Source organism: Flavobacterium sp. CF136, from assembly GCF_000282055.1.
Lineage (GTDB): Bacteria > Bacteroidota > Bacteroidia > Flavobacteriales > Flavobacteriaceae > Flavobacterium.
In genome coordinates, this window is sequence record NZ_AKJZ01000017.1 from 1 (window position 1) to 57,671 (window position 57,671).

Here is a 57,671-nt window from a genome sequence, read left to right on the forward strand (position 1 = left end):
ACAGCAATGACAAGATGATGTATAAAAAAACCGAAGCTTTTTTAAAGCTTCGGTTTTCAAATAATTTAATCGATCCATTTATAATATCGAGCGCCAATTAAATGTGGAATCTCTTTTTCGATTCGGTCTAAAACCCATTCGTCTTTAGGAGATCGAACACTTTGTTTTTGTTCTTTCTTGTGAAGTCTTTCGTAAGTTTCAAAACCAATTTCTGTGCTTTCGGTTAAGTTTTCAAAAAGTTTGATTTTTGCTAAAGCCGATTGCCATTCCGGCTGAATCGTTCCTTCAAAAACTTTTGATTTCGATCCGCTTCCGTAAGCTAAAAATCCGAATTTAGTCCCTGCAATATCTTTTTTAGTATCGTAAAAATGAGCCAACGTCGATAGTAATCCCATGAAAATAGAGCCTGTATAAAGGTTTCCAATTAATGATGAAGCCAATTCTGCAGGCTGTAATTTCTCAGTCACAAACTTTTTGTATTCATCAGATTTTCCAACTTCTTTAATTTTATTCTGATAATCTATAGGCTCTATATTTTCTGAAATGATTTTATCCGCACTGTCTAAAGCATAAATTTCAGACAACATTCTTCTGCCTTGAAAAGAGTACGGAAGATGCATGATAATGCTGTTCCATGAATTATATAAAGTTTCTGTTGTGTTTTTTAATTTTTTGAATGAAAAGTACGCATTACGAGTACGGTCCATATAACATTGGTTTGAATATTGACCATCAAAAACCGGCTGGTCTTTATGGATTTCGATTTCGGCTTCTAAATTATCAAACCAGGGATCGTTGTTTTCGTTTTGATTAATCGCTTCTTTCGAAACACTTCTGTAAGGTTTAAAAAAGTCGAAAACACCTTTTGTACTTGTTGCCCAGTTTTCATCAAAAGCAATAATTCTCGGGTTTGAAGTCACTAACATTGCTAATGCTCCGGCACCCTGTGTATATTCTCCGGTTGAATTTAAATCGTATTTCGCAAAATCAGTTGTAACAACAATTGCTTTTTTGGTCGGATTCAGTTTTACAAAATCAATACAGTTTTGCAAAGCATCAACTCCGCCGATACAGGCAAAAGTAAAATCGACAACATCACATTCGGCTAGAGAATCTTCGCCAAACTTTTGTTCCATTAAGTTAATTAAGAAAGAACTAATAGGCTTAGAGCTGTCAATAGCACTTTCTGTACCTACATAAATTCTGCTTATTTCGGAAAGATTTATTTGATTGTCAATTATCAGTTTTGTTAAAGCGTTAGCTCCAAAAACGACAGCATCCTGATGAGCATCCGGTAAAGTCATCTTAATTAATCCGAGACCTTTTTCTAATTTTTCTGGTTCAATATTTCTGGCTGCAGCCAAAGTTTTGATGGGTAAGTGTATGTTGGCTACATCAAAAGAAATAGCATCAATTCCTGTTTTCATTCTCATTTTTTTAGAAGCGTAGAATTATACCATGAAATGGCAATTTTTTAAGGGTACAAAAATACTCTTTTCAGGCACTTTTGATCAAATCAAATCAAAAGTTTGATTAAAATAATAATTTTGTAAATTTTTGTTATTTTTTTGCGAGGTACATATTTTCTTAAATAAACGATCTTAATTATATATTTGAAAATTTTTATAATAAATAAATGTATTATTTGCTTTTTTTGTACGTAAAAATACGTATACGTAATGTATTTTAAAATCATTATAAATAACAGCGAAATGGTTGTAGTTGATGTGTATTTGGTTTATTTTTGCTTAATTTTTTAAAACAAACTACTTAAACTCTTATGGCACAATCTGCACTATTGAATGCGTCCATCTTAAAGAAAGTTGCGATGGCGCTTTCAGGACTGTTCTTAATCACGTTTTTAGCGCTGCATGTTTCCTTAAATCTAATTTCTATTTTTAGTGAAGATGTTTTTAACGAAGCGTCACATTTTATGGGATACAATCCGCTAATTCAATTTGTAATGCAACCTGTTTTGGCAATTGGTGTAATTTTCCATTTCGTAATGGGATTTGTATTAACTGTTCAAAATAATAAAGCAAGGCCAATTTCTTATGCGAAATACAATGGCGCTGCAAATGCATCATGGACATCAAGAAATATGATTATTTCGGGATTGGTTATTTTAGCATTCTTAGGATTGCATTTTTATGATTTTTGGATTCCGGAAGTTGCCTATAAATACGTAGCAGGTACTGCGCCGGATGCAACAAGATATTATGGAGAGTTAGTACATAAATTTCACGATCCAATTCGTACCGGTATCTATTGTGTAGCTTTTGTGTTATTAGGATTTCACCTTTGGCATGGATTCGGTTCTTCTCTTCAGTCGATGGGAATGAATAATAAATATTCCAGATTCTTAAATAAATTCGGTTATGGTTTTGCGGTAGTTGTACCAGCACTTTTCGTCATAATCGCTTTAGTTCATCATTTCAATAATTAATATCAATTATAATGGCATTAGATTCAAAAATTCCACAAGGTCCAATATCGGACAAATGGACAAATTATAAAGATCATATTAATTTAGTAAACCCTGCTAACAAACGTAATTTAGACATTATTATCGTTGGTACAGGTTTGGCTGGAGGTTCAGCTGCGGCTACTTTGGCTGAGCTGGGTTATAACGTAAAAGCTTTTTGCTTTCAGGATTCACCAAGACGTGCGCACTCAATTGCGGCACAAGGAGGTATCAACGCAGCAAAAAATTACAAAGGTGATGGTGACTCAGTTTACAGATTGTTTTACGATACTGTAAAAGGAGGAGATTACCGTGCACGTGAAGCAAACGTTCACCGTTTAGCAGAAGTTTCGGCTAATATTATTGACCAATGTGTGGCTCAGGGAGTTCCATTGGCTCGTGAATATGGCGGATTGCTAGATAACCGTTCATTTGGAGGAACTTTGGTTTCCCGTACTTTTTATGCACAAGGACAAACCGGACAGCAATTATTGTTAGGAGCTTATTCTGCAATGAACCGTCAGATTGGTCGTGGAAAAGTAAAAATGTACAACCGTCACGAAATGCTTGATTTAGTAATTGTTGATGGAAAAGCGAGAGGTATTATCGCTCGTAACTTAATTACCGGAGAAATAGAAAGACATTCTGCTCATGCTGTGGTTATTGGTTCAGGAGGATACGGAAACGTATTTTTCCTTTCAACAAATGCTATGGGAAGTAATGCAACAGCAGCTTGGAAAATTCATAAAAAAGGAGCATTTTTTGCAAATCCTTGTTATACACAAATTCACCCAACATGTATCCCGGTTTCAGGAGATCACCAGTCAAAACTGACTTTGATGTCTGAATCTTTACGTAATGACGGTCGTATTTGGGTACCTGCAAAATTAGAAGATGCTCAGGCAATTCGTGAAGGAAAGAAAAAAGCAACAGATTTATCTGAAGAAGAAAGAGATTATTTCTTGGAAAGAAGATACCCTGCTTTTGGTAACTTAGTGCCACGTGACGTTGCATCCCGTGCTGCAAAAGAAAGATGTGATGCTGGTTTTGGAGTTAACAAAACAGGTGAAGCGGTTTATCTGGATTTTGCTGCAGCTATAAAACGTTATGGTACAGAAGCTGCCTATGTAAAAGGTTTAGATGCTAATGATACTGCATTGGTTACTAAATTAGGAACTGAAATAGTGAAAAGCAAATACGGAAATTTATTCCAAATGTATTTGAAAATCGTTGATGAGAATCCTTATACAACGCCAATGATGATTTACCCTGCGGTTCACTACACAATGGGTGGAACCTGGGTTGATTATAACTTAATGACTACTATTCCGGGATGTTTCTCAATCGGGGAATCTAACTTCTCTGATCACGGAGCAAACAGACTTGGAGCTTCTGCCTTGATGCAAGGTTTGGCTGATGGATATTTTGTACTGCCATATACTATCGGAGATTATCTTGCTCCGGATATTAAAATGGGAGAAATTTCTACAGATTTACCTGAATTCGTAGAAGCAGAGAAAAATGTAAAAGATCAAATCGACAGATTTATCAATAATAAAGGAACTCATTCTGTAGATTATTTCCATAAAAAATTAGGAAAAATCATGTGGGATAAAGTAGGTATGGCTCGTAATGCTAAAGGTTTGACTGAAGCTATCGAAGAAATTGCTGCTTTACGCGAAGAGTTTTATAAAGACGTAAAAGTACCGGGAAGCGCTAACGAATTTAATCAGGAATTAGAGAAAGCAACCCGTGTTGCCGATTTCCTTGAGTTGGGAGAATTGTTCGCAAAAGATGCTTTACACCGTAATGAATCTTGTGGAGGTCACTTCCGTGAAGAATATCAAACAGAAGAAGGAGAAGCACTTCGTGATGATGAGAATTTTGCATATGTTGCAGCTTGGGAATATAAAGGAAAACCAAGCGATGCAGTATTGCATAAAGAACCTCTGGTTTATGAAAACATCAAATTAGTACAGCGTAGTTACAAATAGCAATTAGTCAAAAGACAAAAGTCTTAAAGTCAAACGACTAAATGTCAACTGACTTTCGACTTTCGACTTAATGACCTTCAAACTAAAACAGTATGAAACTTACATTAAAAATATGGCGTCAGAAAAACGCCCAAGATAAAGGAGGGATAGTTGAGTATCCAATCGACGGAATTGAACCAGATATGTCTTTCCTTGAAATGCTTGATGTTCTTAACGAACAATTAATCAACAAAGGAGATGAGCCTGTAGCATTTGACCACGATTGTCGCGAAGGAATCTGCGGAATGTGTTCTTTATTTATCAACGGAGAAGCACACGGACCGGACAGAGGAGTTACAACCTGTCAATTACACATGCGTATGTTTAAAGATGGTGACACCATTTTTATTGAGCCATTCAGAGCAAAAGCTTTCCCGGTAATTAAAGATTTAGTTGTTGACAGAAGTTCTTTTGACAGAATTCAACATGCGGGAGGATTTATCTCGGTAAATACTTCAGGGAATACTATCGATGCCAACACAATTCCAATCAACAAAGATGACGCAGATAAATCATTTGATGCTGCTGCTTGTATTGGTTGTGGAGCTTGTGTTGCAACTTGTAAAAACTCTTCAGCAATGTTATTCGTTGCGGCAAAAGTATCTCAATATGCTTTATTGCCTCAGGGTAGAGTAGAAGCAGTTGACCGTGTTTTAAATATGGTACACCAAATGGATGCAGAAGGTTTTGGTAACTGTACCAACACAGGAGCTTGTGAAGTAGAATGTCCTAAAGGGATTTCTCTTGAAAATATCGCACGTATGAACCGTGAATATTTAGCTGCAAGTTTAAAAGGATAATAAACTACTACACATAGTTTTTTATAAAAAGCGCATTCATTAATTTGAATGCGTTTTTTTTTATGTTATTTTACAATATTTATAAACCGAAACAAATTATATAATGAAAAGAGTTTTACTGTTTTTTATGCTTATTTCAAGCATAAAGAATTATTCACAAGTAGCTATAACTGAATTTGAAAAAGGACAATTAGAGAAATTTAAAAGCACAACTACAATTTTTGTCTTACCTCAATTAAATAAGAAGGAAGAATATGAAAAGATACTAAAAGAAGTTTGGACTATAACTTCTTTTAAAGTAGTAGATTTTAAAGATTTTAATCATTTAGATTTTGTTGAGGGTAATTATTCATTTGCTGAATTTGTCGGAGATCTTTCTAGGACTTCACAAGGAACAACATATCTTCATACTAATTTAGTTGTCAGTATTTTAGATAGGGAAAAGTTTAAAAAGGAATTTCAAAAACTTAAAATTGATGATAAAAAATATAACAAAAAAGTGAGAGATCTTATAAATGAAAATTTAATTTATATAGCAAGGGCACCTCTTTGTGTTAATAATAAATTTTTAAGAGAGGCTTTAGGGTCGATAGATCTTATGAAATTAAAGTTTCCAGACGAAAAAATGGTGGAACTTTACAATAAAATGTATACTGAAGAAAGTTTTACAAATACCAATTTGGGAATGCTGAAAAATTATTTTCAACTGATTAATCAATTTGTCAGTAAAGGAGAAAGTTTAGGTCTTCATGATGACTTTACAACACCAGAAATTAAGAATCTAAAAGACAACACACTTTATATTCCTGAAGCGTATATGATGGAATATAATGCTTGGAAATTTTCAGAAAAACTTAGGGATGAAAAGGATATCAAAAAACTTTTAGAAGATTATAAATACAAGTTTCAGTTTATAAAAGATGAGGACTTGGAAAAGAAAATTTTAAATAATGAAGAAATATATTATTTAAGATATGTTAGTATGAACGCTAATAAATATCTGCAAGTTGTAAATGCAAAAACTGGAGATCCTTCATATTATCTTTATAGTGGTTTGACATACAATTTAAAAGATGATGATTTTAAGAAAATTAATAAAGCTATAGATGCTAAATAATTTCTTACAGGTGTTTAATTAAATATATTTGTCTAATAATCCGTATCGATTATTTAAGACTAGTCATAATCTTAAAATTTTGTTTATATTTGAAAACCAATGCTTTTCCTGTTAAATAAAAAAGCATTTGTAAAATCAATTTAAATATATATGAAAAAAAAATTACTATTATTGTTGCTAACTTCTTTTGTAATCGCTTGTTCCAGTGATTCAGCATCAGATGATTCCTCAAACTCATCATCTTCTAACAGAATAAAAAAAATTGAAGAAATTCAAAACGGTTTGGTAATAAAAACAAGTGAATATGAATATAACAGTTCAGGAAATGTTTCTAAGGTAACTGTAAAAGATCAGGCGAAATTTTACGAAACAACATTTAATTATGATTCTACTAATAAAATGATTAGTTGGAATTTAAAAGAATACTATACATCCAGTCCTTCTGATGTAATAGAACAATTGAATTCGCTGGAATATACAAATGGATTGATTACTAATATTTGTATTGATCGAAAAGAAAAGGAATCGGGTTATGTAACAAATTCAATCGATAGAATTAGTCAGACCTATTCGAATTTTGGTCTGACGTCTATAAAACATTATATTCCGATTACTGGAGATGATGATGCAGTGTGTTCTGATGTCTCAGATGTTGGTAATGAGGAGTTTTTTCAATACTCCAATGGGAATTTAATTCGTTATGAAGCACCAGGTACGGGTTTTTCAGACGAATATTATAAAATAGAACATGACGAGGGGAATCATTATTTATCAGGAGTAAAACCAGATGCATTTAGATACTGCTATGGAAGTCAGGTATCTGTCAATAATTTAAAAAAGATAAATATATATGATTCTTATACTGATAAACTCACGGCAACAGTTCAATTTGAAAACACTTATGATAAAAATAAAAATATTATAAAAGCCGTAGAAAAATATTATTACGCAGACACTACAACTCCGTCTACTACAACAACGATGAATTATTATTATTACTAATCAAAAAGTCAAAGAAGAAAGACCGAACGAGGTTTATGTCAAAAAAATAGTTGTCTTAAAAACGCATTCAAATTAATGAATGCGTTTTTTTTATCTTTATATGAAAATTAAGCAAAATGAAAATCGCACTTATTCAATCTGATCTCGTTTGGGAAAATCCTCAGAGAAACAGAATTAATTTTGAGGCTAAAATAAACGAAATAAGCACAGATGTTGATTTAATTGTCTTGCCGGAGATGTTTTCAACCGGATTTACTATGCGGGCTTCAGAAATGGCTGAAACGATGCAGGGGGAAACTATTCAATGGATGAAAACAATTGCTCAAAGTAAAAATTGTGCGATTACAGGAAGTCTGATTATTACTGAAAACAATAAATTCTATAATCGATTTATATTTGTTTTTCCATCAGGAGAAATTCAATTTTACGATAAAAGACATTTGTTTACGTTGGCGGGAGAAGATAAAATCTACACAGCTGGCATCAAAAAACAAATTATTGAATATAAAGGCTGGAAGATTTGTCTGCAGGTTTGTTATGATTTACGTTTTCCTGTATTTGCCAGAAATGTCGAAAATTATGATTTGCTTTTGTATGTTGCCAACTGGCCAAAAGCAAGAATTCAGGCCTGGGATATTCTGCTAAAGGCACGTGCAGTCGAAAACCTGAGCTATGTTGCAGGAGTAAACAGAGTAGGTGTGGATGGGCATGATTATGAACATAACGGGCATTCGCAAGTTATTGATTTTCTTGGGAATCCAGTTTTAGGACCACAAGAAAATGAAGGTGTTTTTATGGTTAAATTAGATAAAAATGCAATGTTGGAAGCCCGAAAAAAGTTTGATTTTTTGAGTGATAAAGATGTTTTTGAAATTAAGAATTAGAAAGCAGTTTTCTTTTTCTTTTTTTCATCTTTCATCTTTTTTTCATCTTGTTTCTTTTCAATGTCAGGATTGTATTGAATACTTAAATCAAAAGTATGATTGGAATCCCAATTTGCCCGAACATCATCTATTTCTTTCTGATAGTAATTAACTTCCTCGGCATATCTTTTTTCTAAATAGTTTCCAGGGTCATACATTTTGTTTTTGTTATCATCATAAATCACGCGAACAAAAAACACATTGGGCTCTAAAAGTGGGAATTCAAATTTTGTCTTGCCTTCAGAATAGTCACTGGCAAGTACAATATCTCCTTTTTTATTGGTTAATTGAACAATGATCGGAAAACGTTTTACATTTTGTAAATTCAGGGTAAGATTTCCGTATTCATCAATTGCTTTTGTAGTTAATTTGTACGATAGTGTATCATTTGACTTTTCATAGAAATCGGTTAATGCCCCCGGTAAAAAGGTGAAATTATATTTCTCTGAAGGTTCTTTTTTAAAATCAATAAATAGCTTTTGTTCAAATTCATCATATTCAGTTGTGAAATCTACTGCAAGAGAATCTTTGTTGATTAGTTTTATTTTTGATTTGTCAAATTTTACAAGCGGAGTGGCCGTTTCGAGTGTAAATCTGTCCCGGAAATGTATAATGCCATTTTGCAGGGCAGTTATGTTTAATGTGTCTTTCTTTTGGTTTTTAATTTTAAAATTAAACTTCTTATCATAATTTTCTTTACTGATTTCCAGTGATAGGGAATCTACTTTTATTGGCTGGTACCAAACTTGCAGGGAATCCTTTTTTGGAAATTGGGTTATGATGGTTTCCAGAATTTCAGTATTGTTTTTAAGGACAATTTTAGGTTTTGAATTTTTGAAATTCTGTTTTCCTTCATATGGAAGCAATAATCGGTTTCCCGAAACTTGTATGGGTTTGAAAGCTTTTATCGGAATTTGTTCCTTAAACAATTCTAATTCAAACACAGTATCATTCGGAATTGTAATGTAATTTTTGATAAAGCCAATTTTATCATCTTTTGGATTAAATCTGTTATTGCCTCCTTTATCTTTTAACGCTAATAAAAGATATTTTCCTGCTTTTAAGTTTTCTAATCTAAAAGTCCTTAAACTGTCTAAAGTATTGGTAATATATCGAGGACTTTCTTTGTAAATAACAGAATCCTTAAATTTATCATTTACTTCATATAACATTACTGAGACAAAATTATCAGGTGTTTTGTCATAAGAATCTTTAATTCTTCCGTTTAAAGCAAGTGAATCAATGTATGTACCTGTCGAAAAAACATATTTGAATTGGTTGTAAGGATTTCCTTCGTTATTATCTGCAATACTTTCTCCAAAATTGAGACTGTAAGTTGTATTGGGTTGTAAAGTGTCTTTTATCTTGATATTGATAAATTTACTTGCATTTGAGGGGGTAATAATGGGCGGATTTTTCATTGGAGGTGAAATAATCAGCTGTTTATTAAGGTTTTTGAGTTTCACATATTCATCAAATGTCAAAATGATTTCATCACCTTTAAATTCGGTACTGAAATTTTTAGGGGAACTTGATTTTAAAATTGGGGCAAGGGTATCTTTTAAACCTCCTGTTATGCTGCCACGCTTTGCGCAGCTCACCATTAAAAATACTAATAAAAAAGAAAAATATTTTAAACTGTTTTTCAACATAACGATTTGTGATTTAATTCCACAAAATAACAATTATATTTGCTTTAATCGAAATTTTTTATCGTTTTATTAGGTTTTAGCAATTCGCAGAAATTTGTTTCTTAACTTAAGAAAAAAGAAATATCAGTCAGGATATAAATGACGTACAATATTCTTACATTTGAGCTTGAATTTAATTTTTATCAGGTTTGAAAAAAGGCTTTTTTTGGGTGTTACTATTTTTTTTATTGATTTCATGTAATGAAAATAATAAGCCGGTTATTTCTTTTTATTACTGGAAAACGATTTTTAAATTATCTGAAACAGAAAAAGAAGTTATACGGGAGAATAATGTACATAAAATTTATATCCGCTATTTCGATATTGATTTACATCCAAAAAATGAAAACCCCATTCCCTTAAGCCCTATTCGGTTTCAGGAAAAAATGAATGGTTTTGATATTGTTCCTGTCATTTATATTAAAAATAAAGTGATGCTCAAATCAAATCTTGATATTGACGATTTGGCCCGGAAAGCAGTTGGATTGGTAAATGAAATTAATTCTGAAAATAAAATCAACTGTAAAGAAATTCAAATTGATTGCGATTGGACACTTTCAAGTAAAGACAATTATTTGAAGTTTATTGCAATTTTTAAAAAACTTTCGAAGAAGAAACTCTCTGCAACAATACGACTGCATCAGGTAAAATATTTTAAGAAAACCAAAATACCAAATGTCGATTCCGGTGTTTTGATGTATTATAACATGGGGGAAATCGCTGTAGATTCGTTAAATTCTATTTATGATAAGAAAATTGCTGAACGATATCTTAAAAGCTTGAAAAAATATCCCTTACATCTTGATTTTGCATTGCCCATTTACTCCTGGTCAGTTCACATCAGAAATAAAAGAGTAATTGGATTACGTTCGAAACTCAGTGTTTCATCCCTTAAAAAAGATGTAAATTTTGAACAGATAAGTCCCGTTTTTTTTAAGGTTAAACACTCAAATTATGAAAATGGAACTTTTTATGAAGAAAATGATTTATTGAAAACAGAAGCAGTTTCTTCAGAAGATTTAATACAAATGGCAAATGAGTTGGAAGAAAACTTAGTTAAGCCCCCAAAAGAAATTATATTTTACGATTTAGACGAATTCAATATAAAAAACTATGAAAAAAATATTTTTAAGCAAGTTGTTTCTTATTTCTAGTACTTCCCTGCTTTTTGTTTATGGAATAATTTATGCCTGTGCCGATGGAGATTTTGGTTATTTTGATTCCAATTTCACACCCGAAACATTTGTTGATGAGTCATATAAACCGCTTTTTTTGTCAGGTGATATCTTTTATGGAATCGGTTTTGACACTGAACATAATTCCAGATTTAATGATGATATAAAATCAGATTGGCAAATGTATCTGAAAGGAAAAGCAGATGCTGCAACGATAAGCTATTTCCTGATTGGTGCTGATGAACCAAAATCTTATGATGAAAAAGACAGAACTTTAGAAAATAAGACTGAAGTAGAACAGCTTCATATTTTTTTTAAAACAAAAAAAGAAAATAAAACCTCTCTGAAATGGGGTAAAAAAATTAGCTTAAAAGATAATAAAATCAAGGGATTTATTGAATTTTTATATTTGGCACAAAAAATAGAAACAGTTTCTGTCGGTGAAGGTTATTGGAGCTATGATCCCGTTGTAGCAAAAACTTTTGATGATCAAAAAATGATTCAGTCAATTGAAAATGTTTATAATACGACTTCAGATTCATTCTTAAAAAACAGATATTGGTTTCTTACCATGAAAGCACGTTTTTATAGTAATGACAAACAAAAAGCAATAGTCTTTTTTAATAAAACAGAAAGTGCTGCTCCTAAAAATGCTTTGTATTATCGTGCTCTTTCTTATGTAGCGGGAATAAATTACAAGCAGAAAAAGTATGCAGTTTCCAATTATTTATATGCACAGGTTTTTGATAAATGCCCTGAAATGAGAATCGTAACCGCTTACTGTTTTCATCCTCAAAACGAAGCTGACTGGAATAAATCTTTAGCTATGGCTAAAGCCAATAAAGAAAAAGCAGCACTTTGGGCAATTCATGGATTTTATAAGGATGAAATTCAGGCTATCGCGAAAATTTATGAATTGGATCCTAAAAGTGAGCATTTAAATTATTTGCTGACGAGATTGGTCAATAAACAGGAACAGGGAATTAATAATTCATTTTATGAAAGTGCAAAGGAAAACGTGGCGGGAAAACAGCAAACTGTTATAGAAAACAAAGAATTGAATAAAAGCAAAATTGATAATAAAGCTTTCGATTTAGTCTCAAAAATAGCTTCTGCCGGAAATACTGAAAAACCTTATTTGTGGGATATCGCTTTGGGGTATTTACAAATTCTAAAAGCCGATTTTACAAAAGCGGATATCAATTTTGATAAGGCTGAGAAAACAATGCCAAAAACTGAGCTTTCAACTTATCAATTAAGATTGCTTCGATTTGTAAATAATTTGAGTAAAATTGACAAACTTACTTCGAAAAACGAAAAAACAATTCTGACTGATTTGAACTGGCTGTATCAGGAGCTTCCTAAAACATATAAAGGAGAAGAATTCCGTTATCAAAATGCTGTTGCATGGAGCAAAAAATATTTGGCTGTACTTTATAAAGAGCAATCAAATCCTGTTATGGCTGAATTATTTGGTAATTCTCAAGATTATTGGAATGGTGGAAGTTCTTTTTATGATAATGAAAAAGAATTATTAGCAATGAAAGCATTTTTGGCTAAGTCAAATAAATCTGAAATCGAGAAAATTGCTGCTGGAATTTATAGTTTAAAACTGAAAGATATTAATAATTTTCAGGCAGTTCAAGCAACTTTTAAGAACAAAATCCCTGAAGCAATTGCTTTCATAAAAGAAACAGATTCGGTTCAGTATCAAATATTTTCAGGAAATCCATTTAATGGAAACATTAAAGATTGTCATGATTGTGATCACGCAGCATATCAAAAAAAGAAATATTCTCAAATTGATTTCCTGAATACAATAAAAGCGATGCAGGATAAATTAGCAGAGAAAGAAGATGTGTATACAAACAGTTTGTTGTTGGGGAATGCATTTTATAACATTACACATTTTGGAAACGGGAGAGGATTTTATGAAATAAATATTGTCGGCTATGGATCGAGTCCATATTCGTTTAGGGATTCCATAAAAAAAATGATTACTAATTGTGACTTGCCAAAAATGTATTATCAAAAAGCGTTTGAAGCAGCGACAACAAAAGAGCAAAAGGCAAAATGTGTTTACTTATTGTCTAAATGTGAGCGAAACGAATACTATAATAAAAAATACAATGAAGTAAACAGCTGGTGGGAAGTCCAGGATGACAAAGTTAATTTCATAGCTTGGCCTGGATTCAAAACACTAAGAAAAGAATATTCAGATACAAAATATTATCAGGATGTCATTGCAGAATGTGGTTATTTTAATACATATGTGAATCAATAATATTTAGAATAAACGCAATGGTAAATAAAATTGAACATATAGGGATAGCAGTAAAAAATTTGGAGGAATCTAATCTTTTATTTGAAAAATTATTGGGAGTTTCATCGTATAAATCTGAAGAAGTAGAAAGTGAAGGGGTTTTAACTTCATTTTTTCAGACCGGAACAAATAAAATTGAACTTTTAGCGGCGACTAATCCGGAAAGCCCAATTGCTAAATTTTTAGAAAAAAAAGGAGAAGGTATTCATCATATTGCATTTGATGTAGAAGATATTTTTGCAGAAATTGAACGATTAAAAAAGGAAGGGTTTGTTTTGATAAATGAAGTTCCTAAAAAAGGAGCCGATAACAAATTAGTTGTTTTTTTGCATCCTAAAAACACAAATGGTGTTTTGGTGGAGCTTTGTCAGGAAATTAGCTGATTTTTGAAGGTTTAATAATTGCCTGAGAATCAATTTAATTTTAAATAAGAATTGTTAATATTCAATTTAAGTACAAATGATACTGTAAAATATTTGGAACGAATAAAAAATAGTAGTAATATTGCAACCTCAAACCGGTCCTATAGCTCAGCTGGTTAGAGCACCTGACTCATAATCAGGTGGTCCCTGGTTCGAGCCCAGGTGGGACCACGGTAATACTTAAAAAGCCTTATAAACATTGCGTTTGTAAGGCTTTTTTATTTCTAGGGACGTATTAGTAAGCCAATTTTTTTATTTTTATTTAAATTTGTAAGTAATTATTTGTTTAAAACAAATGTAATTTAAAATTTTATATTTAATATTGATGAAATATTTAGCGGAATGAAGATTAAGGAAATTTTAGCAAAAGTTGATAATATTAGTGGTAACGTAAATTATTGGTTTATAAGAACAACTTATGGTGAACACTTTTATGAGTTTACTAAAGGGGAATACATTGCAATTGGGTGGGATTATTTTACACTAGATGAAATCTTAAAAAATAATCAAAGTTATATTAAAAATAAAATAGCATTGCAAAGTAAATTTGATCCTGAGAATCCACGGGATAAAATGAAAATTACTAGTGCATATAATAAAATTAAAACTTTTATTAACTTAAAGAAAAATGATATAGTTGTAGTTCCAAGTAGGAATTCTAATCAATTAGCATTTGGAAGAGTTATAGATGATAACGCATACGAAGTAAGTAATTTAGTTGAAAATGGAACTCATTTTAAAAGAAGAAAGATAGAGTGGATAGATATAAAAAATATTAAAAGCCTAAATCCAATTTTTTATCAAGTAAAGTCTAATCAGCATTCAATTAGTAATATAAAACGTTTTGCGCCATATATCGATAGAGTAATTGGAAATTTGTATAAAAAAGGAGACGAAACCCATTTTGTTCTTAATATTGAGAAAGAGGAGAATATAAATTTTGAGGATTTGCGAAGCCTAATGGATAATATTAATATTTTAATTAATAATATTAATGAAGATTTAGGATTTAATGACAATCTTGATGATTTCTTTGTTAAAATTAACTTGCAATCAAAAGGAACTATTGAATTAATTAAAGCAGGTAAATCATTAGCAGTTCTTGCCTTTTTGCTTACTGCAGTTTCTTGTGGAACTTTAGATAATCAAGATGATATTGAAATTCAAAAAATTATTAATAAAAATAAAAAGGTGTTATTGCAAACAGGCAAGGATATTGATACATTACAAGTGAATACTAGCGAACTTAATAATACTTTTTCAAATGGAAAATAGTTTCTTTTCGGGTTCAGAAAATTTGTATAAATACTTAGTTACGGTGGGGATTTTATTAATCACCCTAACGGTTTATTATCCATTAAAAGAAAAGCAAGAATTAGAAATACTTACCATAAAAATAAAAAATGAACTTAAAATTCTGGAATTTAAAATTAACGATAATAAAAAAAATGTTGATATTCTGAAGAATGCTAAGTCTGGAATTACTTCAAGTTCATTAATACTCATTCAAAAATCCCAATATGAAAATTCAATTAATCAAATTTCGTGTGAAAATAAATTTCTTGAATTAGAATCAAGAAAATTTTATATAATTATTTATGGTATAGTTTTCTGGTTGTTTTTCCCATTAGGTGTGTTCCTGATTTTTTATGGTTTCAAAAAATGGAACTCAACAAAAAAAATTGATGATGAAATTCGAGCACTTGAAAAAAAGAAACTGGAGGTGGAAATAGAAAATTTAAGTAGAAATCCTTAAATTGAATCATCCCATTTTTATATTTTAATAAATGAGAAAAAAGTCTGCTTATTAAGGCAGACTTTTTTCATTATTATTTTAAGATTTATATTAACAGCAAATTATATGTATTTGGTTTCGGATGCTTATATTTAAATCTCACTTATTAATAAATTTAATATAATTCTTCGTAAAAATTATTTGCTCTAGTGGTTTAAACTTAGAGAATTTAAAAACTAATTTGCTTTATTATTTGATAAGATTTGATAGAATTATAGCTGGTGTAAGGACCGCAAAAAGCTCCATATAAATTTTTATAAAGCTTTTTTTTGTTTAATAGTTGTTTTTGGAGAAAAAACAATACATTTGCTTCGGATTTTTTGTGAAAGAACCACGCTTTTACCAAAGGTTACAAAAACATTTTTAAGTATACTAAGATTTTAAAGTATTTCGGTTTTTATGAAAATGATAAGTAAAATTGCAATTGTATTTTTGTTAGGCATAGTAAATGTTTTTGCTGCCTCAGCACCACCCGCACCAGCTTCAACGGCAAAAAGTGCAGCTGCACTAGGTCCGGAACCACAACCTGATTTGCCAATTGATAGTAATTTATTGCTTTTAGCAATTGCAGCACTTTTATTAGGAATATATGTAATATACAAGCATAGGTTAAGTGCAAAAACTTCAATGTAAATTGAGGCTTTTGTATTTTTACAAAACTATTTGTTTATAGAATAAAGTCTTGAAATATATTTTCCAACCACATCAAATTCAAGATTGATTTTTGTTCCAACTTTGAAATTTTTGAAATTAGTGTTCTCGTAAGTGTAAGGTATAATAGAGACACTGAATTCATTTGTTTTAGAATTTACAACTGTAAGACTAACTCCATTAACGGTTATAGAGCCTTTTTCAATAGTAATATTGTTCAGGTTTTTGTCGTATTCAAAAGTGTAATTCCAGCTTCCGTTGGCTTCTTCAATTTTAATACACGTTCCGGTTTGGTCTACGTGACCCTGTACTATATGTCCGTCTAAACGGTCGCCAAGCTTCATTCCTCTTTCTAAATTAATAATGTCGCCAGTTTTCCAGTCTCCGATATTGGTTTTTAAAATCGTTTCGTCAATAGCTGTTACAGTATAAAAAGAATCTTTTATAGCAACAACTGTCAGGCAGATTCCGTTATGGGATACACTTTGGTCAATTTTTAATTCGTTTGTAATAGATGAATCAACAGTTATATGAAGATTGTTTTGGTCTTTTTGTATTTCGTGAATCCTTCCTAAGGTTTCTATGATTCCTGTAAACATTGTTGGTTTTATTTTACTAAATTTGCACATCAAAATTAGTAATAAATAATTGGAGCTCATGAATAAAAAAGCAGAAAATATAATTGTTGGAATTTCGATAGGAGATTTAAACGGTATTGGAAGCGAAGTTATATTGAAAACATTCGAAGATTCTCGTATGTTAGAATTGTGTACACCGGTTATTTTTGCAAATGCCAAGATACTTTCTTTTGTAAAAAAGAGCTTTACTTCGACTGTTCAGTTTCATGGAGTTGATAAATTAGATCAGGTTGTGCCAGGAAAAGTCAATGTTTTCAATTTGTGGAAAGAAGGAGTTGATGTTAATCTTGGTGTCAATGATGAGAAAATAGGAGAATATGCTATAAAATCATTTGTAGCGGCAACAAAAGCATTAAAAGAAGATTTGATTGATGTTTTAGTTACAGCACCTATCAATAAATATAATATTCAGTCGGAAGATTTTAAATTTCCGGGACATACAGATTATTTAGGTCAGGAATTAGAAGGGAATGCATTGATGATGATGGTACAGGGGGATTTGAGAGTTGGTTTACTGACAGATCATGTTCCGCTAAACGAAGTTTCATCACATTTAACAGAGGAACTGATCATAAGAAAAATTGAAACGGTTAAAAAGTCTTTAGTTCAGGATTTTAGTATTGTAAAGCCAAAAATTGCTGTTTTGGGATTAAATCCACATGCAGGTGATGGCGGTGTAATTGGAAAAGAAGATGATTTGATTTTAAAACCTGTTTTGAAAAAAATATTTGACGGTGGAACTATGGTTTTTGGTCCGTTTCCGGCAGATGGTTTTTTTGGAAGTGGTCAGTATGAAAAGTATGATGCTATTGTGGCAACTTATCACGACCAGGGATTGATTCCGTTTAAAACATTATCATTCGGAAAAGGAGTCAATTATACTGCAGGGTTAAACAAGGTCAGAACCTCGCCGGATCACGGTACAGCTTATGATATAGCAGGAAAAGACATGGCAGATTATAATTCTTTTAAAGAAGCTGTTTATCTTGCAATTGATATTTTTCGTTCGCGTAATCAGTATGAAGAGATTAGTGCAAAACCTCTTAAAATAAAAGAAAAACAGTTATAAACAAAAAAAGGTGAATAAGATTATTAGTTTTATAATAATTTTATATCTTTGCACCCCAATTCAGGTATCTGTGTTTTAAGTATGAATTGATCAAATTGATGTTGAAATGAGCAAAACAAAAGAATTTTTAATTCCTTTCGTGGGATTAAAGTTAGGAAAACACCATTTTGAGTATCAAATTAGTAAAGAGTTCTTTGAGGACTTTGATTACGATGAATTTCAAAATTCAGATATCAAAGTCAGTTTAGTTTTAGATAAGAAAAGCAATATGTTGGAACTGGATTTCAAACATAAAGGAACAGTAAATGTGCCTTGTGATTTAACCAGTGAAGATTTTGATTTGCCTATAAAAGGAAAGATGAAGCTCATCGTTCGTTTTGGAGACGAGTTTAATAATGATAATGAAGAATTGCTGATCTTGCCTCACGGAGAATATGAATTAGATGTATCACAATATATCTATGAAATGATTGCGTTGTCTGTGCCGCTAAAACGAGTTCACCCAGGTGTAAAAGACGGAAGTTTACAAACCGAAGCCTTAGCAAAACTGAATGAATTAACAGTAAAAGAACAAAAGAAAGAGAGTAAAGAAGAAGAAGATATTGACCCGCGTTGGGACAAATTAAAGAAACTATTAACGGATAAATAATATAGTAAAATGGCACATCCTAAGAGAAAAATCTCGAAAACAAGAAGAGATAAGAGAAGAACACATTATAAAGCTACTGTAGCTCAGATCGCTACATGTCCTATTACTGGAGAAGCACATTTATACCACAGAGCTTACTGGCATGAAGGTAAAATGTATTACAGAGGGCAAGTTGTTATCGATAAATCTGTAGCGGTTGCTTAATACGTTTTTGTAAATGATATTAGAACTCTCACTATGTGAGAGTTTTTTTTGTTGGATATAACTTTCTTTTTTAAGGAAATTTACGACAATACGTTTAGATTTTTTTTTGTAATTTTCAAGTCTTTTAAAAATTTTTCAAGTAGTAGTATTTGAAAAGAAATAATAGAATATAATGAATACAATCACAGCCGCAATTACCGCTGTTGGAGCTTATGTTCCAGACTTTGTGCTTTCGAACAAAGTATTAGAAACAATGGTCGATACTAATGATGAATGGATTACTACTCGTACCGGAATAAAAGAAAGAAGAATTCTTAAAGATGCTGATAAAGGAACTTCGTTTCTTGCCATAAAAGCAGCACAGAATTTAATAGAAAAAGCTAATATTGATCCATTAGAGATTGATATGATTATCATGGCCACAGCTACAGCAGATATGCCGGTAGCCGCTACAGGAGTTTATGTTGCAACTGAAATTGGAGCAACAAATGCGTTTGCTTACGATCTGCAGGCAGCTTGTTCCAGTTTTTTATATGGTATGTCAACTGCTGCAGCTTACATACAATCTGGCAGATATAAAAAAGTATTATTGATAGGTGCTGATAAAATGTCATCTATTGTTGATTATACAGACAGAACAACCTGTATTATTTTTGGAGATGGAGCAGGAGCTGTTTTGTTTGAACCAAATTATGAAGGATTAGGTTTGCAGGATGAATATTTAAGAAGCGATGGTGTAGGCCGTGATTTTCTAAAAATTCCTGCCGGAGGTTCTCTTGTACCAACTACTTTAGAGACTGTTCAGCAAAACAGACACAATATTATTCAGGATGGAAAAACTGTTTTTAAATATGCTGTAACCAATATGGCTGATGCAAGTGATACAATTCTGAAAAGAAACAATTTGACAAACGAAGATGTAAATTGGTTAGTACCGCATCAGGCAAACAAACGTATTATTGATGCTACTGCGAGCAGAATGAATCTTGAAGATTCTAAAGTATTAATGAATATCGAAAGATATGGTAATACAACTTCGGCAACTTTGCCATTAGTGTTAAGTGACTTTGAACACTTATTCAAAAAAGGAGATAATATTATTTTTGCCGCTTTTGGTGGTGGATTCACTTGGGGATCTATTTACCTAAAATGGGCTTACGATAAAAAATAAATTAAAACTAAAAACGAACCATTATGGATTTAAAAGAAATTCAAAACCTAATCAAATTTGTAGCAAATTCGGGTGTTGCAGAGGTGAAGTTAGAAATGGATGATGTAAAAATCACTATTAGAACAACTTTGGAAACAAATGTAACAGAAGCTACATATGTGCAGCAATTACCTGCTCAGGCAGCATTGCCACAAGCAGTTGCACCTCAGCAGACAGCTCCGGTGGTTGTAAATGTTAACACTGATACACCAGCTGCGGCAGAAGATTCTAAATATATTACTATAAAATCACCAATTATTGGTACTTTTTATAGAAAACCATCTCCGGATAAACCTGTTTTCACTGAAATAGGTTCTACAATTGCAAAAGGTGATGTTCTTTGTGTAATTGAAGCAATGAAATTATTCAACGAAATTGAATCAGAGGTATCAGGTAAAATTGTAAAAATCCTTGTTGACGATATGTCTCCTGTAGAATTTGACCAGCCTTTATTTTTAGTAGATCCATCATAAAAATTTAGATTTTAGATTTTAGATTTTAGAAAGATTTACAAGAAGAAGTTTTGTTAATCATCTAAAATTATCTAATTATCAAATTGTCTAATTATCTAATTAAAATAAGATGTTTAAAAAAATATTAATTGCGAATAGAGGAGAAATTGCACTTCGTGTAATTCGTACATGTAAAGAAATGGGAATCAAAACTGTAGCAGTTTACTCTACAGCCGATGCAGAAAGTCTACATGTTAAGTTTGCTGATGAAGCGGTTTGTATTGGTCCTCCTCCAAGTAACTTATCGTATTTGAAAATGTCAAATATTATTGCTGCTGCCGAAATTACCAATGCAGACGCAATACATCCGGGATACGGTTTTCTTTCTGAGAATGCTAAATTCTCAAAAATTTGTCAGGAGCATGGAATCAAATTTATTGGTGCAGCTCCTGAAATGATTGACAGAATGGGAGATAAAGCTTCTGCAAAAGCTACAATGAAAGCCGCAGGAGTTCCATGTGTACCAGGTTCAGACGGATTATTAGAATCTTTCGAACAAACGCAAAAATTAGCTAAAGAATTTGGTTACCCGGTTATGCTTAAAGCTACTGCCGGTGGTGGTGGAAAAGGAATGCGTGCTGTCTGGAAAGAAGAAGAATTATTGAAAGCCTGGGAAAGTGCACGTCAGGAAGCTGCCGCTGCATTTGGGAATGACGGAATGTACATGGAGAAACTTATTGAAGAACCGCGTCATATCGAAATTCAGGTTGTTGGAGATTCTTACGGAAAAGCATGTCACCTTTCTGAAAGAGATTGTTCAGTTCAACGTCGTCACCAAAAGCTTACTGAAGAAACACCTTCGCCTTTCATGACTGACGAATTGCGTACAGCAATGGGTGAAGCTGCCGTAAAAGCTGCTGAATATATTAAATATGAAGGTGCTGGAACGGTAGAATTTTTAGTGGATAAACACAGAAATTTCTATTTTATGGAAATGAATACCCGTATTCAGGTAGAGCATCCAATTACAGAGCAAGTTATTGATTATGATTTGATCCGTGAACAAATTATGGTAGCTGCCGGAATTCCGATTTCAGGAAAAAATTACTTACCTCAATTACACGCTATTGAATGTCGTATTAATGCAGAAGATCCTTATAACGATTTTCGTCCTTCACCAGGAAAAATTACTACACTTCATATGCCTGGAGGGCATGGAGTACGTTTAGATACCCATGTTTATTCTGGTTACAGTATTCCGCCAAACTATGATTCAATGATTGCGAAGTTAATTACAACTGCTCAATCACGTGAAGAAGCAATTAGCAAAATGCGAAGAGCTTTGGATGAGTTTGTTATTGAAGGTGTAAAAACTACAATACCTTTTCATAGACAATTAATGGATGATCCAAGATATATTGCAGGAGATTATACAACTGCATTTATGGATACTTTCAAAATGAATCCTATAGAAGAATAAATTTATTTTAATATATTTTATAAACCGCACAGAAATGTGCGGTTTTTTTTATGTGTGATTATGAATTTAAATCAGATCGTAAACTAATACTGTGCTAAACAAAATATGTAAGTTTATAAAAAATAGATTTATGAAAAACATAAAAAAAAGCTACATCCATTAGATGTAGCTTTTAAAATTATTTAGCTGTTTGTGAATTAATTACAAATTCCAAGCAGTATAAACTTTGTATTAATCTTTTATTGTAAAAGTAGCCCTTCTTGCCAGTTTTCTCGCTAATGCTGAGCCTTTATCTACAGAAGTATCTTCACCCGCAGCAACTACAGAAATTCTTGATGCAGCAATATTAGCTTTAAGTAAAATGTTTTTTATAGAGTTTGCCCTTTCATTTGATAATTTTTCGTTGTATAAAGCATTTCCAATTTCATCAGCATGACCTATAATCTCAACAGAAGCTGAAGGATTGTTTCTTAAGTAGTTTAGTATAAAATTAATACCATCTATAGAAGAATCTGTTGGGGTAGATTTGTTAAAATCAAAATAAGCCGCAACATAACCTCCGTTAACTAATTTTGTAATTGATTCGCTGTCTGTTAGCTGCTGAGAATCATTATCAGTTCTATTTGCGTATGTTTTTGTTAAATAGCTTTCTAATTCATCCGGAATTCCGTTATTATCTAAATCAATAGATTTTCCTTTAGAATTTACCATATGATCCGGAATAGTACCGGCTTCCTGATCTAAATAATCAGCAATACCATCTTTATCAGAATCTAACAGGTTATTTTCCAGATTATCAACTCTGCTTTTTAAAGCCAGTATATCTTTATCGACCAGACTATCAACTTTGTTTTTTAAAGCCAAAAGATCTTTATCAATAAGAATAACCCAGTCAGCATGTTTTTTATTTTTACCTAAGTATAAGGTTAAACCGATAGTGCCATTAAATAAAATCCCGGAGAAACCTTTGCCGCGTTTTACACTTGCAGCATCAAAAGTATGATTTTGACGGGCATTAAGGATTGTTGTAAAATCACCCGTTAAAGCTAATTTATTTGATAGTTTAATTTGTCCGGTTACCCCAATAATAAAATTAATCATTTTGTCTTTCATGGCTGAATTTTGATCTTCAAGTTGTGCGGCACCAAAACCCGAATGAACTAACAATCCTATAGTATTAGTCCATGTTTCAAAATCCATCATTCTTCCTAAATTTACTACAGCCTGAAGATCGGTCCTGTAATATTTTGTATTAAAATCAATTGATTTTTTTCCGCCTTGAAAACTATTATACCCTAAATCCGCTTTTAAACCGAATTTAGTATTGAACATATATCTTACACCTAAATCAACTACGTATGGGCTTGGAGTTGAAGTGAAATATTTCATTGGTCTTAGCGGTTTGTTAAAACCTCCAGCTAATTCTATAGACCATTTATTATAATCATCATTCGTTATAGGTTTCCTAGTACTTGTTTGTGCATTTACTGTTACAGACGTTGCAATTAGAACAAATAAAAGTATAATTTTTTTCATTACTATTTTTTTAAAAAATTTATGCGAAAATACGATATAATTATTAATAATTATCTTGATATAATGATATTTATTAAAGTATTATTTGAAATTATGTGAAAAATGTGATTATAATACAAGTAATTTTAATTGCGGATTACTGCTTATTATTGTAAATGTTTAGTAAGTGATTTTTTTTCAAATAGTTATGAGAAATCGGATGTAAAATTTAATACAATAATTGAATGAATGTGTAAAATGATTTCTTGCCAATTTGAAGTTTAATAGATGAAATATTAATATATAATATTTCTTAACCTTCTTGTTTTAAAATTTGCTGACGCTTTGTTTAGTCAAAGGAAGTACTATTTGTGTATACTTTTTTTTAAGTTTACATATTTCACACTTTAAAATATCTTGGTTTTTTCTTTAATTGCTCAAAAAATAAGAAGTGTAAAACAATTTCAATTCAGGACAAATATACCGGAATCAAATAGGGGAAAGATAATGAGAATTCAAATTTCCTTTCTCGAATGAAAGAAAAAGAGAGACTGAAAGTCCCTCTTAAAACAAACCTCTGCACTATAAAGTGCAGAGTGCTTTAGTCCAACTTTTTGCTTATAAGCAAATTTATTGTAGTGTTTATATAGATAGCTCTATTGATTTATTTTGAAAGTAACTCTTCTTACTAATTTTCTGGCTACTGAAGAGCTTTTATCCACAGATGTATCCTCGCCAGCTGCAACTACAGATATTCTTGATGGTGCAATATTAGCTTTAAGTAAAATATTTTTTACAACATTTGCTCTTTCATCAGATAATTTTTCGTTGTATGCAGTATCCCCAACTTCATCAGAATAACCTGTAATCTCAACTGTAGAAGAAGGATTGTTTCTTAAATAGTTTAATACGAAATTAATACCATCAGTAGATGTATCTGTTGGTGTAGATTTGTTGAAATCAAAATAAACAGCAACATACCCTCCATTAATTAATTTTGTAATTGATTTGCTATCGCTTAACGGAGTATCTTCATCAGTTTTATTACCATAAGTTTTCGCTAAGTAACCTTCTAATTCATCCGGCACACCATTTCTGTTTAAATCAACAGCTATTCCTTTAGAATCGACCATAAGACCGGAAAGGGTTTTAGGCTCAAGATCTAAATAATCAGCAACACCGTCTTTGTCAGTATCAATTAACATTTTTTCAAGGTTATTTACCCTGTCTTTTAAAGTTAAAAAATCTTTGTCAATAAGAATAACCCAGTCAGCATGTTTTTCATTTTGACCTAAGTAGTAAGTTAAACCCACAGTACCGTTAAATAATTGTCCTGAAAAACCTTTGTTTGGATTTGTAGCTCCTGCATCGAAAGTATATCTTTGATTTGCATTAAAAATAGCTGTAACATCACCAGTTAAAACAAATTTATTTGATAGTTTAATCTGAGCAGTTACACCAGCCAAAAAGTTAACCATTCTGTCTTTTTTTGCAGAATTTTGGTCTTCAAATTGAGCAACACCAAAACCTGTATGTGCTAATAAGCCAATATTGTTAATCCATGTTTCAAAATTCATAATCCTTCCTAAATTAGCAACGCCCTGAAGATTAGCTCTGTAGTATTTAGTATTGAAATCAGTTGAGTTTTTTCCACCTTGAAAACTGTTATATCCTAAATCTGCTTTTAAACCAAATTTATTGTTGAACATGTATCGCGCGCCTAAATCAATTACATAAGGACTTATAGTTGAAGTAAAATATCTCATTGGTTTTAACGGTTTGTTAAATCCGCCCCCGAATTCAATAGACCATTTATTAAATTGACCATCCGTCACACTTTCCCCATTACTTGTCTGGGCATTTATTGTCACGAAGGTCATGATTAAGGACAATAAAAGTAGAATTTTTTTCATTTTTATTATAATTTTAAAATTTACGCGAATTTACATTATAATTACTAATATTAAATGATGTAATTAATAATTGTTGAAACATTGCTTGGAATTTTGTTAAAAAATTACTATATAGGTAATTTTCTTATATTTCTTCTTATTCTATAGAATTTGTTTTTTAAAATTCATATTGGTAAAATTCTGATTTTTAAAAAGTTACAAGTAAATGTAAGTAAATTATTTCAAAAATATATTACCTAGTAATAATAATTGATATTTCTGAAATTATAGATTTATTAAAATATTTGACATATTACTTCTGTTTTTCTAAAGGCTGTAAAAACTTTTGATCTGTTTTTTATTACAGGTAACACTTTTTGTGTATACTTTTTACACATAAATTTTAAAGATTATACACTTTTTACATTTCACAAAAGAGATGCTTTTTTGTTTAAAGCCTTTAAATATGGGGACTTATACGTATTGATGGGTTTGATTTAAGTTGCGGCATAATAATTTCATTACCTAAAGCGTAAAACAATTATTAAATTAAAATAAACAGATTATGAAAAAGATATTTTTATCAGCCGCAATCGTTTTGGGAAGTTTAACTTCATTTGCTTCAACTACTCCAACTTCTAATACAATCGAAAAAATTATCTCTGTAGGAGATGAATATACCGAAATTAAATTAGAAGAAGTACCTGCTCCAATAACTGAAGCTTTAAAAAAGGCATATCCTGATGCGGTACTTACCAAAGCATACAAAAATGAAAAATCAGAATACAAATTAGATGTTACAGTTGGAGAGAAAGTAGGTTCACTTTTTGCTAATGCAGACGGAACCTGGATTAAAAAATAATAATCCAATTTAAACTTATCAGGTATATCAAATAATCAAACAACTATTAAAAGACAATATTATGAAAAATTTATTTTTATCAGCCGCAATTATTTTAGGAGGTTTAACTTCATTTGCTTCAACTACTCCAATTTCAGATATTTCTGTAAAAACAATTTCTATTCAGGATGAATATACAGAAATCAAATTAGAAGAAGTGCCAGTTGCAATTACTGATGCGCTTAAAAAAGCATATCCGGATGCAGTACTTACCAAAGCATATAAAAATGCAAAATCAGAATACAAACTGGATGTAACAGTCGGAGAAAAAGTAGGTTCACTTTTTGCTAATGCAGATGGAACCTGGATTAAAAAATAATTGAACATAATCCTTAAAAATAATTATTATGAAAAAGTTAATCTTATCGGCAGCTATCATTTTAGGGAGCTTGTCAATTCAGGCATCAACGCTTAATACAACTGATTCAACGACTCAGTCAATGAACATTCAGGATGAATATAAAGAAGTTGATTCTGTACCGGCTGCTATTAAAACAGCATTGGACAATGCATATCCTGGTGTAAAACTGGAAAAAGCATATGTGAACGATAAAAAAGAATATAAAATCGATATTATCGTTAGAGAAGTAAAGTCAACCGTTTATACTGATGCGAAAGGTAACATCATTAAAAAATAATTAAAATTTAGCATTATGAGAAAATTAATTTTATCAGCAACCATTATTTTAGTGGGATTGTCAGTCCAGGCAGCTATTTCTGGAGAACCTTCAATAATTAATTCAATAGTGATTCAGGATGAATATACAGAAGTAGGTATAGATGCTGTTCCGGCTGCTGTAAAATCTACGATTGAAAAATCTTTTCCAAAGACAAAACTTGAAAAAGCGTATAAAAACGAAAAAAACGAGTATAAATTGGAAATTGCAAATGGTGATAAAAAGTACACTATTTTTACAGATGCTTCAGGCAACATCATTAAAAAATAATTAAAATATCAGCATTATGAAAAAATTAATCCTATCAGCAGCAATCATTTTTGGAAGTTTGTCAATTTATGCGACAACGAATTCAACTGCTGAGCCAGTAAAAATGTCCATTAAGGTTCAATCAGAATATACTGAGGTAACTGCAGATGCAGTTCCGGCTGCAGTAAAAACTGCATTACAAACAGCATATCCGGGAGCTAAACTGGAAAAAGCATTTGTAAACGAAAAAAAGGAATACAAATTAGAAATATCAGTTGGAGACCAAAAGGCTACTGTTTATTCAGATGTCAATGGTAACTGGTTAAAAATTTAATTAGGTGAATTAGATTTATGTTTTTGGTGAAAAAGAGATTGCTTTTGGCAATCTCTTTTTTTTTGCATAATTTTATGAAAATACTACTTTAATAGTGGTATTTTAGCATAAAAGTCCCTAAAAACAATGCCCAAGATATTATTAATAGAAGATGATATTTCATTTTGCAAATTATTAGAGAAATTTCTAATAAAGAAAGCATTTGATGTAACTATTGCATTCTCCGCAGAGGAAGCCCGACTAGCGATCAAAAAAGAATCTTTTGATTTGATTCTGACAGACCTTCGTTTGCCTGATTCTGACGGTATTGGACTAATGACTGAATTTAAAACTTCCTATCCGGAGATTCCTGTTGTTCTTATGACAGGTTATTCCGATGTGAATACTGCTGTGAAAGCTATTAAAAATGGCGCGGCTGATTATATTTCAAAACCTTTCAATCCTGATGAAGTTTTACTGGTTATTACCAATGCTTTGAAGACACCTCAAGCCAAAACTCCAATTAAGGAAAAGAAAACACCTGCAAAAAATGTATCTGTTGACAATGAATTTGTAAAAGGAATTTCTGTTGCATCCAAAAAATTATTAGATCATATCAAATTGGTAAGCCCTACAGACATGTCTGTTTTGATAATTGGTGAAAGCGGTACAGGAAAAGAAATCATCGCCAAAAGTATTCATCAGCAAAGCCATCGAAAAGCCAATAATTTTATAGCTGTTGATTGTGGTGCTATTCCAAAGGAATTAGCAGCCAGTGAATTTTTCGGGCATTTAAAAGGATCTTTTACCGGAGCAATCAGCGATAAAATGGGGTATTTTGAAGCCGCAGATGGAGGAACTCTGTTTTTAGACGAAATAGGTAATCTTTCGTATGAAAATCAAATACAGCTGTTGAGAGCGCTTCAGGAACGAAAAATAAAACCTGTTGGGAGCAATAAAGAAATTAATGTTGATATCCGAATTATTACTGCTACAAATGAAGATTTGCGTGAAGCAGTTAAAAATGGGGATTTCCGCGAAGATTTATACCACAGAATCAATGAATTTTCTATTCAGTCACCATCGTTAACTGAAAGAGGTGAAGATTTAATGATTTTTGCGGATTATTTTTTAGAGAAAGCAAATCAGCAGCTGAACAAAGAAATAATAGGCTTTTCACCGGAAGTAGTCAGTATTTTTCAAAGATACAGCTGGCCTGGAAATTTGCGTGAACTTCAAAACTGTGTTAAGCGTGCTACACTTTTATCTCAGGGGGATTTTATTGAAAGTGATGTTTTACCAGCAGAATTTTTTCAGGTACAAAAACAAAGTAATGAAGGAGTCTTTTCTTTATCGGAAAATGAAAAAGAAACTATTATCCATGCGTTATCCAGAACACAAAACAACAAATCAGAAGCCGCGAAGTTGTTGAAAATTACCAGAAAAACACTTTATAATAAATTGAAACAGTACAATATCGATTAATTGATTTCTCTTTTCAAAGCTTCAAAAAGAACATAAATCTTTGTTTTTAAAGAATTGTAGATAATTTTCAAATTAGAATTTTCAAAATTAGTCTCCTCCAAAATTTTCAAAATCTCTCCGATTTCATGAGCCTGAATCTGTCTGAACATAGGAGCAATCCGATGTGCAATCGAATGAATTTCTGCTTCATTTTCTTCGGTTATGGCTTTTTCCAAATCATTTAAATTTAGTTTTGTACTTTCCATAAATGATTCAATGAATTCTTTTGAAGACTGATTATCAGTGCCTAAAAATTCCTTCAGCGTTGTTAGCGAATAAGATTCTGATGTAGGTTCCTGTTCCGTTTTTACAATCTCATTATCTGAAAGAATACCATTGTCTAAAATACGCTGAATTGTTTCCAGCATGATTTTTGGCGAATATGGCTTTTTTATTACTGTAGAAAAACCAGCTTTGGTGTAAACTGAAAAATCCAAATCTGCACGTCCTGTTATTGCAACAATTGGCTGATTTTTATAAAATGAATTAATAGTGCTTTTTAGTTTTTCAACAAACAAAAAACCATCCATTTCAGGCATTTGAATATCGGTAATAATGAAATCAAAATCAGTATTCTGAATAGTTTCCAATGCTTCAATCGCCCTGCTAAATGATAAAACCTCATAATTTTGCTGTCTTAAAACACTACCGGTTAAGTTCAGTAAATTAATATCATCATCAATAATGATAAAAGTTAGTTTTTTAAGGTTTGAAGCAGCTCTTTCTGTTGTTTTTTCTGTTTTAACACTCGTATCAAATAATAATGGAAGTTTGATTTCAAAAATACTTCCTTTTCCAAAAGTACTTTCCAGATTTAGGTTTCCTCCTAAAATAGCTATTATTTTTTGGCAAATAGAAAGCCCTAATCCTGTTCCGCCATATTTTTTCTCTATATTTTCATTGGCCTGAGTGAATTCTTCAAAGACTAACTTCTGATTTTCTTTTTCAATGCCAATGCCTGAATCTTCTATTTTTATTGCTAAAAAATGTGCATCATTTACAATATCAGCAGATATTTTTATATAACCTTCTTCGGTAAATTTATACGCGTTTCCAATAATATTAGTCAAAACCTGTTTTAGTCGAAACGGATCCCCAATAATTTTTACATCAAGTTTTTCATCGCAGGAAATAATAAGTTCAATATTCTTTTGCTTGTAAACCGCCTGAACATTTTTTGCAACTTCCTCTATAATTTCGGGAAGTAAAAAAGGTACTTTTTCAATGGTGATTTTCCCCGCTTCAATTTGTGAGAAATCCAATAAATCCTGAACCAGTTGTGTGATGTATTCTGAAGAATTTTTAATATTTTTAATGAAATACGATTGTTTGGTATTAATGTCAGAATTGTCTAAAAGCTCTGTGTAGCCAACAATGGTACTTAAAGGTGTTTTTAAATCGTGACTTACTGTAGAAATAAGCTGCTCACGGCTTTTGAGCAGATTCTTAGTTTTGAAATTGGCAATTTCAAGCTGTTTTTTATACAATTGCGATTTTGAATAGTCACTTACAATTAAAATTGAGAAAAATAACGTCAGCAATAACCCAATAATAGCCGATATGGTGACAATCTCATTAACTTTTTTAAGTGATTTTTCTTTTAATGAATTGTTTTTTATCGAATTGATAATGATTTCACGTTCAATAAAACGAAGTACTTTTCGGAGTTGTTCTGAGATGGCAATTTCATTTTTCAGCAGTTTATTCTCTTGAAAATTTAGCGACTCCTTCTTTTTTTCTGCTTTTAATTTTACATTGCTTAAAAGCTTTTTCGAATTTGCCAATATAGAATCCGAAGCCTGTTTGCTCAAAGTGTTAGTACTGTCGTCGGGAATATTTTGATTTAAATAATCAACATATTTTTGAAGCACGTTTCGCTGATAACTCCCTAAGTCATTAGGGCTTTTAGTAAAGTCCTGAAGTTCTAATTTTCGGAGTTTAAACTCCATTTTGGTAATTTCATCAATGGCATTATTTACAGAAACTTCATCATCAGCTTTGTTTTTTATGGTTTTTAATTGTTTGATGTTTTTGGTTTTTTCAGACAATAAATACGTTACACTATCAAGTAGCGTTTTTTGATATTCTGTTGTAACAATTTGTTTTAGAGTATCAATTCTTGATTTTAACGAATCGGTTTCAATAAGATAGCTTTTGAAATCTTTTTCCGAATTGGTTTGAATTGTTTTTCGGGCTAAACTTTCTGTTTTATAGACATTTGAAAAAAGCTTGCTGACTTTTAGAATCTTCGTTTTTTCAAGCGCAATTTTACTTTCTAATTTATTGTAAACTACATTTTCAGAATATAAAAACCATCCCACAGTAACAACCAGCGCCAGTAATACAACATAGCTGAAGAGAATTTTAATTGGGGTATAACTTTTTTTACTCTCCATAGATTGTTATTATTGATTTTTTTAGAATTGGATATTGCAATTTATTCAATATTTTCTGTTTTAAAAAGCCAAACTTTCTTTAAAAAATTAGCCACGGACAATAAATCCGTGGCTAATTATAATTTTGTTATTTAATTAAAGAGTCTCATTGAGCCATTTAAAAAATTCATTTTGCCAAACCTGAGCATTTTGAGGTTTTAAAACCCAATGGTTTTCATCCGGGAAATAAAGCAAACGGCTTTTTATTCCCCTTAATTGAGCAGCCTGAAAAGCTTCCTGACTTTGTCCGATTGGGACGCGGAAATCTTTTCCTCCCTGAATAATTAATATAGGTCTATTCCAGTTCCCTACCAAAGTTGAAGGATTAAAAATGGTATATGTTTTTTGTGCAGCAGCATTGTCTTTTTCCCAATATGCGCCTCCAAAATCCCAATTATTAAAGAAAACTTCCTCAGTAGTTCCAAACATACTTTGTGTATTGAAAACGCCATCGTGAGCAATAAAAGTTTTAAAACGATTTTTGTGAATTCCGGCCAGATAAAATACTGAATATCCTCCGTAGCTCGCACCCACACAACCCAAACGGGATTTATCAACGTAGTTTTCTTTGGCAACATCATCAATGGCAGATAAATAATCATCCATAACCTGTCCGCCCCAGTCTTTACTGATTTGTTCGTTCCATTCTACACCGTGTCCCGGCATTCCGCGACGGTTAGGTGCCACTACTACATACCCTTTGGCAGCCATTAATGAAAAATTCCAACGAAAAGAATAGGATTGTGTCAAAGCTGCTTGTGGCCCGCCCTGACAGAATAATAAAGTCGGGTATTTTTTTGAAGCATCAAAATTTGGAGGTAAAATTACCCAAACCAACATTTTTTTGCCATCGGTAGTAGTTACGTAGCGCTTCTCGGTTTTGCTAAGCGTTAATGTTTTGTAAGTTTCAGTGTTTATATTTGAGATTTGTTTCCAGGTGTTTTTCTTCAAATTAAAAGAAAAAATCTCTCCGGCATGATTCATATCCGTTCTGGTTACGATAATATCATCTCCTGAAAAACCTACTAAATCATTCACATCGAAATCACCATTTGTTAATTGACGAACCTGAATTGCAATTCGGGTTAATCCCGGAAAGTTAACTTCAAAAAGTTGTTTTGTACCATCAATTGGAGCTGTGAAAAATACTTTTTTGCCATCTTTACTCCAGATAAAATTCTCTACAGTGCCATCCCAGTTTGCAGTTAAATTGGTTTTGATTCCTTTAAAATCAACAATAATATCGTTTTTATCAGATTCATAACCATCACGTTTCATTTGCAGCCAGGTCAGGTTTCCTGTTGGAGAAAATTGCGGTGCTGTATCGTAACCCAGATTGTCTTCGGTTCTGTTGATTGTTTTCTGAGTTTCTAAATTATACTCATATATGTTGGTGTTTGTAGAAATAGCATATTCTGTTCCGGCTTTTTTCTTGCACACATACAAGATGCTTTTTCCATCCGGTGACCAAATATAATCTTCGTCACCACCAAAAGGTTTTTGAGGACTATCAAAAGTTTCTCCTTTTAAGATATCAATTCCCACAGCGTCTTTTTTATTTTCTTTATAAAAAACATGGTTAAATTTACCCTCGTTCCAGGTATCCCAATGACGATAATCTAAACCATTATAAATTTGCACGTCAGATTTATCCAGATTTGGATAAAAATCTTTGCCTAAAACCTTATCAATTTTTACTTCTTCATTGTAAACTAAAAATTTTCCGTCAGGCGAAATGTTTTTATCTGCCAAAACGGCTTTAGTATCTTTGATTTCAGTTGCATTTCCGCCATTTACAGGCAAAATATAATATTTTGAATTCGATTTATTTTCTTCCACCGAAGGAGTAGAAACCTTGAAAACTACATTTTTCGCATCTTTAGAAAGCCCAAGAGGTGTTACTCTTCCTAATTTCCATAACAATTCCTGTGACATTACATGCTGTCCGATAGCGTTTAAACTCATCATTATTAAGGTTATAAATAATACTTTTTTCATAATAAAAACTTTAATTTTCGTGGGTTTAAAAGTACAAAATTTAAATTCCAACTTTTAAATTTCAAATTCCAATTTATTGTTAAAAACTCCCTCTTCTATTTTACATTTTTGTCACCCTGAGCGGAGTCGAAGGCTTAGGATCTGGAGAAGCTTCGACTCCGCTCAGCCTGACATACAATTTAAATGAACTTATTATTACTCATATGGTTCAAATATTAATTTTATGGTTTAAAAAAATCAGTATTTTTATAAAAAAAATTCAGGGATGGACTTAAGTTATTGGGAACTTAAAAACTGGTTTACAAATGTAGATTATACGATCGTTGGCAGCGGAATTGTAGGATTGCATACAGCCTTGCGCTTACGCGAAAGATTTCCAACGGCGAAAATTCTGGTATTGGAAAAAGGAATGCTGCCACAGGGCGCAAGTACCAAAAATGCCGGTTTTGCCTGTTTCGGAAGCCTTTCAGAAATTATGGATGATTTAAAAACCCATTCAGAAGAAGATGTTGTACAACTTATCGAAAAACGTTGGCTGGGTTTGCAATTACTCCGAAAAAGATTAGGAGATGCGGTTATAGATTTTAAACCTTACGGAGGATATGAATTGTTTATGAAAGATGACGAAGGAGGGTTTAATGATTGTGTGGGTAAATTGCCTTTTATAAATGAAATTCTGAAACCACTTTTCAAAGCAGATGTTTTTACTAAAGAAGTCGATCGGTTTGGGTTTGAAAATACTCAGGAATATCTAATCTTTAATCCGTTTGAAGCACAAATTGATACCGGAAATATGATGCAGGAATTGCTTAGACAAGCTGTTGCCGCAAATATTTTAATCTTGAATCAACAAACGGTAACCTCTTATTCTGACTCCGGAAGTGATGTTGAAGTTGTGCTGAATGATTTTAGTTTTATTTCAAAAAAAATACTTTTTACAACAAATGGTTTTGCAAATGCTTTAACAAAAGGTGCTGTCCAGCCGGCCAGAGCTCAGGTTTTGATTACCGAGCCAATTCCGAATTTAGATATAAAAGGGACTTTTCATCTGGATCGCGGTTATTATTATTTCAGGAATATTGATGACAGGATTTTACTTGGAGGAGGGAGAAACCTGGATTTTGAAACGGAAAATACAACTGAATTCGGACAAACTAAAATTGTACAAAATAAATTGGAAGATTTACTGAAAAATGTAATTTTACCAAACCGGGAATTCCAGATTGCACATCGATGGAGCGGGATAATGGGAGTAGGAAACAGTAAAAAACCTATTGTCTCCCAACTGTCTGAAAACGTGTTCTGTGGAGTGCGTTTGGGCGGAATGGGTGTAGCGATAGGAAGTTTAATAGGAACAGAATTAGCAGATTTAATATAATGGCAGTAAAAAAACCAGCACCAAAGAAAACAACCGCAAGCAAACCAAAAGTATCTCCTAAGAAGTCAAATCGAACTTTAGGAGGAAAAGTAAAATGGTTTTTAATTAAATGCCTATTATGGTTTTTCGGACTCTCAATAGGATCAGTCATATTTTTTAAATTCGTCCCGGTACCATTTACGCCACTCATGGTGATTCGTGCCATCGAAAATAAAATGGGTGACAAAGAAGTTTATTTTGATCATGATTGGGAACCGATTGACAAGATTTCCATGAATCTTCAAAAAGCCGTTATTGCCAGTGAAGACGGTACTTTTTTAACCCACAATGGTTTTGATTTTAAGGCACTTCAAAAAGCGTATAAAAGCAATGAACGCGGTCGCAGAATCCGTGGAGGAAGTACTATTTCACAGCAAACCGCAAAAAATGTTTTTTTATGGCAGGGCAAAAGTTACCTCCGTAAAGGACTTGAAGCCTATTTTACGGTTTTAATAGAAATTATTTGGGGCAAGAAACGCATTATGGAGGTTTATTTAAACAGCATCGAAATGGGTGATGGTGTATATGGAGCTTATGCGGCTACGGAACATTGGTACCGTCGTGATGCTTCGAGTTTAACACCTATGCAGGCAGCAGGAATTGCAGCAATATTACCGAACCCAAGAAAGTTTAAAGCAACAGGATCTTCAAGTTATATCAACAGACGAAAAGAAAGAATCGTTCGTGAAATGCGCGCTGTTGGTAAAATAAATTATTAAATGGATTTAAAAAAAAGCTTTTTTGCACTTTTGATATTGACATCTGCGTTGGTTTTTGGACAAGGAAAAACTACAGAAATAGGTTTTATTACCGATAATGATTTATATACATCATCCAAAAATGATATGTATTATACGAATGGTTTAGAACTTTTTTACCGGTTTTTATCGAAAAACAGCAACGAAAAAATCAATAAAAAGATTACTGAATTTAGAATTGGGCAATATATTTATAATCCGAGATTTATTAATGAAGAGGCTGTCACAATAAATGACCGGCCATTTACCGGATATCTTTTTGCAGAGGCCGGACGCAGCTTTTTTTATCAAAATGAATCGGTTTTAAAAACAAATTTTCAGTTAGGCTTTATGGGACCTAATGCTTTTGGAAGAGAAACGCAGGAAAGTTTTCATGATCTTATTGGTTATAAAAAAGTCTATGGTTGGGAGAATCAACTCCATAACGCACTTGCAATTCAGGCGCATTTTATGTTTTCGAAGAAATTACTCCCAACTAAACAGAATGATTTCTTAGATCTCCATTTTCAGTCGAAAGCTAATTTGGGAACCATTTTTACTGGTGTTTCCACTGGATTTTTAACCCGGATAGGTTTTAAAAAATTACTTCCTGTTTATGATTCTAATTTATATGATGCATCAGTGAGTACCGCACCGCAGGTTAAGATACGTGAATTTTATATTTATGCCATGCCCAGTGTCAATTATCAGTTTTATGATGCTACGATTCAGGGAAGTTTGTTTAATGATACGAGTCCGGTAACTTTTGATTTGGTTCCTTTGCGTTTCAATGCTGAGTTTGGCATTAAGTACAGACATGATAATTTTAATTTATCCTACACTTTTATGTACCGCGGAAAAGAATTAAAAGACCCTCTTACCAATACCAATTCAGGATATTTTTATGGCTCGATTCGGGTTTCATATTTGTTGAAGTAGTTTTGTAAGTTTATTTGTTTAATAATTTATGGTTAACCGTAAATTTTGTGTTCTAAGTTTCGTAATTTTATAATATTGTAGCATAAAGCTATTTCTTAACATAAACTAAAAAAACAGTATGGGGAAATTTGTAATTACCAAGAGAGCCAACGGAGAATTTCAATTTAATTTAAAGGCTGGCAACGGTCAAACCATTTTGACAAGTGAAGGATATTCGAGCAAAGCAGCTTGTTTAAACGGAATAGAATCTGTGAAAACGAATTCGCAGGATGATTCTAAATTTGATAAAAAAGAATCTTCAAGCGGAAAACCTTATTTTAACTTAAAAGCATCAAACGGTCAAATCATAGGGTCAAGCGAAATGTACGAAAGCATAGCTGCCAGAGACAACGGAATTGCATCTGTAAAAACAAACGCTCCGGACGCCACAACTGACGATCAGGCTTAGGTTTGGATTTGAAAAATATAATTGGAAAGCTCTCGTAATTGAGGGCTTTTTTGTTTTTAATCTTCCGTAGTTTTATTATTCATAAAAATAATTTTTAAATATGACAGTTTATGATTAAACAATATATAAGATTTTAATATTATATTTGTTTAATATATGAAACAAAAAATATCATATTATGATAGAAATAGTTGATAATTACGAGAATTACGTAAATGGTTTACCTGAATTAATTAGTAAATCATATTATAAAGCCGAGTTTTTTATGCAAAAATTAGGTTTGAAACATGCGACATACTACAGAAAATTGAGATTGAAAACTTTTACGCCTCAGGAAGTAAAATTAATTACGACTTTATTATATCCTGAAGAAGTATTTGCTAAGGAATTACAAAAAAGCGAAGAAGATATTAAAGCTGGAAAAACAATTGATTATGCAGAATTCAAAGAAAAATTAAGAATTAAGTACAACGTCTAAATTTAAAGGATTTCTTTTATTATCCCAAAATAAAACAATGTAGATTATTTCGGACTCTATTTTATAGAAAATGTAAATCTGTTCAGTCAACAAAAACTTTCTGTAGAGAGTTTTTTTGTATTTATGGCCTATATGATTGTTTTCTTTAATTATATCTAATATTGAAATTGTATTTTTAGAAAATGAAGCAGTTTTGTTTTCAGAATATTTACTTATTATTTCAAAATATGATTTTTCCGCATTTTCTGTAATTAATATTTTCATCAGCAGTTGTTTTTCTGATGTAAATATAAACCACCTCAATAGTAAAATAAGATTTTTTTGAACAATTAATCTTACAATTTTTACTCCGAATTAAATTCTAAATCAAATAGCACGGTCTTAAAAAAAACAAAACCTCTAACCTAGCCCTGATGGAAGTGACATCCTTTTTCTGGCTCCTTTAGACAGAAAAAGATATAGCGGACAGCAGGACAAAAGCTCTGTTTGAAACTAAATATCTGCTCCCGACATAAAACAGGATGAGGTTTAATAATACAATCTAAAATCGAGGAGTTTGCAAAGTTCGTAATGCTTCTCGTATAGGGTTTCGACAATTTCAATCAGATCATCTTCCTTCTGACATAATCGAAAGAAAGCTTTGTCGACAGAACTGGTGCTGGTAAATTTGTTAGAAACCGTTCCGTAGCCGGAAATTGCCCGTGCGCCGGTAATGTCCAGGAAATATTGGGCTTCTTCTTCGTTTAGATCCAATATTTTTGAATTGGCAAAATGTAAAATTTTACCTTTCATTCTTCCTTCAAAGAGCTCGGCAATTTCTTCTAAACTGTAATAATATTCATTGAGGCAAATGTTGTTTGCTTCGCCTTTCATAACGAGGTAGATTATTTCGTAATCTTTAAAATTATGATCGTCATAAAGTAATGTATTGAGGCTTTCTTCGAGTCCTTCGATAGTATCACAGGTTTTATAAATACTCGTAATACCCTGATTAAAGGCTAGTTTTTCTAAGTTTTTAACTACTTCGGTAGCTGCGTCGTTTTCTACATCGGGAACACCTTCAAGGCAGAAAATAAATTTATCAGAATCCATGACATTTAATTTATGTAGCGAAACCATGTAAAAAAGATGTCGCTTCTTTAATCTCTGAGAGCAATTTAATTATAATTGCTTAGATACAAAAATCAACCAAAGCAGATTAACATAATTATTAAGGTTTAACGTTTTGATAATGTCCTGAAAATTTAAAAACAATAACTTTAATAAAATTTAAAACTATGGAAATCAATTGGATAATAATAGGAATTGTGGCAATTTTGTTAATTGTTTTGATTCTGTTTATGATTAAAAAAAATCAAAAGGAGAAAAAGAAATATACTGAATTATTGAATAACGATTTTAAGAAGTCTGAAGAAGATGAAACGGATTTTGATAATGTAAGTGAGCGATGATTTATTTTTTGTAGAGAATAGCGGATTCGAACCGATCGTCCTGCCGATGCATCGGGATACACTAGCCCTTTATTTCTATCAAGTTTTCTATATATTTTCTGCTTTTCATTTTTTTGATTTGCAATTCCCTTTGGCAGGCTTCGCTTCGAGTAAGGAAAGTTTCAAAATATTTTAACTCCCAGTCCTTAGCTACTTTTGTGTATTTACTTCTGCTATTCAAATGGTCTTGTAAGCGCTGTTCAATATTTTGACAAGAACCAACATAGTATTTGTTAATCGCATTTGAGTAGATTATATAAGTGTAATACATATAGCGTAGAAATGAAAAAACCCAAACAGCGTTTGGGTTTTGTGGAGAATACCGGATTCGAACCGGTCACCCCTTGCCTGCCAGGCAAGTACTCTAGCCAAATGAGCTAATCCCCCTTTTATTAAACTTTGAAATGTGCATTTCGAACTGTCACCTTCCCGATTACCATCGGGATACTCTAGCCAAATGAGCTAATCCCCCATTGCGATAGCAAATTAAGTCAATTAATTTTCAAAAAACAAATTTCAAATCGCATTGATCTGAAAATAGTTATCAAAACCGTAACTTTACGTTTCAAATCTATTTTTATGAGTTCAGAAAATCAAAACGGATCTTTGCAAACTACTTTTCAAAATGCCGTTGCAATAGTGCAATTTGGTCACCCGGCCAGTAATTCTTTCCCGCGTGAATTGTTGGATCGATTGACGGCCGAAATCAATTTATTGAGTAGAAACGAAACCATTTCGGTGGTTGTTCTGAAAAGCGAAGGGCCGAAGGTTTTTTGTTCCGGTGCTTCTTTTGATGAACTTTTGACGATAGAAAACGAAGTGCAGGGCACAGAATTTTTCTCAGGATTTGCTCATTTGTTAAATGCCATGCGCAACTGTACTAAACTTATTATTGGTCGTGTTCAGGGAAAAGCTGTTGGTGGCGGCGTTGGTATTATTGCTGCCTGCGATTATGTTTTGGCGACGCCTGAAAGCGCCATAAAACTCTCAGAACTTGCTATTGGCATTGGCCCGTTTGTGATTGAGCCTGCAGTTTCCCGAAAAATTGGTAAACCGGCAATGACCGAAATGACTCTGGCAGCACATGAATGGAAATCGGCCAACTGGGCACTTCAAAAAGGTCTTTTCTCTGCTATTCACGAAATGTCTGAACTCGATGCTGCCACCGAAAATTTTAGCCAAAAGTTGAGTAGTTACAATCCTGAAGCGTTGTCAGAAATGAAGAAAATCATTTGGGAAGGTACCGAAAATTGGGAGTCCTTACTTTTTGAACGTGCTGCCATTACGGGAAAATTGGTTTTGTCTGAATTTTCAAAATCTGCATTATTACAATTTAAGAAGTAGTTTTTTCAGGAGCTTCTTCCCGCTGTTCGCTATATCTTTTGTGGCAAACCCCGCCACAAAAGGATGTCGCTAACATCAGGGCTGGATCCTAATGTAGACCTTTTTGTAATTAAAGCCCGTTTCTCGCTTCTATTTCATAAATTTGCAGAAAATTATACCCGATGAGTAATATCAGAATTACAAAACAATTTAGTTTCGAAACAGGACACGCTTTGTACGGCTACGACGGAAAATGCAAAAACGTTCACGGACACAGTTACAAATTATCGGTAACGGTTATTGGTTCGCCAATTACAGACCGATCAAATGTAAAATTCGGAATGGTAATCGATTTTTCGGATCTAAAGAAAATTGTAAAAGAAGAAATTGTCGATCAGTTTGACCATGCAACAGTTTTTAACGAAACAACACCGCATATCGAATTGGCAAACGAACTGAAAAATCGTGGTCATCACGTAATTTTGGTCGATTATCAGCCAACCAGCGAAAATATGGTAGTTGATTTTGCAGACAGAATTGTTGCAAGATTGCCTTCAGGAATTAAACTTTTCTCCCTAAAACTTCAGGAAACCGAATCTTCATTTGCTGAATGGTTCGCAAGTGACAACATTTAGGATAAATCCCAATAAAAAATTAAACACATAGAAACATAGATTTTGGTTTGTTTTTTTAAAGTTAAAAAATAAAGCTGGCTTTCACACATAGCTTACTATTGTGAATTAATGTAAAAGTGAAACGCCTTTTGCAAAATTTATAAAACTATGTTTCTATGTGTTCAAAATAAATTGAAATCAAAAAACTTCTAAATCTCTAAACTCAGAACGGATAACCCATAACTTACAATCTAAAAAAGAATGAAAAAAGTATATTTTGCTTCTGACCAGCATTTTGGAGCACCAACTCCCGAATTAAGTTTACCGCGTGAGCAAAAATTTGTTGCCTGGCTTGATGAGGTGAAACAAGATGCAGAAGCTATTTTTTTATTAGGTGATTTATTTGATTTTTGGTTCGAATATAAAACGGTTGTTCCAAAAGGGTTTGTTCGTGTTTTGGGCAAATTGGCTGAAATTCGTGACAGTGGAATCCCAATTTATTTTTTCGTTGGAAATCACGATTTGTGGATGAACGACTATTTCCAAACCGAATTGAATATTCCGGTTTATCATGATAACAAGGAATTTACTTTTAACGGAAAAACGTTCTTAATTGGTCACGGTGATGGAAAAGGTCCTGGTGATAAAGGGTATAAAAGAATGAAAAAAGTATTTACAAATCCGTTTTCAAAATGGCTTTTCCGTTGGCTGCATCCGGACGTTGGGGTTAGTTTGGCACAATATTTATCAGTAAAAAACAAGTTGATTTCAGGAGATGAAGATGTGAAATTCTTAGGCGAAGAAAACGAATGGCTGGTTTTGTATGCCAAACGCAAACTTGAAACCAAACATTACAATTACTTTATTTTTGGTCACCGTCATTTACCTATGATTATTCCCGTTGGAGAAAATTCAAATTATGTAAATCTGGGTGACTGGATTGGTTACTTTACTTACGGAGTTTTTGATGGCGAGACTTTTGAGCTTCAGAAATTTGAAAATTAGTTTAAGCCAGCTCCATAAACATATTCATCTAAATCAATTTTGAATAAAGTCCCTTCGACTAAATCTTTTATTGATTTTATCTCTTTTATCGAAACAGCCAGATCTACCTGTGTGCAAGGTGTTTTTAATAAAAATTTATGGCAGGAATTTTTCAGTTCACACGTTTTACAACAAGAGTTTTCGATAAGACTATCTTCAATCAAATCACAAAACTGATTTAATTCGGCTATTGTAAAATAGAACCCGGTTTCTTTAAAAACCAATTGTACTTTGTCGAATATCGTTTTATTTTCCTTTTTCCAGTAAAAGGCAATTCCAAAGTTATTATGGTATATCTGTTCAATTTCTCTCATTGTTGAATACTTTATCTAAACAAATATAAATATTATTTATATTAATTCTAAATAAAAAATTCATAAAATTGCAAAAAAAATCTTCACCATATAAGTGATATAGTTCATTTTAGTTTATCGGAATCTTTTTTAAATGAACTTATATCACTTATATGGTTTTAAAGTTCATTACTCCATGTTCTGATGGTCATCCATATCTTTTTGAAGATCCAGATTTCTAAAGGTTGGTGATTTTATTCCGAAACCTAAGACCGTCAAAAGAGTCATACTTCCTCCAAATACAACAGAAGTTACGGTCCCCATTAATTTTGCTGTTAAACCGCTTTCAAAAGCACCTAATTCGTTTGATGACCCTACGAACATTGAGTTTACAGCTGCCACACGACCACGCATATGATCGGGAGTTTTAAGCTGTAAAATGGTTTGACGGATAACTACAGAAATTCCATCAGCAACTCCGCTTAAGAATAATGCCACCACTGACAACCAAAAAATAGTTGAAATTCCGAACAAAATAATACACAATCCGAAAATAAAAATGGCTATTAAAAGCTTCATTCCGGCTTTTTTATACAAAGGAACGTAAGCTGAAATTAACATGGTAATAAAAGCACCAATGGCAGGAGCAGCCCTTAAAATACCAAAACCTTCTGGACCAACTTTTAGAATGTCCTGAGCAAAAACAGGTAATAATGCTACGGCACCTCCAAAAAGAACCGCAACCATATCAAGCGAAAGCACACCTAAAATGGTTTTATTATTAAATACAAACTTGATTCCTTCCTTTAAGCTTTCCATTACCGGTTCGCCAATTTTAGGATTCAAAATAGGTTTTTTACTGATTTGTGATAAAGCGATCAAGGCAAAAACAGAACACCCAACTACCAGACACATGGACCAGTGAACACCAATAAAATTAATTGAAAAACCTGCAACGGCCGGACCTAAAACGGCACCGATCTGCCAAACAGAACTACTCCAGGTAGCTGCATTTGGATATGCTTTTTTAGGGACAATTAAAGATAAAAGCGAGAAAATAGTCGGCCCAAGAAAAGCACGAACTAATCCTCCAAGAAAAACTAAAAAGTAAATAGAATATAAAATAAGATCCGAAGATAATCCACTCACGACTTTTGGCCAGGTCAGTAAAAATAGTCCGAAGCTAATTATTGTAAAGCCTAGTATACATTTTACTAATAATCCTTTCTTTTCCCTTTGATCGACCATATGACCGGCAAATAATGCCATCGACACGGCAGGTATAACTTCCATTAATCCAATCATTCCTAACGAAAGAGGGTTTTTTGTAAGGCTGTAAACTTCCCATTCAATAACAATAAACTGCATCGACCATGCAAAAACCATTGCAAATCGTAATAATAAAAATACATTAAATTCTCTATAACGTAACGCCTGATACGGGTCGTTTTTCTTTTCTTTATTCTTCATTTGTTCTAATATCTTTAAGCATAAGTTGAGTTGAAACGGTATCATTCCACTCATTTTCAGCCAGTGAATACGCTAACTGAAAAGGATTTTGATTTTTTGTGATTTCTATTTTTTTTCCAAGGCCAAAACCTATCGCGGCAATTCCGTCTGAATTATTTTGTTTTACAAAAAGTCTCAAATGCTCATCGTCTGCACCCAGAGTTTTGGCATAACCTGTGTCTTTTACATTAGATGTCATAAAAACAGGGGTCATATTTTGTGGGCCAAAGGGTTCAAATTGTTTTAAAATCCTAATAAGCTTTGGAGTTATATCCGTAAAGTTTATCTCGGCATCAATTTCGATTTCCGGAGTTCTCATTTCCGGTAAAATGGATTCTTCAACCTGTTTTTCAAACGCTTCTTTAAAGGTTTCGTAATTTTCAGCTTTCAAAGTCATTCCGGCTGCGTACATATGACCTCCAAATTGTTCCAGATGTTCAGCACACGCATCCAATGCATTATAAACATCAAATCCTTTTACAGATCTTGCCGAAGCTGCATATTTATCACCACTTTTGGTAAAAACCAAAGTAGGACGATAAAAGGTTTCAATTAATCTTGATGCTACAATCCCAATAACGCCTTTGTGCCAGTCTTCCTGAAAAACAACAGTAGAAAATCGATTTTCTTCCTGATTTTCTACAATTTGCTGAAAAGCTTCTTTGGTGATTTTTTTGTCTAAATCCTTTCGATCTGAATTGTATTGTTCAATTTCTGAAGCAAATTGCTGTGCCTGTTCAAAGTTGAATTCTGTCAACAATTCAACGGCATGATTGCCGTGTTTAATTCTTCCTGCGGCATTTATTCGGGGAGAAATAATAAAAACAACATCAGTAATGTCTAAAACTTTCTTCTTGATTTGATGTACCAAAGCTTTAATTCCCGGTCTCGGATCGCTATTGATAACCTGTAATCCGAAATAAGCCAGGACCCTGTTTTCGCCAGTTATCGGAACAATATCAGCAGCGATTGCCGTTGCAACCAAATCCAGATACGGAACCAAATCTTCAATGGTTTCATTTCGATTCTGTCCTAAAGCCTGAATCAATTTAAAACCAACACCGCAACCACATAATTCATCGTAAGGATAGGAGCAATCTTCCCTTTTTGGGTCTAAAATTGCGATGGCATCAGGAAGAATATTTCCGGGTCTGTGGTGATCGCAAATGATAAAATCGATATTTTTTTCTTTTGCGTAGGCGATATGATCTATTGATTTGATTCCGCAATCGAGCGCGATAATTAGAGAAAATCCGTTATCGTCGGCGAAGTCAATACCTTTAAAAGAAATTCCGTAACCTTCATCATAACGATCCGGGATATAAGTCGCAATGTTTGGATAATGCGATTTTAGATAAGAAGAAACCAAAGAAACAGCCGTTGTTCCATCAACATCATAATCGCCAAAAACTAAGATGTTTTCCTGATTCTCAATTGCCGATTCAATTCGGGCGACTGCTTTATCCATGTCTTTCATTAAGTATGGATCATGAAGGTGTTCTAATGAAGGACGAAAGAAATTTTTGGCAGCTTCGAAAGTTTCAATGCCACGCTGAATCAAAAGTGTTGCCACAAAATCTTCTACATTTAAGGCGGTTGCAAGGTGTTTTACCTTTCCTTCTGAAGGTTTTGATTTGATGGTCCAGCGCATAAATAATTATGAATTGAAAATTAAGAATTAGGATTTTATGTGAGAGAACAAATTTAGTTTAAAATAGCTAATCATTTTAATCTTCTTCAATGCAAATTTTAATCAAATACAAACCATATAAGTGATCTTATATGGTTATCTGTCTTAACAAGCTATATTAAGGTTATTTGAGAAAAGAAAAAATGAAAATTTGTTATTACTTTTGATTATATCATTTTTAAAACAAACAAAATGCAAATTCAGGGACAAATTGTTGACATCCAAAACCGACGTATTTATGCTGGAGAAATCACTGTCGAAAACAAAAAAATCATTTCGATAATTGAGAAAAACCACAATGTGAAAAATTACATTATGCCGGGATTTATTGATGCCCATATTCATATCGAAAGTTCAATGCTCGTTCCTTCCGAGTTTGCAAAAATTGCCGTACTTCACGGAACAGTCGGTACCATTTCTGACCCACACGAAATCGCAAATGTTTTAGGAACGACGGGCGTTTATTATATGATTGAAAACAGTAAAAAAGTACCGTTGAAATTTCATTTTGGCGCACCGTCTTGTGTTCCTGCCACTTCTTTCGAAAGTGCTGGTGCTATCATAGATTCAGACGGAATTAAGGAATTATTGGCTTCTCCCGACATTTATTATTTGGCAGAAATGATGAATTATCCCGGTGTTTTATTAAATGATGAAGAAGTTTTAAAGAAAATTCAATGGGCAAAACATTTCAATAAACCCGTTGATGGTCATGCACCGGGATTAAGAGGTGAAGCGGTTAAAAAATATATTTCAGCCGGGATTTCTACCGACCACGAATGCTTTACTTTTGAAGAAGCCGAAGAAAAATTATCTCTGGGAATGAAGGTAATTATTCGCGAAGGAAGTGCTGCCAAAAATTTCGAAGCACTCATCGATTTACTTCCGGAAAATTTCGAAAACATGATGTTTTGTTCAGATGATAAACATCCTGATGATTTAATCATAAGTCATATTAATTCGCTTTGCGCTCGTGCAGTTGCAAAAGGAATTGACGTTTTTAAAGTCTTACAGGCTGCTTGTGTAAATCCTGTGAATCATTATAAAATTGATGTGGGTTTATTGAAAGTAAACGATGCTGCCGATTTTATCGTAGTCGAAGATTTAGTTGATTTCAAAGTGAAACAAACTTACATCAACGGCGAATTAGTGGCCGAAGATGGTGAATCTTTTATAAAACATATTCCATTTGAAACGCCTAATAATTTCAATATCACTTCCAAAGAAATAAGCGATTTTAAAGTTTCGGGTTCGGGTTCAAAAATCAGGGTAATTGAAGCTTTAGAAGGACAATTAATTACCAATGAAATTCACCATCAATCATTAATCGTTGATGGACAAATCGTTTCAGATACTGAAAAAGATATTCTGAAAATGGCTGTTGTGAATCGTTATCAGGATGCCAAACCTGCTATTGCCTTCATTAAGAATTTTGGTCTGAAAAAAGGCGCTATCGCCAGTTCTGTAGCACATGATTGTCATAATATTGTTGTTGTGGGAACTTCTGACGAAGAAATTTGCAATGCTGTCAATCTGATTATTAAAAATACTGGTGGAGTTTGTGCCGTAAATGGTTCTGAAAGCAAAATGTTGCCGTTGCCTGTTGCCGGAATTATGAGCGACAAAAACGGTTGGGAAACTGGAAAATTATATCAGGAAATTGATGCAATGGCAAAAGAATTGGGAAGCAATCTGAAAGCGCCTTTTATGACGCTTTCGTTTATGGCTCTACTGGTTATTCCCGATTTAAAATTATCCGATAAAGGATTATTTAGCGGAAATAGTTTTTCATTTGTTGATTTGGAAATTATTTAACCATATAAGGTTAGTTAAGAAGTAACTTATTTTTCTCAATATTAGTGAAAATCCGTTTTATCTGTGACCAAAATATTTAAGATTTCAAAGTCAAAGCTTTTCCTTCAAACTGAATTCCGTCCCAGCCTAAGTTGATGAAGTTTCTAATGTTTTGGTGATTTGTTCCGTTTGGATCTCCTAAAACTTCTTCAAAATAGAAAGCGCCAAAACAGGCTAACGTTTCTTCTTTACTTAAGTTTTGCAACTTTGCGAAAGAAAATAATTTGCAGGAACCTGAATTTTCTCCGGCAGCATTGTGTTGCGTTCCATTTTGGAAAGCTGTTGGTGTAAAGTTGTAGTTATCCTCTATTACTGCAATAGTTTCAGGAAATGTTATTTGGTTTGGAGTTTGTTTTACTTTTTGTAAAAAAGATGCGATGCTCATTGTGTATTTATTTAAGTTTTGTTTGTGTAATCAGAATTATTTTTAATTTATGAATTGATACAAGTCAGATATTATATCATCAAGTTGATTATTATTTTCAATTAGTTCTGGGTAACTATAATCTCCATTAATAACAAATTCGCATAGTTTAGTTTTATACGAAGACTTTAAAGTGCCACTGTCACCTTTAAATTTCTTAAAATCGTTTATCTTATTTTTTACAAATAAATCAGTAATAAACTGACCAAGTCCAATTGAAATATAATCTTCTCTATCAAAAGAAATTTTATTGACATTTTCCTCTTCACTAGAATTGACAAGTTCCACCAAAAAATCTTTAATAATCTTTATTGGTAAAAGATTTTCAATTTCTCTATAATTTGTATTTTGATATTTAAAGTTTTTTTCTGCTTCAGATGTCTTTTCCAATTCTTCTCTCCTTTTAAGTTTTTTTCCTGTAGCATTATCGTTGTCAGCAAGAAGATATATTTTATTTGATATAGCAAATGAATTGATTTTTTCTCGAACTTGTTCGTCACTAAAAACTTCTTCGAAATTTTCATCAAATAAATAATGCTCAATTAAGTTTCCTCCATATTCAAAAAAAGCAAAATCAATATCTTCTTTTAAATGTTTTCTTGAATGTTTTGTACAATAAAGTTTTAAAAAAAATGAAATGTATTTTCTATCAGTTGGACCTTCAACCCAAATAGATGAATTTGCCATTAAAACAGATGAATTGTTTACACCAAGCAAATCAAGAGTTTCCTTGTTTGGTTTAACATTCTTAATCATAAATTTTTCTTGACTTCCTTTATGAAATTGAAATATTGAAATGTCGTCTGTATGGAGTGATAAATCAAGAAAATGGTTAGAATGAGTCGTGAAGAAATATCGTAAATTTTTACTTTTTAAATATTCATTATTCAATAATGTCTCAATAAAAATTCTTTGAAGTCCTGGATGCAAATGAGTTTCTGGTTCCTCAATAAAGCACCAAGTATCATTATCTGAAGTAAAAATTGGAAATAGCAATAAAATTAATTGTTGTATTCCATCTCCAATATTAAAAATGGGATGCATTTCATCACCAATTTTTAATAATAAATTACTATTTGCTTTATCTGGAATTAACTGTAATTTTTCATTTTGATAAAAATTATCTTGTAACCACAATGTGAATTTTTCTAACTTAATAATATCCGCGGAATTGTGTAATTCAAAAACATTGTCAAATAGCATTAACCCTGTGAAGACATTTTCTTTTAAGCCATATTTAATTTCATAAATTTTATTAAAAGAGTCTTTATTTAAATTTGAATCATATATAATCGATCTTAAAATTGGAATATAAATTTTCTTCTTTAAATAGTTTTCAGAATGAAATTTAAGTTCTTTAAGGAAATTTAAAATTTCATCCAATATTTGAATATGTTCAATGTCATTAATTTTTTCTTTCAAATTAACAACAGATTTTTGAACATCTTCAATTTGATATAAACTACCAAATAAATCTCCTATTTTACTTAGATTTTTACCAAAAAGACCTTCACTTAATTCAAAAAAAATAGCTGTATCGATATTTGTGCTTTTTTCTTGTAATTCGAAAAATAGATCCAATACAGATTTTGATTGTTCTGTACATTTAAAGGAATTAACTTTAAACAAACCTCTCAAAAACCTACTTTTTCCTGAATTATTTGCTCCAACAAAAAAATTTATTGCACCTAGTTTGCCAAATGAAGCCTTTCCATTGTCAAAAAGTTCTAAATTATCTAAAAAATAATTATTTTTTGAAGTAGCGGTGTCATCATAAAATCCGAAGTCTAATTTTCCAAATTCAAGTGGAAAAGTATCTTTGGAAATCCTCTGACTAAAATCAAAATGTATGTACATATTTTATTTATGTATTATTCTTCTTTTTGAAATTTACTTTTCTTAGGTTCTTTGGTTATTGTTTTTCCGGCAACCACAACGACGATTTCTCCTCGTGGCGCTGTTTTTTCAAAATGGGTTAATACTTCCCGTGCGGTTCCGCGAACATTTTCTTCGTGCAATTTTGATAATTCCCTTGAAACACAAACTTGTCTGTCTTCTCCAAAATACTGTATGAACTCAGCCAATGTTTTGACTAATTTATGTGGCGAAACATACAAAATCATCGTTCTGGTTTCTTCGGCTAAAGCTAAAAATCGGGTTTGACGCCCTTTTTTATCAGGCAAAAAACCTTCGAAAACAAATTTGTCGTTTGGTAATCCGCTGTTTACTAAAGCCGGGACAAAGGCAGTTGCACCAGGCAAACATTCCACTTCGATTTTATTTTCGACACAAGCGCGTGTCAATAAAAAACCCGGATCTGAAATAGCAGGAGTTCCGGCATCTGAAATCAATGCGATTGTTTCACCGGCTTTTAAACGTGCGATTAAATTCTCAGTTGTTTTGTGTTCGTTGTGCATATGATGGCTGTGCATGTGCGTGCCAATTTCAAAATGCTTCAACAATTTGCCACTGGTTCTGGTGTCTTCGGCCAAAATCAAATCGACTTCTTTGAGAATCCGAATGGCACGAAAAGTCATGTCTTCAAGATTGCCAATTGGCGTAGGAACGATATATAATTTAGACATAATAATTTTAAATATTTAAACACAGATTGCACGAATTAGCACGAATAATTTAAGCGCTAAAAATTCCACGAATATAAATTAGTGTAAATCTGTGAAATTCGTGTTTTTAAGAGAATTTTTTCTCAACGATTCCCATGAAACGTTCTGCATAATCGTCTTTTCCTTCCCAATTGTTATAATCCGGTTTTACCATATTTTCAATAAACTCCTGAGCTTCATTATAATTATCAAAAGTTAATAATTGATTTAAAACACGGCTGTAGTCTTCTGTGTTGTTTCCGAAAAGGTTTTTGGTAAATGCAATTCGGTCATTCAGATCAATATGAAAACCTTTGGCTAATTTTTCGTTTAACGGAACTGTTTTGGGTTTCGATGATTCTAAAATTGCAGTTTCTACCGGAGCTTTTATCTCTTTAAATTCAGATATTGGCGGAGCAGGGGAAAGAGCTTCAAAACTATCTACTTTTACAAATTGTGCATCACCGTAATTAATCCCCAAATCTTCAAATGAAATCTGAACAGGCTCCGATTTTGAAGCAGTCTCAATTTTAGGTTCTTCTATTTTTTCTTCTTCTTTTTCTAATTCAAAAGCCGGTTTAAAATCATTAATTGGTTTTAAATCACTTATGGTTTTAAAAGAAAGTTCCTCAGTAGTTTCTGTTTCTTTTCGGGTTTCAAAAACGGGCTCTTCAATTGTTTCGATAACAGGTTCCGGAGTTACTTCTTCTGGAACCTCTGAAATTATTTCTTCTTTAATCTCTTCAATAACTTCTGGTTCCGGAGCCACTTCAACTACAGTTTCTGCAACAGTTACTGGAATTTCTTCTTCAGTTTTAATTACTGCAGGCGTTATTTCTTCTTTTTCGAAAAGAGCTTCTACTTCAGATTCAATTTCACTTTTTCCGATGGTTGGTTTTATGGTGTCGAAATTTTCATCTATAAATTTCAGAACTGCAAGTTTTTCATATAATTTCTGCGTTTCAAGATACAATTGATTGATATCGGATTTATTTTTGAGTTTTAAAATTCGATGTGCAATGCTGATTAAATCGGCTTCCAATTTTTTTTTCATAACTGTTGAAATTATAGTGAATATGGTGCTTTAGTATATTTTGTGTTTTGAATGTCTTTAATTCCGAGGAAATTCGCAGAACATTTTTTTATTTCTGTTAATAAGCGTTTGCGAATCTTCGATTTGATAAAAATTTTCTACTTTTGAGAAAACGTAAAACAGTAATTTTTTACGTCAATTTATTACCAGTACAAAGTAATAAAAACTATTCATTTTAAAAGGTAGAAAAATACAAAATGTTTCTCGAAAATACAGTAAATCACAAAGAACAATTTGGTTGGATTGAAGTTATTTGTGGATCAATGTTTTCGGGTAAGACCGAGGAGTTAATCCGCAGATTAAAACGTGCCCAATTTGCCAAACAAAAAGTCGAAATTTTTAAACCTGCTATCGATACCCGATATCATGACGAAATGGTGGTATCACATGATGCCAACGAAATTCGCTCAACGCCGGTTCCCGCTGCTGCCAATATTGCTATTTTAGCACAAGGCTGTGACGTTATCGGAATTGACGAAGCACAGTTTTTTGATGATGAAATTGTTACCGTTTGTAATGATTTGGCGAATCAGGGAATTCGTGTGATAGTAGCAGGACTTGATATGGATTTTAAAGGAAACCCTTTCGGACCAATGCCCGCACTTATGGCAACAGCCGAATATGTCACTAAAGTTCATGCCGTTTGTACGAGAACCGGAAACTTAGCCAACTATAGTTTTCGTAAAACCGATAATGATAAATTGGTAATGCTTGGTGAAACCGAAGAATATGAACCGTTAAGCCGTGCAGCGTATTTTAATGCCATGAAGAAAAACCAGGAAAAATAATTTCTAAACAATTTTAAGCTTAAATAAACAATGCAACAAAAGCAAAGTACAAGAAAACAGAATATTCGACTACTACTTATAATTATAATTGCGGTAGTTTTGGTTGCTTTGTTTCAGTTATATCTTTATAAAAGTGCTCGTACTGTTAATACTGAAATAGTAGAATTGGTTGAGAAATATAATAAAAATTGTCCTTTAATAATTCAGGAAGGGATTCGTTTAGACAGCGTGAGTTTACCTGAGGCTGAGGATAGAATTGTTCAATATAATTTGACATTAGTAAACGTAGAAAAGGAAACGGCCGATGTTAATGTAATACATCAAGAAATCGAAAAAAGTCTGATAAGTACAGCTAAAGCAAACCCGGGGCTTAAAGTTTTTCGAGAGAATGATTTTGTATTGGTTTATAGGTACAATGACAAAAAGAAAGTGTTTTTGTTTAAAGTTGCAATAATACCTGATCTTTATAAATAATTAGAAATTTAATATAAAAATATAACCCGACAGATTTATAATTTGTCGGGTTTGTTGTTTTGTATAAAATTAAATGATCTTACTTTGTCTAAACTGGACTGGACTGAAGTCCAGCTCTACAATATAATATGTTCCTACGGAACTATAGCAGAGCCTTCGGCTCGGACCATATTGTAGGGCCGGATTTTAATCCGGTTTAATATGAGTTGCGTATGAATTAAGATTGATATATTAAATTTTCTTTCGCATTCTCGCAACCGGAATATCAAGTTGCTCACGGTATTTTGCGATTGTTCTTCGGGCAATCGGATAGCCTTTTTCTTTTAGGATTTCTGCCAATTGATCGTCCGGCAAAGGTTTCTTTTTGTCTTCTTCTTCAATAGTATTTTTAAGGATCTTTTTGATTTCCAAAGTCGAAACATCTTCTCCCTGATCATTTTTCATGGCTTCAGAGAAAAACTCTTTAATCAGTTTTGTTCCGTATGGTGTTTCTACATATTTACTGTTTGCAACACGAGAAATCGTCGAAATATCTAACCCAACCATATCTGCAATGTCTTTTAAGATCATTGGTTTTAGTTTGGTTTCATCACCATCTAAAAAGAATTCTTCCTGGTAATGCATAATCGCATTCATCGTTACAAAAAGTGTTTCCTGACGTTGCCTGATAGCGTCGATAAACCATTTTGCCGAATCCAGTTTTTGCTTGATAAATTGAACCGCATCTTTTTGAGCTGTCGATTTATCACGGGAATCTTTATAGGTCTGCATCATTTCCTGATAATCTTTAGAAACGTGCAGGGAAGGAGCATTTCTTCCGTTTAAGGTCAACTCCAGTTCACCGTCTGTAATCCTGATGGCAAAATCCGGAACTACATTCTCCGTAACTTTATTGTTCCCGGTATAAGACCCGCCCGGTTTTGGGTTCAGCCTTTCGATTTCATGAATCGCTTTTTTAAGCTGTTCATTCGAAACACTGTATTTCTGTAATAATTTATCGTAATGTTTTTTGGTAAAAGCATCAAACTGATTTTCGATAATGTCAATTGCCAGATCAACATATTCCGTTGGTGTTTTGTGCTTTAATTGCAATAATAAACATTCCTGTAAATCACGTGCACCAACTCCTGAAGGTTCCAGTTCGTGAATGACGTGAAGCATTTTTTCGACCATTACCTCATCAGTATAAATTCCCTGAGTGAAGGCCATATCATCGACTATATCCGGAATACTTCTGCGGATATAACCCATATCATCAATACTTCCAACAAGGAATTCGGCAATTTCACGCTCTTCATCATTCAGAATAAATGTATTCAGCTGATTGATTAAATCCTGATGAAAACTAATTGGTGATGCAAAAGGCGTTTCGCGCTCCTCATCTTCACTATAATTATTGGCTTGTGTTTTATAATCCGGGGTATCGTCGTCGCTTAAATATTCGTCTATATTAATGTCGTCTGCTTCGATTCTGTCAGATTCCGCATCATCATAATCGTCGTAGTCTTCATTAGCAAATTCATCGGCTTCGTATTCGTCTTCTTTTCCTGCTTCCAGAGCCGGATTTTCGTTCATTTCCTCTAATAAACGTTGCTCAAAAGCTTGCGTAGGCAATTGAATTAACTTCATCAGCTGAATTTGCTGTGGAGATAATTTTTGGGATAATTTTAAATTTAAAAATTGCTTTAGCATTTATATTTTTTTGTTCTTTTTAGTTTAATGTTTCAAGTTTCAAGTGCTGAACAACCTGAAACTTGAAACCTGAAACAATTTTTTTTAAAACTCTGCACTTCCAGGAGTTCTCGGGAAAGGAATTACGTCTCTAATGTTTGTCATTCCGGTTACAAACAATACCAAACGCTCAAATCCAAGTCCGAAACCTGCGTGAGTTGCAGAACCAAATCTTCTGGTGTCTAAATACCAGTATAATTCTTCTTCATCGATGTTTAAAGCTTTCATCTTTTCAACCAAAACATCGTAACGCTCTTCCCTTTCTGAACCACCAACGATTTCTCCAATTCCAGGGAAAAGGATATCCATTGCACGAACTGTTTCTCTTCCAGGTTCTGTGTTGTCATTCAAACGCATGTAAAACGCTTTTATGTTTGCCGGGTAATCGTATAAAATTACCGGACATTTAAAGTGTTTTTCAACCAGATAACGCTCATGTTCCGACTGTAAATCAGCTCCCCATTCGTTGATGATATAACTGAATTTTTTCTTTTTATTTGGAGTTGAATCTCTTAAAATGTCAATAGCTTCGGTGTAAGAAACACGTTTGAAGTTGTTTTCTAAAACGAAGTTTAATTTTTCCAACAAAGCCATTTCACTTCTTTCAGCCTGTGGTTTTGATTTTTCTTCTTCTAAAAGTCTTCCTTCTAAAAACTTCAAATCATCTTTACAATTGTCTAAAGCATATTTAATTACGTACTGGATAAAATCTTCAGCCAAATCCATGTTGTCATCAAGATCATTGAAAGCAACTTCCGGCTCGATCATCCAGAATTCTGCCAGGTGACGGGAAGTATTTGAATTTTCAGCTCTAAAAGTTGGCCCAAAAGTATAAATCTGACCCAATGCCATCGCAAAAGTTTCACCTTCTAATTGTCCGGAAACCGTTAAGTTCGTTTCTTTTCCAAAGAAATCTTCTTTATAATTTACTTTTCCGTCTTCAGTTCTTGGCGTATTGTCGAAAGGCAAAGCCGTAACTTTGAACATTTCACCTGCACCTTCAGCATCAGAACCTGTGATAATTGGCGTATTTACATACACAAAACCTTTTTGCTGAAAATAATTGTGAACCGCAAATGACAATACCGAACGCACGCGCATAATTGCTCCAAAGGCATTGGTACGAACACGTAAATGTGCATTTTCACGCAAGAATTCCAACGAGTGTTTTTTAGGCTGCATTGGGAATTTCTCAGCATCAGAATCTCCTAATATTTCAAGTTTTGTAACCTGAATTTCATATTTCTGACCAGCACCTTTACTCTCCACCAAAGTTCCGATTACTGAAACCGCTGCTCCGGTAGTGATTCTTTTTAAAGTTTCTTCCGGTGTATTTTCAAAATCAACAACACATTGTATATTATTAATGGTAGAACCGTCATTAAGCGCGATGAACTGATTATTTCTAAAAGTTCTCACCCATCCTTTTGCATTAACTTCCTGAAGCGTCGTAGTACTGTTTAATAAGTCTTTAACTTTTGTGTGTTTCATTTTATATAATATTGATATTTAAAGAGTATTTCAATCGAAATGCAAATATAATCGATTTGTTTGTAATTGCCACATTGGAATAGAAGTAAGGAGCTATTTACTTCGTCAGTTTGCTATCGCTCGTGTCCCGCCAGAGGATGCCGCTGTAAACGTAGTTCATGAACTCCCATGAAAATAAGAATTAAACGGGGTAATTCCGGGCTGGGGCAGGAGGGATTAGAAATCATTTGGCTTTGAAAAGAAAAAATGATTTAATTTTTATCATGAATCAAAAATTCACGAATACTAAAAAAGCTACAACTTGGGGAGGTTGTAGCTTTTGAATTGTTTAAGGGTTTTTGATGTAGGTTGAATTCTATATTTCAGGGCATTTTTTTTCTAATTCTTTATAAACTTAAATGTTTGATTGTTATCTGTAGACAAAATATATAAGCCATGACTTAAATTGGATACATCAACAGACTGAATATTTTCGGCATTTTTGATAGTTTTAACCGTTTTTCCTGTACTGTCACTAATGATTAAAGATTTGATGGCAGCATCAGAACTAATATTCAAATCATTTTGAACAGGATTTGGATAAAATACTACTTTATTATTGTTGCTTTCAAATTTTTCATTAGCTAAAGTTATGCTGGCTCCAATAAAACTAATATCGTCAATATAAAACGTATCAGTGCTTTTTCCTAAATCGAGATTAAGTCTTGTTGAAGCATTTTTTGCAGCAAAACTATATGATATTTTTTGCCAGGTTGTTCCAATAGTTGTATTGGAACCATAATTTGCATCTGATGAAGGTGTCGTTGTAGTTGAAAAACGTACAGTATTTCCACCTGTAACTGCTTTAATCCACATGCTTGCAGTATAAGTTCTTCCTACTACCAAAGTCATTACATCACTAACCAATTGTACATTGTATTCTGCTGCACCTGTAGAAATTGCTTTTAATCCTCTTACGCCACCATGAATTTCTACTGCTTCAGCAGTCAGATTAGCTGCTCCATTATATTTTGACCAGTTCGTAAATGTATCACCGGTCCCTGCCTCAAGGTTACCATTCAAAATGAAATCTGAAGAAGATGAAGTTGATAAATCATACATAGCAACATCATCTACGTAAAAAGTATCAGTTCCTTTTCCTAAATCTAAATTGATTTTTGTGCTTGTTGCAGTGGCCGTAAAGGTTAGGATACAAGTTTTCCATCCGGTTGTAACAGTAAAAGCTGAGCCATAAACAGCAGTTCCACCTGATGTTGAAAGGCGTACAGTATTTCCTCCGGCGACTCCTTTAATCCACATGCTAACTTCATAACTGGTTCCAATAACAGTTGTCATAGCATCACTTTGAAGCTGTACATTGTATTCATTAGCTCCAGTAGAAATAGCTTTCAGGGCTCTTAATCCACCATGTATGTTTACAGTTTCTGCAGTTAAATTTGCTGCCCCATTGGTTTTGGTCCAATTTGTAAAGACGTCTCCGGTTCCTGCTTCAAAATTTCCATTGACAATTAAGTTTTGTGCATTTAATGAAGATGAAATGCCACTTACGGTTAAAAATAAAAAAAGTAATTTTTTAATCATGGTTTAAGTTTTTAATTGGTTGATAATTAATAAAGTTTTTTAAAACAA

The 57,671-nt window shown here is 32.7% G+C and carries 56 protein-coding genes and 2 tRNA genes; 37 read left to right on the forward strand and 21 right to left on the reverse strand.

Annotation, left to right across the window (positions count from 1 at the left end; genetic code table 11):
- Nucleotides 1–65: 65 nt before the first annotated feature.
- Nucleotides 66–1,427, reverse strand: a complete 1,362-nt coding sequence (locus PMI10_RS07430) for a hydroxymethylglutaryl-CoA synthase family protein (RefSeq protein ID WP_007806263.1) — start codon at nucleotides 1,425–1,427, stop codon at nucleotides 66–68.
- A gap of 353 nt (nucleotides 1,428–1,780) precedes the next feature.
- Here PMI10_RS07430 and PMI10_RS07435 point away from each other — a divergent pair, with 353 nt between their 5' ends.
- The 6 genes from PMI10_RS07435 to PMI10_RS07460 all read left to right on the forward strand — a co-directional run bounded on the left by PMI10_RS07435 (nucleotide 1,781) and on the right by PMI10_RS07460 (nucleotide 8,300).
- On the forward strand, nucleotides 1,781–2,446 hold the full coding sequence (locus PMI10_RS07435; protein ID WP_007806265.1) for a succinate dehydrogenase cytochrome b subunit: 666 nt from the start codon (nucleotides 1,781–1,783) through the stop codon (nucleotides 2,444–2,446).
- 11 nt (nucleotides 2,447–2,457) lie between these two features.
- Nucleotides 2,458–4,458, forward strand: a complete 2,001-nt coding sequence (locus tag PMI10_RS07440) for a fumarate reductase/succinate dehydrogenase flavoprotein subunit (protein WP_007806269.1) — start codon at nucleotides 2,458–2,460, stop codon at nucleotides 4,456–4,458.
- A 92-nt stretch (nucleotides 4,459–4,550) separates the two neighbouring features.
- The gene (locus PMI10_RS07445; RefSeq protein WP_007806271.1) at nucleotides 4,551–5,297 is read left to right on the forward strand and encodes a succinate dehydrogenase/fumarate reductase iron-sulfur subunit; all 747 of its coding nucleotides are present in this window, start codon (nucleotides 4,551–4,553) and stop codon (nucleotides 5,295–5,297) included.
- Nucleotides 5,298–5,400: 103 nt separating this feature from the next.
- Nucleotides 5,401–6,414, forward strand: a complete 1,014-nt coding sequence (locus PMI10_RS07450) for a hypothetical protein (RefSeq protein ID WP_007806272.1) — start codon at nucleotides 5,401–5,403, stop codon at nucleotides 6,412–6,414.
- Nucleotides 6,415–6,564: 150 nt separating this feature from the next.
- Entirely contained in the window at nucleotides 6,565–7,416 is an 852-nt protein-coding gene (locus PMI10_RS07455) for a hypothetical protein (RefSeq protein ID WP_007806275.1), read from the forward strand.
- Between the two features lie 116 nt (nucleotides 7,417–7,532).
- Complete coding sequence (locus PMI10_RS07460) at nucleotides 7,533–8,300, forward strand: amidohydrolase (protein WP_007806278.1); 768 nt, start codon at nucleotides 7,533–7,535, stop codon at nucleotides 8,298–8,300.
- On the opposite strand, the gene PMI10_RS07465 is transcribed toward PMI10_RS07460, so the two are convergent.
- Entirely contained in the window at nucleotides 8,297–9,991 is a 1,695-nt protein-coding gene (locus PMI10_RS07465) for an Ig-like domain-containing protein (protein WP_007806280.1), read from the reverse strand. The two genes, PMI10_RS07460 and PMI10_RS07465, sit on opposite strands and share 4 nt — an antisense overlap.
- Nucleotides 9,992–10,200: 209 nt before the next feature.
- Here PMI10_RS07465 and PMI10_RS07470 point away from each other — a divergent pair, with 209 nt between their 5' ends.
- The 7 genes from PMI10_RS07470 (at nucleotide 10,201) to PMI10_RS22040 (ending at nucleotide 16,378) form a co-directional block, all read left to right on the forward strand.
- Nucleotides 10,201–11,184, forward strand: coding sequence for a hypothetical protein (locus PMI10_RS07470; protein ID WP_238539457.1), 984 nt, complete (start codon nucleotides 10,201–10,203; stop codon nucleotides 11,182–11,184).
- Complete coding sequence (locus PMI10_RS07475; protein ID WP_007806284.1) at nucleotides 11,144–13,489, forward strand: hypothetical protein; 2,346 nt, start codon at nucleotides 11,144–11,146, stop codon at nucleotides 13,487–13,489. The genes PMI10_RS07470 and PMI10_RS07475 overlap by 41 nt, the downstream gene beginning before the upstream one ends.
- Nucleotides 13,490–13,506: 17 nt before the next feature.
- Complete coding sequence (gene mce / locus PMI10_RS07480; protein ID WP_007806286.1) at nucleotides 13,507–13,911, forward strand: methylmalonyl-CoA epimerase; 405 nt, start codon at nucleotides 13,507–13,509, stop codon at nucleotides 13,909–13,911.
- Nucleotides 13,912–14,047: 136 nt separating this feature from the next.
- A tRNA-Ile gene (locus PMI10_RS07485) sits at nucleotides 14,048–14,121 on the forward strand.
- Nucleotides 14,122–14,292: 171 nt separating this feature from the next.
- Entirely contained in the window at nucleotides 14,293–15,225 is a 933-nt protein-coding gene (locus PMI10_RS07490; RefSeq protein ID WP_007806288.1) for a hypothetical protein, read from the forward strand.
- The gene (locus PMI10_RS07495) at nucleotides 15,215–15,706 is read left to right on the forward strand and encodes a hypothetical protein (RefSeq protein WP_007806290.1); all 492 of its coding nucleotides are present in this window, start codon (nucleotides 15,215–15,217) and stop codon (nucleotides 15,704–15,706) included. Before PMI10_RS07490 ends, PMI10_RS07495 begins: the two co-directional genes overlap by 11 nt.
- 438 nt (nucleotides 15,707–16,144) lie before the next feature.
- Nucleotides 16,145–16,378, forward strand: coding sequence for a hypothetical protein (locus PMI10_RS22040; protein WP_007806292.1), 234 nt, complete (start codon nucleotides 16,145–16,147; stop codon nucleotides 16,376–16,378).
- Between the two features lie 26 nt (nucleotides 16,379–16,404).
- Here PMI10_RS22040 and PMI10_RS07505 read toward each other — a convergent pair whose 3' ends face one another.
- Nucleotides 16,405–16,995, reverse strand: coding sequence for a riboflavin synthase (locus PMI10_RS07505; RefSeq protein WP_007806294.1), 591 nt, complete (start codon nucleotides 16,993–16,995; stop codon nucleotides 16,405–16,407).
- A 58-nt stretch (nucleotides 16,996–17,053) separates the two neighbouring features.
- Between PMI10_RS07505 and pdxA the strand changes: the two genes are divergently transcribed.
- The 6 genes from pdxA to accC all read left to right on the forward strand — a co-directional run bounded on the left by pdxA (nucleotide 17,054) and on the right by accC (nucleotide 22,098).
- Nucleotides 17,054–18,103, forward strand: coding sequence for a 4-hydroxythreonine-4-phosphate dehydrogenase PdxA (pdxA, locus tag PMI10_RS07510; protein WP_007806296.1), 1,050 nt, complete (start codon nucleotides 17,054–17,056; stop codon nucleotides 18,101–18,103).
- Nucleotides 18,104–18,209: 106 nt separating this feature from the next.
- Entirely contained in the window at nucleotides 18,210–18,752 is a 543-nt protein-coding gene (locus tag PMI10_RS07515) for a YceD family protein (RefSeq protein WP_007806297.1), read from the forward strand.
- 9 nt (nucleotides 18,753–18,761) lie between these two features.
- On the forward strand, nucleotides 18,762–18,956 hold the full coding sequence (gene rpmF / locus PMI10_RS07520) for a 50S ribosomal protein L32 (RefSeq protein WP_007137315.1): 195 nt from the start codon (nucleotides 18,762–18,764) through the stop codon (nucleotides 18,954–18,956).
- Between the two features lie 172 nt (nucleotides 18,957–19,128).
- Nucleotides 19,129–20,127 carry a beta-ketoacyl-ACP synthase III gene (locus tag PMI10_RS07525; protein WP_007806302.1) on the forward strand — a complete coding sequence of 333 codons (999 nt, stop codon included), beginning with the start codon at nucleotides 19,129–19,131 and terminating at the stop codon, nucleotides 20,125–20,127.
- A 23-nt stretch (nucleotides 20,128–20,150) separates the two neighbouring features.
- Nucleotides 20,151–20,639: an acetyl-CoA carboxylase biotin carboxyl carrier protein gene (accB, locus tag PMI10_RS07530; RefSeq protein ID WP_007806304.1), complete on the forward strand. Its 489-nt coding sequence runs from the start codon at nucleotides 20,151–20,153 to the stop codon at nucleotides 20,637–20,639.
- Nucleotides 20,640–20,748: 109 nt separating this feature from the next.
- The gene (accC, locus tag PMI10_RS07535) at nucleotides 20,749–22,098 is read left to right on the forward strand and encodes an acetyl-CoA carboxylase biotin carboxylase subunit (protein ID WP_007806307.1); all 1,350 of its coding nucleotides are present in this window, start codon (nucleotides 20,749–20,751) and stop codon (nucleotides 22,096–22,098) included.
- A 231-nt stretch (nucleotides 22,099–22,329) separates the two neighbouring features.
- On the opposite strand, the gene PMI10_RS07540 is transcribed toward accC, so the two are convergent.
- Together PMI10_RS07540 and PMI10_RS07545 are read right to left on the reverse strand one after the other, a co-directional pair.
- Nucleotides 22,330–23,634 (reverse strand): OmpA family protein, encoded by a 1,305-nt coding sequence (locus tag PMI10_RS07540; RefSeq protein ID WP_007806308.1) that lies wholly within the window; start codon nucleotides 23,632–23,634, stop codon nucleotides 22,330–22,332.
- A gap of 635 nt (nucleotides 23,635–24,269) precedes the next feature.
- Nucleotides 24,270–25,526, reverse strand: a complete 1,257-nt coding sequence (locus PMI10_RS07545) for an OmpA family protein (RefSeq protein ID WP_007806310.1) — start codon at nucleotides 25,524–25,526, stop codon at nucleotides 24,270–24,272.
- A gap of 544 nt (nucleotides 25,527–26,070) precedes the next feature.
- Here PMI10_RS07545 and PMI10_RS07550 point away from each other — a divergent pair.
- The 6 genes from PMI10_RS07550 (at nucleotide 26,071) to PMI10_RS07575 (ending at nucleotide 29,130) form a co-directional block, all read left to right on the forward strand.
- Nucleotides 26,071–26,367: a hypothetical protein gene (locus PMI10_RS07550; protein ID WP_007806313.1), complete on the forward strand. Its 297-nt coding sequence runs from the start codon at nucleotides 26,071–26,073 to the stop codon at nucleotides 26,365–26,367.
- Nucleotides 26,368–26,428: 61 nt separating this feature from the next.
- On the forward strand, nucleotides 26,429–26,725 hold the full coding sequence (locus tag PMI10_RS07555) for a hypothetical protein (RefSeq protein WP_007806315.1): 297 nt from the start codon (nucleotides 26,429–26,431) through the stop codon (nucleotides 26,723–26,725).
- 28 nt (nucleotides 26,726–26,753) lie between these two features.
- The gene (locus PMI10_RS07560; protein WP_007806317.1) at nucleotides 26,754–27,044 is read left to right on the forward strand and encodes a hypothetical protein; all 291 of its coding nucleotides are present in this window, start codon (nucleotides 26,754–26,756) and stop codon (nucleotides 27,042–27,044) included.
- A gap of 15 nt (nucleotides 27,045–27,059) precedes the next feature.
- On the forward strand, nucleotides 27,060–27,353 hold the full coding sequence (locus tag PMI10_RS07565; RefSeq protein WP_007806319.1) for a PepSY-like domain-containing protein: 294 nt from the start codon (nucleotides 27,060–27,062) through the stop codon (nucleotides 27,351–27,353).
- A 16-nt stretch (nucleotides 27,354–27,369) separates the two neighbouring features.
- Complete coding sequence (locus PMI10_RS07570) at nucleotides 27,370–27,666, forward strand: hypothetical protein (protein WP_007806321.1); 297 nt, start codon at nucleotides 27,370–27,372, stop codon at nucleotides 27,664–27,666.
- Nucleotides 27,667–27,792: 126 nt separating this feature from the next.
- On the forward strand, nucleotides 27,793–29,130 hold the full coding sequence (locus PMI10_RS07575; RefSeq protein ID WP_007806322.1) for a sigma-54-dependent transcriptional regulator: 1,338 nt from the start codon (nucleotides 27,793–27,795) through the stop codon (nucleotides 29,128–29,130).
- Here the strand turns inward: PMI10_RS07575 and PMI10_RS07580 are convergent.
- Both PMI10_RS07580 and PMI10_RS07585 read right to left on the reverse strand, forming a co-directional pair.
- Complete coding sequence (locus PMI10_RS07580; RefSeq protein WP_007806324.1) at nucleotides 29,127–31,565, reverse strand: ATP-binding response regulator; 2,439 nt, start codon at nucleotides 31,563–31,565, stop codon at nucleotides 29,127–29,129. The two genes, PMI10_RS07575 and PMI10_RS07580, sit on opposite strands and share 4 nt — an antisense overlap.
- Nucleotides 31,566–31,700: 135 nt before the next feature.
- Nucleotides 31,701–33,602, reverse strand: a complete 1,902-nt coding sequence (locus PMI10_RS07585; RefSeq protein ID WP_007806326.1) for a S9 family peptidase — start codon at nucleotides 33,600–33,602, stop codon at nucleotides 31,701–31,703.
- A 265-nt stretch (nucleotides 33,603–33,867) separates the two neighbouring features.
- On the opposite strand from PMI10_RS07585, the gene PMI10_RS07590 reads away from it, so the two are divergent.
- From PMI10_RS07590 to PMI10_RS07610, 5 genes are all read left to right on the forward strand, one after another.
- Nucleotides 33,868–34,980 (forward strand): NAD(P)/FAD-dependent oxidoreductase, encoded by a 1,113-nt coding sequence (locus PMI10_RS07590; RefSeq protein ID WP_007806329.1) that lies wholly within the window; start codon nucleotides 33,868–33,870, stop codon nucleotides 34,978–34,980.
- Nucleotides 34,980–35,738 (forward strand): monofunctional biosynthetic peptidoglycan transglycosylase, encoded by a 759-nt coding sequence (mtgA, locus tag PMI10_RS07595; RefSeq protein WP_007806332.1) that lies wholly within the window; start codon nucleotides 34,980–34,982, stop codon nucleotides 35,736–35,738. Before PMI10_RS07590 ends, mtgA begins: the two co-directional genes overlap by 1 nt.
- Nucleotides 35,739–36,695: a lipid A deacylase LpxR family protein gene (locus tag PMI10_RS07600; protein WP_007806334.1), complete on the forward strand. Its 957-nt coding sequence runs from the start codon at nucleotides 35,739–35,741 to the stop codon at nucleotides 36,693–36,695. It abuts the gene before it with no gap.
- Nucleotides 36,696–36,813: 118 nt separating this feature from the next.
- Entirely contained in the window at nucleotides 36,814–37,143 is a 330-nt protein-coding gene (locus tag PMI10_RS07605; RefSeq protein ID WP_007806336.1) for a YegP family protein, read from the forward strand.
- Nucleotides 37,144–37,321: 178 nt separating this feature from the next.
- Nucleotides 37,322–37,621 carry a hypothetical protein gene (locus PMI10_RS07610; RefSeq protein ID WP_007806339.1) on the forward strand — a complete coding sequence of 100 codons (300 nt, stop codon included), beginning with the start codon at nucleotides 37,322–37,324 and terminating at the stop codon, nucleotides 37,619–37,621.
- Here PMI10_RS07610 and PMI10_RS07615 read toward each other — a convergent pair.
- Together PMI10_RS07615 and PMI10_RS07620 are read right to left on the reverse strand one after the other, a co-directional pair.
- A complete protein-coding gene (locus tag PMI10_RS07615) occupies nucleotides 37,598–37,885 on the reverse strand; it encodes a hypothetical protein (RefSeq protein ID WP_007806341.1) in 288 nt (95 codons plus the stop codon). The genes PMI10_RS07610 and PMI10_RS07615 overlap by 24 nt on opposite strands.
- Nucleotides 37,886–38,149: 264 nt before the next feature.
- Nucleotides 38,150–38,713 (reverse strand): DUF6642 family protein, encoded by a 564-nt coding sequence (locus tag PMI10_RS07620; protein ID WP_007806343.1) that lies wholly within the window; start codon nucleotides 38,711–38,713, stop codon nucleotides 38,150–38,152.
- 185 nt (nucleotides 38,714–38,898) lie between these two features.
- Here PMI10_RS07620 and PMI10_RS22195 point away from each other — a divergent pair, with 185 nt between their 5' ends.
- Entirely contained in the window at nucleotides 38,899–39,072 is a 174-nt protein-coding gene (locus PMI10_RS22195; protein ID WP_007806346.1) for a hypothetical protein, read from the forward strand.
- Between the two features lie 61 nt (nucleotides 39,073–39,133).
- On the opposite strand, the gene PMI10_RS07625 is transcribed toward PMI10_RS22195, so the two are convergent.
- Nucleotides 39,134–39,382 (reverse strand): GIY-YIG nuclease family protein, encoded by a 249-nt coding sequence (locus PMI10_RS07625; protein ID WP_035631548.1) that lies wholly within the window; start codon nucleotides 39,380–39,382, stop codon nucleotides 39,134–39,136.
- 42 nt (nucleotides 39,383–39,424) lie between these two features.
- Nucleotides 39,425–39,498: transfer RNA gene (locus PMI10_RS07630), tRNA-Ala, on the reverse strand.
- 192 nt (nucleotides 39,499–39,690) lie between these two features.
- On the opposite strand from PMI10_RS07630, the gene PMI10_RS07635 reads away from it, so the two are divergent.
- From PMI10_RS07635 to PMI10_RS07645, 3 genes are all read left to right on the forward strand, one after another.
- On the forward strand, nucleotides 39,691–40,455 hold the full coding sequence (locus tag PMI10_RS07635; protein WP_007806347.1) for an enoyl-CoA hydratase/isomerase family protein: 765 nt from the start codon (nucleotides 39,691–39,693) through the stop codon (nucleotides 40,453–40,455).
- Between the two features lie 161 nt (nucleotides 40,456–40,616).
- Nucleotides 40,617–41,069: a 6-pyruvoyl trahydropterin synthase family protein gene (locus tag PMI10_RS07640; RefSeq protein ID WP_007806349.1), complete on the forward strand. Its 453-nt coding sequence runs from the start codon at nucleotides 40,617–40,619 to the stop codon at nucleotides 41,067–41,069.
- Nucleotides 41,070–41,309: 240 nt separating this feature from the next.
- Nucleotides 41,310–42,053, forward strand: a complete 744-nt coding sequence (locus PMI10_RS07645) for a UDP-2,3-diacylglucosamine diphosphatase (RefSeq protein WP_007806353.1) — start codon at nucleotides 41,310–41,312, stop codon at nucleotides 42,051–42,053.
- On the opposite strand, the gene PMI10_RS07650 is transcribed toward PMI10_RS07645, so the two are convergent.
- The 3 genes from PMI10_RS07650 to recJ form a co-directional block, all read right to left on the reverse strand.
- On the reverse strand, nucleotides 42,050–42,406 hold the full coding sequence (locus PMI10_RS07650; protein ID WP_007806355.1) for a hypothetical protein: 357 nt from the start codon (nucleotides 42,404–42,406) through the stop codon (nucleotides 42,050–42,052). The genes PMI10_RS07645 and PMI10_RS07650 overlap by 4 nt on opposite strands.
- 168 nt (nucleotides 42,407–42,574) lie before the next feature.
- The gene (locus tag PMI10_RS07655; protein WP_007806357.1) at nucleotides 42,575–43,855 is read right to left on the reverse strand and encodes an MFS transporter; all 1,281 of its coding nucleotides are present in this window, start codon (nucleotides 43,853–43,855) and stop codon (nucleotides 42,575–42,577) included.
- Entirely contained in the window at nucleotides 43,845–45,545 is a 1,701-nt protein-coding gene (gene recJ, locus PMI10_RS07660; RefSeq protein WP_007806359.1) for a single-stranded-DNA-specific exonuclease RecJ, read from the reverse strand. Before recJ ends, PMI10_RS07655 begins: the two co-directional genes overlap by 11 nt.
- A gap of 231 nt (nucleotides 45,546–45,776) precedes the next feature.
- On the opposite strand from recJ, the gene ade reads away from it, so the two are divergent.
- The gene (gene ade, locus PMI10_RS07665) at nucleotides 45,777–47,399 is read left to right on the forward strand and encodes an adenine deaminase (protein WP_007806361.1); all 1,623 of its coding nucleotides are present in this window, start codon (nucleotides 45,777–45,779) and stop codon (nucleotides 47,397–47,399) included.
- A gap of 76 nt (nucleotides 47,400–47,475) precedes the next feature.
- On the opposite strand, the gene PMI10_RS07670 is transcribed toward ade, so the two are convergent.
- From PMI10_RS07670 to PMI10_RS07685, 4 genes are all read right to left on the reverse strand, one after another.
- On the reverse strand, nucleotides 47,476–47,823 hold the full coding sequence (locus PMI10_RS07670) for a HopJ type III effector protein (protein WP_007806363.1): 348 nt from the start codon (nucleotides 47,821–47,823) through the stop codon (nucleotides 47,476–47,478).
- A 42-nt stretch (nucleotides 47,824–47,865) separates the two neighbouring features.
- Entirely contained in the window at nucleotides 47,866–49,719 is a 1,854-nt protein-coding gene (locus PMI10_RS07675) for an ATP-dependent nuclease (RefSeq protein ID WP_007806366.1), read from the reverse strand.
- Nucleotides 49,720–49,733: 14 nt separating this feature from the next.
- On the reverse strand, nucleotides 49,734–50,447 hold the full coding sequence (rsmI, locus tag PMI10_RS07680; RefSeq protein WP_007806369.1) for a 16S rRNA (cytidine(1402)-2'-O)-methyltransferase: 714 nt from the start codon (nucleotides 50,445–50,447) through the stop codon (nucleotides 49,734–49,736).
- A gap of 106 nt (nucleotides 50,448–50,553) precedes the next feature.
- Complete coding sequence (locus PMI10_RS07685; protein WP_007806371.1) at nucleotides 50,554–51,519, reverse strand: hypothetical protein; 966 nt, start codon at nucleotides 51,517–51,519, stop codon at nucleotides 50,554–50,556.
- 236 nt (nucleotides 51,520–51,755) lie between these two features.
- Between PMI10_RS07685 and PMI10_RS07690 the strand changes: the two genes are divergently transcribed.
- On the forward strand, nucleotides 51,756–52,346 hold the full coding sequence (locus PMI10_RS07690; protein WP_007806373.1) for a thymidine kinase: 591 nt from the start codon (nucleotides 51,756–51,758) through the stop codon (nucleotides 52,344–52,346).
- Nucleotides 52,347–52,376: 30 nt separating this feature from the next.
- Nucleotides 52,377–52,820, forward strand: a complete 444-nt coding sequence (locus PMI10_RS07695; RefSeq protein ID WP_007806374.1) for a hypothetical protein — start codon at nucleotides 52,377–52,379, stop codon at nucleotides 52,818–52,820.
- Nucleotides 52,821–53,051: 231 nt separating this feature from the next.
- Here the strand turns inward: PMI10_RS07695 and rpoN are convergent, their stop codons facing one another.
- The 3 genes from rpoN to PMI10_RS07710 all read right to left on the reverse strand — a co-directional run bounded on the left by rpoN (nucleotide 53,052) and on the right by PMI10_RS07710 (nucleotide 57,623).
- Complete coding sequence (gene rpoN, locus PMI10_RS07700) at nucleotides 53,052–54,512, reverse strand: RNA polymerase factor sigma-54 (RefSeq protein WP_007806376.1); 1,461 nt, start codon at nucleotides 54,510–54,512, stop codon at nucleotides 53,052–53,054.
- A gap of 84 nt (nucleotides 54,513–54,596) precedes the next feature.
- Entirely contained in the window at nucleotides 54,597–56,042 is a 1,446-nt protein-coding gene (gene asnS, locus PMI10_RS07705; protein ID WP_007806378.1) for an asparagine--tRNA ligase, read from the reverse strand.
- 378 nt (nucleotides 56,043–56,420) lie between these two features.
- A complete protein-coding gene (locus tag PMI10_RS07710; protein ID WP_007806379.1) occupies nucleotides 56,421–57,623 on the reverse strand; it encodes a carbohydrate binding domain-containing protein in 1,203 nt (400 codons plus the stop codon).
- Between the last annotated feature and the right edge of the window lie 48 nt (nucleotides 57,624–57,671).

Coding starts and splice junctions, on each gene's coding strand:
- PMI10_RS07475 (WP_007806284.1), top strand. CDS start 11,144: ATGAAAAAAATATTTTTAAGCAAGTTGTTTCTTATTTCTAGTACTTCC.
- PMI10_RS07525 (WP_007806302.1), top strand. CDS start 19,129: ATGAATACAATCACAGCCGCAATTACCGCTGTTGGAGCTTATGTTCCA.
- PMI10_RS07570 (WP_007806321.1), top strand. CDS start 27,370: ATGAAAAAATTAATCCTATCAGCAGCAATCATTTTTGGAAGTTTGTCA.
- recJ (WP_007806359.1), bottom strand. CDS start 45,545: ATGCGCTGGACCATCAAATCAAAACCTTCAGAAGGAAAGGTAAAACAC.
- PMI10_RS07685 (WP_007806371.1), bottom strand. CDS start 51,519: ATGAAAAAAAAATTGGAAGCCGATTTAATCAGCATTGCACATCGAATT.
- PMI10_RS07565 (WP_007806319.1), top strand. CDS start 27,060: ATGAGAAAATTAATTTTATCAGCAACCATTATTTTAGTGGGATTGTCA.
- PMI10_RS07580 (WP_007806324.1), bottom strand. CDS start 31,565: ATGGAGAGTAAAAAAAGTTATACCCCAATTAAAATTCTCTTCAGCTAT.
- PMI10_RS07585 (WP_007806326.1), bottom strand. CDS start 33,602: ATGAAAAAAGTATTATTTATAACCTTAATAATGATGAGTTTAAACGCT.
- PMI10_RS07710 (WP_007806379.1), bottom strand. CDS start 57,623: ATGATTAAAAAATTACTTTTTTTATTTTTAACCGTAAGTGGCATTTCA.
- PMI10_RS07445 (WP_007806271.1), top strand. CDS start 4,551: ATGAAACTTACATTAAAAATATGGCGTCAGAAAAACGCCCAAGATAAA.
- asnS (WP_007806378.1), bottom strand. CDS start 56,042: ATGAAACACACAAAAGTTAAAGACTTATTAAACAGTACTACGACGCTT.
- rpoN (WP_007806376.1), bottom strand. CDS start 54,512: ATGCTAAAGCAATTTTTAAATTTAAAATTATCCCAAAAATTATCTCCA.
- PMI10_RS07560 (WP_007806317.1), top strand. CDS start 26,754: ATGAAAAAGTTAATCTTATCGGCAGCTATCATTTTAGGGAGCTTGTCA.
- accB (WP_007806304.1), top strand. CDS start 20,151: ATGGATTTAAAAGAAATTCAAAACCTAATCAAATTTGTAGCAAATTCG.
- PMI10_RS07545 (WP_007806310.1), bottom strand. CDS start 25,526: ATGAAAAAAATTCTACTTTTATTGTCCTTAATCATGACCTTCGTGACA.
- PMI10_RS07610 (WP_007806339.1), top strand. CDS start 37,322: ATGATAGAAATAGTTGATAATTACGAGAATTACGTAAATGGTTTACCT.
- PMI10_RS07540 (WP_007806308.1), bottom strand. CDS start 23,634: ATGAAAAAAATTATACTTTTATTTGTTCTAATTGCAACGTCTGTAACA.
- PMI10_RS07590 (WP_007806329.1), top strand. CDS start 33,868: ATGGACTTAAGTTATTGGGAACTTAAAAACTGGTTTACAAATGTAGAT.
- mtgA (WP_007806332.1), top strand. CDS start 34,980: ATGGCAGTAAAAAAACCAGCACCAAAGAAAACAACCGCAAGCAAACCA.
- PMI10_RS07450 (WP_007806272.1), top strand. CDS start 5,401: ATGAAAAGAGTTTTACTGTTTTTTATGCTTATTTCAAGCATAAAGAAT.
- PMI10_RS07640 (WP_007806349.1), top strand. CDS start 40,617: ATGAGTAATATCAGAATTACAAAACAATTTAGTTTCGAAACAGGACAC.
- PMI10_RS07455 (WP_007806275.1), top strand. CDS start 6,565: ATGAAAAAAAAATTACTATTATTGTTGCTAACTTCTTTTGTAATCGCT.
- PMI10_RS07550 (WP_007806313.1), top strand. CDS start 26,071: ATGAAAAAGATATTTTTATCAGCCGCAATCGTTTTGGGAAGTTTAACT.
- PMI10_RS07465 (WP_007806280.1), bottom strand. CDS start 9,991: ATGTTGAAAAACAGTTTAAAATATTTTTCTTTTTTATTAGTATTTTTA.
- PMI10_RS07490 (WP_007806288.1), top strand. CDS start 14,293: ATGAAGATTAAGGAAATTTTAGCAAAAGTTGATAATATTAGTGGTAAC.
- PMI10_RS22195 (WP_007806346.1), top strand. CDS start 38,899: ATGGAAATCAATTGGATAATAATAGGAATTGTGGCAATTTTGTTAATT.
- PMI10_RS07575 (WP_007806322.1), top strand. CDS start 27,793: ATGCCCAAGATATTATTAATAGAAGATGATATTTCATTTTGCAAATTA.
- PMI10_RS07495 (WP_007806290.1), top strand. CDS start 15,215: ATGGAAAATAGTTTCTTTTCGGGTTCAGAAAATTTGTATAAATACTTA.
- PMI10_RS22040 (WP_007806292.1), top strand. CDS start 16,145: ATGAAAATGATAAGTAAAATTGCAATTGTATTTTTGTTAGGCATAGTA.
- PMI10_RS07460 (WP_007806278.1), top strand. CDS start 7,533: ATGAAAATCGCACTTATTCAATCTGATCTCGTTTGGGAAAATCCTCAG.
- PMI10_RS07615 (WP_007806341.1), bottom strand. CDS start 37,885: ATGAAAATATTAATTACAGAAAATGCGGAAAAATCATATTTTGAAATA.
- PMI10_RS07505 (WP_007806294.1), bottom strand. CDS start 16,995: ATGTTTACAGGAATCATAGAAACCTTAGGAAGGATTCACGAAATACAA.
- pdxA (WP_007806296.1), top strand. CDS start 17,054: ATGAATAAAAAAGCAGAAAATATAATTGTTGGAATTTCGATAGGAGAT.
- PMI10_RS07620 (WP_007806343.1), bottom strand. CDS start 38,713: ATGGATTCTGATAAATTTATTTTCTGCCTTGAAGGTGTTCCCGATGTA.
- PMI10_RS07655 (WP_007806357.1), bottom strand. CDS start 43,855: ATGAAGAATAAAGAAAAGAAAAACGACCCGTATCAGGCGTTACGTTAT.
- rpmF (WP_007137315.1), top strand. CDS start 18,762: ATGGCACATCCTAAGAGAAAAATCTCGAAAACAAGAAGAGATAAGAGA.
- PMI10_RS07430 (WP_007806263.1), bottom strand. CDS start 1,427: ATGAAAACAGGAATTGATGCTATTTCTTTTGATGTAGCCAACATACAC.
- PMI10_RS07695 (WP_007806374.1), top strand. CDS start 52,377: ATGCAACAAAAGCAAAGTACAAGAAAACAGAATATTCGACTACTACTT.
- rsmI (WP_007806369.1), bottom strand. CDS start 50,447: ATGTCTAAATTATATATCGTTCCTACGCCAATTGGCAATCTTGAAGAC.
- PMI10_RS07690 (WP_007806373.1), top strand. CDS start 51,756: ATGTTTCTCGAAAATACAGTAAATCACAAAGAACAATTTGGTTGGATT.
- PMI10_RS07645 (WP_007806353.1), top strand. CDS start 41,310: ATGAAAAAAGTATATTTTGCTTCTGACCAGCATTTTGGAGCACCAACT.
- mce (WP_007806286.1), top strand. CDS start 13,507: ATGGTAAATAAAATTGAACATATAGGGATAGCAGTAAAAAATTTGGAG.
- PMI10_RS07515 (WP_007806297.1), top strand. CDS start 18,210: ATGAGCAAAACAAAAGAATTTTTAATTCCTTTCGTGGGATTAAAGTTA.
- PMI10_RS07675 (WP_007806366.1), bottom strand. CDS start 49,719: ATGTACATACATTTTGATTTTAGTCAGAGGATTTCCAAAGATACTTTT.
- PMI10_RS07555 (WP_007806315.1), top strand. CDS start 26,429: ATGAAAAATTTATTTTTATCAGCCGCAATTATTTTAGGAGGTTTAACT.
- ade (WP_007806361.1), top strand. CDS start 45,777: ATGCAAATTCAGGGACAAATTGTTGACATCCAAAACCGACGTATTTAT.
- PMI10_RS07605 (WP_007806336.1), top strand. CDS start 36,814: ATGGGGAAATTTGTAATTACCAAGAGAGCCAACGGAGAATTTCAATTT.
- PMI10_RS07435 (WP_007806265.1), top strand. CDS start 1,781: ATGGCACAATCTGCACTATTGAATGCGTCCATCTTAAAGAAAGTTGCG.
- accC (WP_007806307.1), top strand. CDS start 20,749: ATGTTTAAAAAAATATTAATTGCGAATAGAGGAGAAATTGCACTTCGT.
- PMI10_RS07635 (WP_007806347.1), top strand. CDS start 39,691: ATGAGTTCAGAAAATCAAAACGGATCTTTGCAAACTACTTTTCAAAAT.
- PMI10_RS07670 (WP_007806363.1), bottom strand. CDS start 47,823: ATGAGCATCGCATCTTTTTTACAAAAAGTAAAACAAACTCCAAACCAA.
- PMI10_RS07600 (WP_007806334.1), top strand. CDS start 35,739: ATGGATTTAAAAAAAAGCTTTTTTGCACTTTTGATATTGACATCTGCG.
- PMI10_RS07650 (WP_007806355.1), bottom strand. CDS start 42,406: ATGAGAGAAATTGAACAGATATACCATAATAACTTTGGAATTGCCTTT.
- PMI10_RS07625 (WP_035631548.1), bottom strand. CDS start 39,382: ATGTATTACACTTATATAATCTACTCAAATGCGATTAACAAATACTAT.
- PMI10_RS07440 (WP_007806269.1), top strand. CDS start 2,458: ATGGCATTAGATTCAAAAATTCCACAAGGTCCAATATCGGACAAATGG.